Source organism: Arthrobacter sp. Leaf234, assembly GCF_001422665.1.
Taxonomy (GTDB): domain Bacteria; phylum Actinomycetota; class Actinomycetes; order Actinomycetales; family Micrococcaceae; genus Arthrobacter_D.
This window is the reverse complement of sequence record NZ_LMLU01000007.1, coordinates 114375-168106: the sequence shown is the minus strand read 5'-3', so window position 1 is coordinate 168106 and position 53732 is coordinate 114375. Positions and strand designations below refer to the sequence as shown.

Below are 53732 nucleotides of genomic sequence, written 5' to 3'. Positions count from 1 at the left end.
CCGAACGCTTCGTTGATGATGCTGAGGCATCGGCCTTCGACGTCGATGACGTCGCCTTGCTCACCAGAGCGGATGGGCGGCCCGTCGACGGGCGCTGTGACGAGGTACTGGTGGATGCTGGTCGGCTGCTCGCCCGCGCTGGTGGTGCCTTCGCGGTTGAGCTGCTGGACCCTGACGAGGACCGGGGTCTTTTCGGTGCCCCAGATGTCCTCGCTGCCGTCCCAGCCCTTGGGGGCGGGGTATGGGGCGGGTCCGCCGCTGATCCTCCGGAACACGGCGGGGGACTGCATGGTCGCCGCCGCTACGGGCCGGTGCCGTGCCGCCCACCCGGGCGGCATCACCTGGTAGCCGGGGAGCGGGCTCACCAGCGGTACTCCGCACCCTCAGGCCGGAAGGACGAGGCGAACGGCACGATTTCGAAGAACGGCTCATCCTTCGCGGCAGCGTCGTCCGCGTCGGCCTTCGCCCGCAGCTGCGCGGCACGCTTCCGCAGGTCCGTGGCGACCTTCGGGCCGTCCGTCGCGAGGTCCTGGGTGCGGATCGCTTTCGACAGGAGCGACTCGGTCGTCGCGATCGCGTCGAGGGCGTCCGCTGCGGCCCGGTGCACGCTGCTGTCGTTGAGGTCGAGGTACCCGGTGATGTGCTCGTCGGTGAGGATGGGCGCGGACTCGTCGAGGTCCGCGATGAGGAGGCGTACCTTGCCGATCGGCTGGTCGTAGTAGATCGCCATGGTGCCTCCTAGGAAGTGTTGGGGTACCCCCGGTGGGCGCGTACTGGGATTGATGCCACGAGTCAGTCGCGGTCATCCCACCGGGGGCGGGTGGTGCTAGGCGCCGGCGGACGCCCAGACGCCGGGGGTGAAGCCCTTGTCGATGCCGTAGACGTCGCGCCCGCGGAACCAGATGGTGTCGTCGTTGAACGAACCCGCCTCGACGGGCAGGTCGCCGCCGCCGACTGACGCACCCTGGTCGCGCTTGACCCGGATGTCGACCGTCTCCTCACCCGAGAGGAGTGTGCGGATGATCGAGGGCAGGTCCGAGGACTTGCCCTGCACGATGGCCCACGCCGTGTTCTGGCCGGAGCCGAGGCGCTGACCGACGGTGCGGGACTCGAGGGGCGTGACGACGTTCCGGAACGGGTTCGTCTGGCGCGTCTTGGTGACCTTGTTGCCTTCGGTGACCGCGAGTTCGATCTCGGCGGCGAGAAGGACCCGGTTGACCTCGGTGCGCAGCGCGGGGCCGTGCACGAGGACGAGGTCGGAGACGTCGACGAGCTCGCCGCGGTGGTTCTCGCGGACGGCGAGTTCCTTGATCGCGGCGTCGAGGGCCTCGGGGGAGAACTTGACCGTCTTCACGTCCCCGAACAGGGCCGTGTTCCAGCCGTTGTTCTTGATGAGGAGGTCCGCGACGGCGTTGTTCTGGCCCTTGACGGAGCCGTTTCCGAGGAAGCGGGGGAAGTTCGCGAGGGCGGAGAACTCGCGGCTGCGCCGAAGCTCCCAGGTCAGCCCGTACGACTTGCCGTGCTTCCCGGCGCCGTGGTCCAGCTCGGTCTCGGCGAGGGTGCCGCCCTTGTACTCCTCGCCCTGCTTCACCGTCTCGAACGCGTCGCCCGACCACAGGTCGACGAGCTTGTGGCGGTTGAAGTCGTCGACGGTGATGTCGACGAGGAGCGGCTCGAACTCCTTCTCCGCGTCCTTCTGGAAGGTGACGGCCTGCTTCGAGAACGCCTGGCCGAGCAGGACGGGGAAGTCGCTGGTGGAGAGCGCTTCGAGCAGGGTGGCCTGCCGGAAGTAGTCGGAGCCGGAACGGCCGGCCTTGAACAGGCGGGCGGCTTCGAAGACGCGCTCCTGGTGGGTGGGTGCCTTGCGGAACCCTTCGTTGACGAGTGTGTCCATGGTGGTCTCCTTACGCGCCAGCGGCGGTCTGGGTGGTGTAGCCGATCGGGGCTACTTCGAGTGGGCCGGTGCCCGTCCCCTTGGTGCCGAGGGCGACACCGAAGACGTAGTTGCCGGTGGCCGTGGCGGTGAGGGTGCGATCGGTCTTGATGTAGACCGGGTCGCCGACGTTGGCCACCGCGCCGGTGACCGGGATGTCGTAGGAGCCGTCGAGCCACAGGGTGGCCTTGCCGTCGGTCTCGCGGTCGATCTGGGCGACGCCGCAGATCTGGCCGACCTTGACGGGCTCGCCGGACTTCACCCCGGCGGGGACGGGGACGCTGATGTGCAGGGCGTTGGTGTACCGCTGGTTCTTTGCCATGGTGTGCCTCCTTAGAGCGCGTTGACGATGTCGTCGTCGGTGATGGTCTTCGATTCGTCGACGGCGGTGGTGTCGCCGACGCCGTCGACCTTGCCGGCGCCCTGGAGGACCTTGATCTCCGCGGCGGACTCGGTGGCCTCGGCGCGCAGGGCGTCCGTGGTCATGGTCGAGCCGGTGGCGGTGAAGGACTCGAGGATGCGAGCCTTCGTGCGGGGTGCTTCGAGGCCTGCGAACGCTTCGGCGATCACGGCCTCTGCTACCGACTTGCGGAGGTCGGCGTTGTCGGACTCGAGCGCGGTGACCCGGCCGGCGTCCTGCTTGAGGGTCGCCAGTTCGGCTTCCTCAATCTGGGTTGTAGCCACGATGGGCTCCTTCCTTTCGGTTACCCCAGCCGGGATCGGTGGGGAATTCTTGGACTCCACGGTGGGAGTGGTGACGGGCACGTAGCTGGTCTCGGATCGGACCTCGACCGGGTCGCCGGTGAGCGTCGCAGCGGTCGCGTTGACCGTGTAGGTGCGCTGCCAGATCTTCGAGCCCTCGTCGTAGTCGGAGGAAGCGTTGAACCAGACGTTGGTCTCGTCGAAGTCGCGGACGTACGTGTACCTGTTGGCGCCGCCATGGGCGTCCTTCACGGCGCGGGACAGCATCTCTCGTGTCTGGTTCGCGGTCGCCTCGGCGACACCGTGGGAGATGGCGGAGTGAGTGACTCGAGCCGATTCGAGGACGTCCATGACCTTCCCGCCGCGGCCTGCGCGGGTGACGAAGTCGACGGATTGAGCCTCGACCAGGCGGGTGATGATGCGCGTGCCGGATGCTTCCTCGACCTCGGCGGACGCCCGGATGCTGACCCCGATGTCGTCCTTCATCTCCTCGATGACGCCGGCGTGCGCGGAGTATGCGCGGATGTCCGCGTAGAGGGCGCCGGATTCGTAGACCGCGTCGTTGTCGAGGACGGCGGCAAGGTCCTTGACCGTGCGCTCGGGCCGGTCCATGGTTTCGAGGGCGGTGGGGTGGTCGAGGTACATGTGGGTGCCTTTGGCGAAGATCTTGTCCTTCGCTGCCTGCTCCAGCGTCTTGCCCGGGTAGGTGCCGGACGATCCGACGCCCTCGTCGATGATCTTGATGCGGAACCGCTTCGCGCCCGTCTTCTCGAGCGTGCCGGTCAGGGTGTCGACCGACTCTGTGATCAGTACAGCCACGAGGGCCTCCTATACGATGTGCGGGTGGGGCTGGATGATGCGAATACGGGTGGGCCGGGCGAATGCCCCGGCCACGAGTTCGTGCTCTCCGGCATCCAGCTCAGGGCGCGGGGCGCGAGCATGACGCAGCAGTGCAGGTACTGCGGAGCGGTCAGTTACACGCCGTCACGCCAGGACTGACGCCCGCAGGTCACGCACCGGGGTGACGGCGACGCTGTCCCGCCATCCCGCGTTCTGCTTCACGGTGGCGAAGTCCGCCCATTGCGCGTCGCCTGAGCGGTACAGCTCGAGGCGGGACGGGCCCATGATGCTCAGCTGCGTCCGTTCGGTGAGGTTCCCGAACCACTCCTCGCTGCTCTGCATGAGCGACGGTGGTTCGTCGATGCCTTCGAAGCCGAGGTCCCTCCACGACTTGGTAACCGGGATCCGGTCGCACCGGCAGTTCTGATGACCCTTCGGGCCTTCTTCTTCGAGTGGGTACTCGGTGCCGTGCTTGGACAGGCAGGCGATGCAGGTTTTCGCGTCGAGGTTGGCGCCCCATGCCCAGCCGCGCATGACGTCGGCGTTCGCGATGTCGGAGGCGCGGCCCCCGGATCGGTGGGCGTCGAGTGTTTCGGTCCTCGCTATGGTGAGTGCCCGGGTGAGCCCACCGTTGAAGTGCCCTTCCGTTTCGCGGATCATCCTGCGTGCGGTGACGCGGGGGTTCTCGCCTACGGCGATGCCGCGGACGAGGTTGCGGCGCATGGCGAGCTGCGCGTCGACTGAAAGGGGGTCGGCCGCTGACTCGATCTGCCCAGTGATGCGCAGCACGATGGCGTCCATGGCCGCGGTGGAGACCTGCGTGAACGTCGGCAGGGTTGCCACCTGGCCCGCGGGCGGCAGCTGCGACTGGAGCACTTCGATCTGCGACTGCGCCGCCGCTAGGGCGGTCAGTGCGACGTCGGCCTGCACCGTGACCATGGTGGTCTGCGCGAGTTCGTCGAGCCGTTCCGCCGCCAGGGTCAGGGCCTTTCGGAGTCGGATGTTCCGCGCCACCTGCGAGCCCGTCAGCCTGCCGTCCTTCGCCGCCGCCAGCAGCTCCGTGAGGGCTGCATCAAACTCAGGGGCGAGGACGTCCCACGCTTCCACCCACGCCTTCGTCAGCGCCAGCGTCTGCGCGTCCAGCGTTGTCACGAGGTCGTCGCGCCGGTCCCCGAGGAGTGCGAGTGTGCGGGCGTTGATACTCATCGTCACCCTCCAACACGTCGTACTCGTCCTCGACCAGACGGCCGAGCTTCCCGAACTGCACCACCCTCACCGCAGCGCCTCGCTGGGGTCTTGGCCTGCGCGGAAGCGGCGGGTTGCGTCGTCGCCGGCGGTGACCAGCGGGTCGATGAGGTTTCCGTCGTCGTCGGCGACCCGTTCGATGATCTCGTCGGCGTCGTCCACGTCGAGTGCGTGGAGGATGAGCTTGAGGATCTCGACCTTTGGGACAGTGCCGGTTCCGTCGGCAATCTCGATGGCCTTCATGATGATGTCCAGTGGGACCTCGTCGAGCTTCGGCCACACGAACTCGATGGTGTTCTCGTCGTCCCCAGCTGGCGTCGCGTAGAGCCGGTCGCCGTCGCGCACCACTGTGCCCTTGAGGGGTCCGCGGGGCGCGATGATGGCCTGCTCGATCACATAGTCGAGTGTGGCGCGGTCGGTCTGCTCGCACAGTTCCTGCCGGCCGCGCATCTCGAGGCGCTTGACGAGATCCATGGTGACCGCGGTCGCCCGGTTCCCGGCCTGCCCGGGGTCGGCGAGGAGGTCGATCACGCTGACGCCCATGGCCGCTGCGACGAGCGCCGCAACAGGGCGTCCGGAGTCGGAGTCGATGGTCGCCCCGGTCTTCGGGACGGCCTCGAGCTTCGTGCCCTCGGAGCCCATCGCCCATGAGCCGGCTGGCGCGTTCTGCCCCGATTGCACGGCGGCCCGGACCTTCTGTGACTCGAGGCCCTTCTTCGGGACCGCCTGATAGGCGATCTTCGACAGGGACTTCACCAGCAGGACCCAGTCCTCGATGAACTCCTTGTAAGCACGGGCGTAGGGGAGAGCGGCGTAGGTGTCGCCGATGCCCCACAGCCAGCCCTCGAGGTCGTTGACCTTCTCGTGGAGGACGGGTGCGTCCCACCGAACCTCGACGCCGCCGAGGTTCCTCGGCTTCGTGAGGGGCTGGTAGGTGAGGGCCGGGTAGTAGGCCTTCCGCTCACGGGTCAGGCCGCTCCCGCCGAACGTCTCCGTCGGGGTCGTCTCCTGCCAGACGCGCAGGTAGTACCAAGGCTCGGTCTTGTCGCCGGGCGCGGTGACGATGTCGGTGATCTCGTCGAACGGCAGGGTGCGGACCCGGACGGTGCCGTCGAGGGGATTGGTGAAGTGGGCGCGGAAGACGTTCCCGTCCGTGCCCTGCGCCTTCGTGCGCCGTTCGCGTGCTTGGGCGCCGGTGAACGTGGCCTTCGTGTCCTCACGGTCCAGGAAGGCCTGCACAACCTCGTTGACGGCCTCGTCGCGGGCACTGATTTGCACGCCTTGGCCCCACACGTACGCGTGCCGGATTCCGAGGGCCCGCTTGATCAGCGGGTTCGCGATCGCCATGAGGCGGCCGTTCGTCGCGATGCGCTTGAGCCCGTCTCGGGAGAACTCGTTGACGAGGTCAGCGTTGAGTTTCGACCAGCCCGAGTCCTCGGCCGCGAGCTGCAGCTGCGCCATGGACTCCTCAAGCCGGTACTCCAGTGTCTGCAGCTGACCGACGGAGATCTGGACGACGTCAGTCGCGGGGGCTGCCTCTTGGAGGCCGATGCGCTGCAGGAACTTACCCACGGTGCCTCCATTCGTTTGAGCGTGCGGGTGGTGGGTATGGGATCAGTACGGGCTGATGCCCGACCATTCCTCGACGTACGGTTCGATAGGTTCGAACATGCCCGCTTCGAGGGGCATGAGGAGCAGCCGGTTGATGGCCTGCGACAGGGCGTCGATCGTGTCGTCGTGGGCGCTGTTCGGGAAGTTCCGGGCCTCTTCGATGAGCTCGTCCACGTTGGGGAGGATCTCGGAGACTGGCAGGAGCACGTTGCCGGACTCGGTGAGCGGGCTGATCGCCGAGGCGCGAGCGTACTTCGACCCTTCAGGCTCGATGGGGATGAGCCCCATCACCGTCTTCCCAAGGGCGTTCATCACAGCGGGCCCGTTGGCTTTGTCCTCGACGAACTTCGCGACCGCCTGCGGCCACTTCGCGCTCATGGCTTCGATGGCCTGGCAGGTGGCGGTGAAGTTCAGGCGCTCCCGCACCATGTCCAGCAGGTAAGCGTCCATGCCGACCCTCAGCCACACCTGACCGACCACGTAGTCGCTGCTCTTGGTGTCCTTGAACGCGAGGTCCCACGACTGGATGAGTTCGTGATCGTCGCGGCCGATACCGGGGACTGTGCGGCGCCCGTCAGGGTGCTCGATCCACAGCTTCTCGGAGTAGCGTGCCCATTCCTGTGGGAAGACGCCGCCCGTGTCGGGGGAGGGTCTGCCCTGGTAGAGGCTGGCCCAGGTGCGGGCGCCGGCGGTGGCTTTGCGCTGCAGCCACTGCTTGAGCGTCCTCCCGCGGGCGCTAACCATGAACTCGCCGGGCTTCCTGCCGAGCGGGTCCGTCTCGCCCTTCTCCGGCCTGTGGTCGGCCTGGGCGGGGATGTTGAGGACTTTCCAGCCTGCCTCTTTGTCGTGCTCGAGGAGGCGGCCTGCGAGGTCGTCTTGGTGCCAGCGGGTGAGGATGACGATGACGGGGGCGCCGGGCGCGAGACGCGCCGAGGCGGCGTCCGTCCACCAGTCCCACACGTTGTCCCGGTAGGTCTTCGAGTCGGCTTCTTTGCGGTCCTTGATGGGGTCGTCGATGATCATCATGTCCGCGGGACGACCGGTAACACCGGCCCCGATGCCGACGCTGAGGACGCCGCCTTCGTGTCCGTCAAGCGTCCACTCGTGCACGGCCCCGTTGTCGGAGGCGATGCGCAGGTCGATGTCGTCGGTGGTGGTGATCCGGTTGCGGATGACCCGCCCGTTCCTGTTGGCGAGGTTCTGCGCGTAGGACGCGGTGACGATGCGGAGGTCGGGGTTCTGGGTGAGCGCCCAAATAGGGAAGTCGTTGGCGACCCGGACGCTTTTGCCCTCCTGCGGAGCCATGCTGACGATTAGCCGCGAGTCGGGAGTGTTGAACGCTTCGACCAGCGCTGCGTCGATGAGGTCGAGTGCCGGAGTCTGTACCGTTTTCGGGTTCGTCGCCAACGCCATGGCGCCGGGTGACGCCCACTTCGGTTTCCTCGGTTCGAAGTGTGCTGCGGCGCGTTCCAGCCATGGAGCCGTCACGGCCGCCGCCCTCCTGCTCAGGTGATGGTGATGGTTTCGACGTCCTCGACGATGACCTCCGGGTTGTCGGTGATCCGCGCCCAGAGCGTGTACTTCCCGGGTGGCATGCCGGTGATGAGGTGCCCGTGTTCGCCGTCGAGGACGAGGGCTGCCTGCCAGTTGGTGGCTCGTTCGGGGTAGGGGACGAGTGCGGTCTCTACGGTGACGCCGTCGAGTCCGTTGGGGGAGGTGATTCTGATGGGCCGGAACTCGGTGGCTTCGCGGTGGATGGCGGTCACGCTGTCACCTTCCATCGTTGTCGTCCTGGCTGGACCGTATAGCCTCGGCCGCCGGGCTCGACCTGGTATCTGCGCGGTCCTGCGGTGATGGTGATGTCGAGGTCGCGTTGGGCGCTCGAGGTGCCTCGGACCGTGAACAGGGTGAGGGTTTCGTGGGTGGCGCTGCCCTGAGACACGTAGTGGCCGGCGATCGCGCCCGAACAGCTGGTGCTGAAGACCATGGATGCGGCAGTACCGCGTTTGCCCTGCGCGGACCCCACGATGGTCGTGGTGGAGAGCGTGGCCCCGCGTGTTCGGCGTACCCCTGACAGCGTGGAGGTCGTTGTAGTGCTGCCCTCGACCGATCCCGACCGTGAGTCGAGGGTTGGCGCGGAGCCTTCCACGGTGCTCGTGGTCAGTGTCGTGACGGGTACTGAGCCGACCCGCGTGGTCTTGCCCCTAGTGTCGGAGGTTAACGCCGTGCTGGTCGACATGGCCGCGGATCGGGCTGCCTTACCCGCGACGGTCCCTGTCGTCAGGGTCGAAGTGGTCACCGCGCCGGAGGTTGCGCTGGCCCCGGCGGCAGGGCCTGCAGTGGCCGTGGTGCCGGTCGCTAGTCCCTTGCGGGATGCCCGCCCCAGGATGGTGCCCGTCGTGAGCGTCGCACCGGTGAGCGATCCTGACCGGGTTGTGCTGGTCACGGGGCCGATGAACCCGGATGTGAGCTCGTCGGTGCCTTCGTAGCTGTCGAGGGTGATCGCCCGGGTCTGGGCGAGGTTGGTGTTCCGGCCGAGCCGGTACGTCGCGAACGCCGTTGTCCCTGCGTTGACCGTCGGCCCGGAGTCGTAGGACCAGAGCGGGGTCGTCGACTCGCCCTCGAAGAACGCGACCTCGATACGGCCGTTGCTGGTCGTTGTCCCCGCGGTCGCCGCGTGCTCGATGCGGTAGACAGTGCCGGCGGTGGCCTGCTGTCCAGTCGTCGACGATGTGGCGATGTTCGCGCCCACCGCGTTCTGCACCCCGAAGAACCCGGAAGCCGTGATGATCGGGATTCCGACTGACTGGTTCGCCGTGTTGTAGAACGACCCGAAGTGTTCCTGCACGGTCGGCATTGTCGCGAGCCGGGCGTAGTGCCGGCTGGTCAGGCGGGTCCCGACCGTGCCTGCGAGGTTCCAGATCAACTGCCCGCCGGCGGTCGTCCCGTAGGTGGCGAGTGCGGACCGGGCCCCGTGGATGGGGTTCGTGCCCGTGTACGCGAACGAGTTCCCGGACCCGGTGTTCACGATGCTGCACGCAGTACCTGCGACGCCGCCACTGTTGCCGGTGGTGACGTTCGTGCCGGCGGCGCCGCCCTCGAAGCTGTTGGCGATCCGCACCATCGGCTCGGCCCCTAGCGGTAGATGAGGTAGTTCCCGTCCCGGTCAGGTGCCGGCTTCGTCCCGCCGATCGACGTGTCGACCCCGACGAGTGTCCGGCCGCCCTTGCGGATCGTCACCGACGCTGGCGTGATCTTGTTCGGCACCCCGTTGTAGACGTCGTCGATGTGGACCATGATGCGGCCCGCGTCGATCCCGTCGTTGTGGATGGGGTCCTCGATGAGCAGGGTTCCCTTGTAGGCGTCCTGGTCGGAGTTGAACGTGAAGTGCATGGCGTTGCGGTACTTCGCCCGGTCGGGGCGGACCGTGGGGCGCACGTGGTGCACCTTCCCGCCGACCCGTTCGTGGTTGATGCCCGCGTGACCACCGATGGACACGAGGTCCTCGGTGTACACGTCGCCGCACTGCCACCACGTCGGCATCCCGTAGGGGGAGTCGCGGAGGGTGGCGCGGATAAGGCGGGTGCTCGCCACGTTGTTGAACCCGATCAGGCTCGAGCAGACACCGTTGCCAGCGAGGTCGATGTCCGTGGCTTCGACGGACGCGCACCGCCAGTAGTTCAGACCGAACGTTTCACCGGGCGGGAACCACTTGTCGCCGGGCGCGAACCCGGCACCGGTGATCCGGTCGGACTCGGCCCGTCCCTTGTTGGTGCGAATCTGGGCGCCACCATGGAGGTGCCCAGCTTTCGATTCGCGCCAGTGGATGTCGCTGAACACGAAGTCACCGCGGGCGCTGTCATTGGCGACGAGGATGTAGAACGGGTTGGTGCTGTTCGCGGGGAGCGCTGCTACTTGCGCGGCTTTCGTGGAGGAACCGGGGACGATGCCGAGTTCCAGTGGGGCGCCAGGGGTTCCGATGAGCCCACCGACACCGTTGTGGACCCAGAAAACGCCGTTGCCGTAGGGGAAGTCGCGTGCTTCGGCGACGAGCCCGGGTGGGGCGCTGATGATCCGGCCACCCTGGTCTTTCGCGAGGGCGGCTCGGAGGCCTGCCCCGTCGAGGGTGACGCCGAGGTCCTGGAGGCGGACGATCGGCACCCCGGACGAGTGGACCCCGGTGGGCTGGACGGGCGCGGCCGGGGCTGCCGGGGGCGGGGTGGGCTTGGTGAGTTCGAGGATGCGGGCTTTCGCCTGGTCTAGTTCGGCGCGGGCGGCGACGAGCTGCTGTGCGGCGTCGTCGCGCTGCCCGGTGACGGTGGTGGTGTTGGCCTGTTCGTCGCGGACCTGCTGCTTGAGGCGGGTGATGTCCGCCTGCAGTGGTGCGAGGGCCGCCTGAAGAGACTCTTCGAGGTACGCGTCCGTGGCTGCGGTGATCGCGGCGAGGAGGCCTTCGGTGTGGTTCATCAGGCGCCCTGCAGGGCGAAGCTGGTGAGCGTGTACTCGCCGGCGGCGTTGAACTGGACGTCGTTCGTGGAGCCGTTGCCGGTGGGGATGGGGAAGGACCCGTAGAACGTGCCACCGGTCGCGCCGCCCCAGAGTCCGACGTGGGTGACGGGCCCGTTACCGGCGCCGCCGGTGAAGTTCTTCCCCGCGACGACGATCAGCCCGTTCGCGGAGGCAGGCCAGCCAGCGGCGACCCGACCAGCACTGGTCTGGTTCGCGCCCGTGGCCCCGGGGTCGGCGGAGTGGAGTGCGATGTGGGTGGCGGCTGCGGCGAGGGCGTTCTTCTCGACGTTCAGGCCAGCTGCTACGAGTGCCATGGCTGCTCCATCTCGGGCGGGGTTTTGAAGTGTGCTGGTGTCGAGCGCAGGACCAGCGGCCAGCCCCAAGCCTTTGCTTCATGGGCGTCGGTGGCTCTACACGATGTTCGGCGTGTTCCGACCCGGTTACTCCCAGCCGTCATCTCGTGCAGCTGGCCAACCGCGGGAAGGCTACAGCTACGAAAAAGTGGCCCCGCTTCTGGAGCCACTGATCGCACTATGAGAAGAGTATGGGGACAGTCACCCTACGTCAAGTGGTGTCTTGGCCCGTGTTGCGGGTTGGTTGTGGCATGAGTGGTAGATGTCGGCTGCGGTGTACTGGTGTTCGCGGGTGGCGAGGTCGCAACGGCCGTAGAGCTTGGAGCGTTGCGCCCATTTCTTCGCGGTGTCGTAGCTGATGGTGATGTGCTTGGAGTCGCGGAGTGCGCGGACGAGGAGTCGGAGGCTGGCGGTTGCGTGCCAGGCCTGGCCGATCATCCACTGTTGCCGTTCGGCGACGTCCCACACGGCGTGGCAGCTCCGGCACTTCCCGGTGGGGGATCCGACGACGGCGGTGACGAGGCCGTCGCAGTCCCCGAAGCCGCAGACGCCGAGGCTGATGACGTCGAGGGCCCTGTCGGTTGCCCGCCGGCACTCGGCGAGGGAGGCGGCGAGTTCTTGTGCGAGGTCGCCCGCCCAGTCCTCCTTCACCACCATGCGCATGTGCTGGGCGAGGAACGCTGCGGCCTCTGCCGCTGACCGGACTCGGTAGCCGCCAGCCAAGGCACCAGCCCACCCGTTGAGGACAGACGCGAGGGTCTCGCCCTTGTCGTGCGCGTCGAGGTTCATGCACGGCCGCGAGCCGGTTGCGCCACCGCCGATCGCCGAGGACGTGGCGTCCTGCCGACGGATCGTGACCCGGAGGTTCGCCCACACGTCCCCGACCGCGGCAAGATCCTTGGACAGGTGGCCGGTGTGAGTGGGGCAGAGGGTGAACCCGTCGTACAAGGGCACGTCGCACCGGCCGTCACCGCACAGTGTCGCCTGCTCGATGGGGGTGAGCGTCTCGGTCATGCTTGCTCCGCCCGGATCGACTCCTTGTGTTCTCGGTGCCACTTCTGCCTCTTCCCCTGGCTCGGGAGCGCTTCGGATAGGGCGCCGCAGCTGCACTTCGCGTGCCCGTTTCTCCACTGCGCCCCGTATAGCTGTCCCTCTGCTGTGAAGGGTCGGCCCTCGGCGATCAGGGTATGACCGGAGAGCCTGGTGTTTGCCCTGAGGGGTGGGTAGTCCCCGCTCACTGATCGCCCCTGAGCCAGACGGATGCGCCGTCTGCGCCGTGGAGGGTTTCGATCGGCATGAGGTCTGCGGCGGCGGTGAGGATGCCGCGCACTTCGGCCCGGTACTCGGTGCGGCCAACCTTCTCGGGCACGTCGGCCCACGGGGTGGAACCGGGGAGTGCTTCCCATGCCCGCCGGCAGAGTTCCTCGAACGTCGCCTCACCCACCGACTGGTTGGGGCTGGGTAAGTTAGTGCGGTCGGTTGTGGCAGCATCGCCCTCAAGACATTGGGTGAGTGCCGGTATGGGATGAGCGCTCGTCATGCTCTTCATTCTACCCGAGTAGCAGGGTAGAACACCCCGTGTCGCAGGGGTCGGGAAAAGCTAGCTTACTGCGATGACCTGCTCATGTAGGAGAGCTACCAGTGCGAACGCTAGCGCTTGTGCTGTCTTCGCGCCCTCCTCGCTGATCCCCGAGTAGTGCTCACTCCCGTGTCGCTCGCCGCCCTCCCACAAGTTCTGCATCATCTGCTTTACAAGCTCCTGGTGATTGGCATTCTTTTCCCGCAAAGGCAGTGTCACACTCTTACTGCTTAGGTGCGTGATCACCGAGCCGAGGGTCGCCTTTGTGTTCTTCGGCAAGTACCGGGGGCAAGCTAGCGTTTCGACCGCCTTCACGCTCAAGTCATACGCGTGATTCGGATTTGGGTTTACTCCGTAGGCAGCGTTGAACGCTTCGGCCAGGAGCTCTCCAGCCATTCCCGTTTTGGAGGCGACTTCCTCGTAGGATTGAAGGACTCCGGTTGGTATGCGGTGGGACAGACGAGGTTCGCCATCAACAGTCGAGACTTGCCACTCAGAACGCCCAGCTTCCAACACATATCCGAGACTCGTCGCCTCTTCCTTAACGCCGGCCACGTCGTAGAACAGCATGCAGTCGATGAGGTTGACCAGCGCCTCTGAACTCGCCTTATCAAGCCAGTGTCGGAAATAAGTCCGGTTCGGGGGTAGGTTCTCCTTCACCTGCAGGCTCAGAAAGTTGACTCCCACAGAGAAGTCTTCGTAAGGGCCATCGAGCACATCCAGCACCCAGTTGACGAGTTGAGGCCGCATGTACTCGGGGATGCCGGGTTCGATTGCCGTCAACTTGGCGAAGTCATCTGCTTTCATGGCGGGGGGCACCCATTCGACCACGGTCATCTCCTCTGTGCGGCGGTTTCCACCTTGGAGGTTACTTCATTAGGGCGTGAGTTCGCCGAGTGCGCGGAGTGCCTGGGGCACCACGGTGGGCACGAGCTCCCACTGAGATGGGGACAGGTTGAGGGCGTCGAGGATGGACCTGATGGCGGCGGCCACGAGGTCGCCCTGCTGCTCAGCGAGACGGACGCGGCGCTCTTCGATGCCGGCCTTGAGTGCAGCGGTGGTGACGGCGACGAGGTGTTTCCGTTCCCCGAGGTACAGCTGGTACCAGGCGTTGAACTCGGCACGCTCCGTGGTGACGTCGACCGGCCCTTGGGGTCCGATGCCGTCCTGCTTCTCGACAAGGCCCCACACGAGCTGGTCGGGCTCGAGCTCCCGGACCTTGGCCTGCAACCACAGGACCGTGCCGTACGTCCGTGAGATCTCGTCGAGAAGGGCCTTCGCCGGGTCGATGTCCTGAGGTAGGCCGAGGGTGACGATCGCTTTCTTCATGATGTCCCGTGCTTCCTGTTCGGCGACCCGTTGAGCGGCGGCTCGCTGCGCTTGGGGGGACTTGCCCCCGTGGCGGGCACACCGCCGCTGGCCCCGCATAGGCGGAGCGCCGCACGAACCGCCGTCACGCTTTTTCGCGCCGCACTCCGCCATGCTCACCTATCCTTCCGCTCTCATTTGAGCTAGATCCCAGCCGATGATCTTCCGCATATCGATACGAAGCGAATCGAAAGTCCGCGTCGATTCCCCGTTGATGATTACCGCGTCAATCAGGTTGATATACATCCTGTGGAATTTCGGGGGCTCCCCCTCGTCCTTCTTGAAGCGTTCGTCGAGCATGTCTTCGCTCATGCGGAATCCCTCGGCGATATTGGTGGCGCCCGCTTCTTCGAGCCGATCCGCCTGGCGGAGATGCCAGGTCTTGCGTGTCACTACCGTTCCAGAAATCACTCCTGCTGCGGTCACCAGAGAGATGCCCATTCTTGAATCGTGCGATTCATCATTCGATCCCAGAACTACCCCGAGCAGGATCTCTAAGTGAATATCGAGGGCCGGTCGGGCGGTCTCGTCTGCGCCCTGTTGAGATATGGGTTCGGCGTCGGTCATTATTCCCTCCACTTCATCTGGCGCGGCGTGTTCCGCGTCACAACCAAAGCTACCGAGTGACGGTGACAAACTTTCACAGCGTGTCGACGTGACACACTTCACGCGGGGTTCATAATCAGGATGCACGACCACCTAGTGAAGGTCTAAGCAGACATCGGTCACCCATCGTAGACCTAACGACGCATCATCAGTCGAGCTTCGCGAATGAGGGTTTAGGAGCAATCACTGGCATGCGCGTCTGATTCAGGTGTAGCCAGTGAGGTGCGTCCACCGATACCAACTTATGCTCCGTGTTGACGAGGTCTTGCTGGGACGCTTCATTAAGAGCGTTCTCAATTTCCATCACCTTGACCGTCGCGTAGCTTTCAAGCTGAGCCTGGAGTCGCTGCCCCATTGGTGTCGGTTTGTAGAAATAATGAGCGCGATCATGCTTGCCGACTGTGATGATTGCCTCCGCGACTGACTCGTATGCATCATTGAACAGACCCATGAATCCGTCCGGGTCAGGAAGGACTGCGAGCCAGAGTCCCTTGTGGTAACGGGTTCCGTGGCGCAAGTCGGCGGCTTCAGGAACGATACCGAGGCGAAGTCCGGCCCCTCCTTCCAACTGGTGCCAATTACTCTTGATCGTCGTAGCTAGGTGTCGACGGCGGTCTTCATCGCCGAGGAACAGATCGGTTTTCCAGATGCTCTTAATTCGAGTATTAAGCATAGGTTCAGCAGCCTTACCCCGCGCCGCCACCGAGACCCATGGTCCGAACTGGAAGGGTCGTCCGGACCCCTCCGGAAGCAACAGTGCGTCTTGCGCCGCAGAGTCGACAACGGCGTCGAGGAAGCCAAGGTACTTAGCCCGCTCATAGCCGAACATCAACGACGTTGGCTTGGTCAGAGAGACAAAGGATTTCCGGGAGGCTCTGGTCATGGCAGCTTGGACCGGTTCGAGAACGCGTGGTTCTTCGCCGACTATGGCCTCATGTACCGCCCACTCGAATCCATCACCGCGCATTCCCTTGTCCCTATGCAGCCGCGCAAACTTCGACAGTTGGCGGAATGTCACCTCCTGCCGATCAATGTTCAGGTCCTCCAGGTCAGAGTGCGTAAGTTGGTCAAGGTGCGCTCGGAGTACGGAGCGGGCGACCGCGTAGAGAGCTCGTCCTCGCTCGTCAATAGGCTGGTTCTGCTTGACGAAGGTCACGGCACCGCCGGGAGAAGTATTTGGCATGGTGAGAAGACTATCGAAGCGAAACGACAAGTCTGGGAGCGGCGCCGTATTCGCGTCGTGCGGCGAGCACGAGAGCGTTCGCGGATTATCTCTCACCGCTGTGCAGCTCGAAACGAGTGTTTGCGCCCGAGGAAGTGCACTTCATCTGGTGCGCTCTGTGTCCGGTGGGCGGCGGTCAGGTCAGCGAACCGGTCCGCCTGGACGGTGGACGGGGCGCCGCACGCGATGGCGTGAGCGTACGCGTCGAAGGCCTCCACGAACGACGGGATGGTCATCGCCTGGCCGCCGCTCGGACCATGGCGTCGACGGATGCGGTGACCTGGTAGGTGTAGGTTCCGCTGATCAGCTTCCCGTCGGACGAGTAGAGCCTGACCTCGCCGTTCGGGTGCCGGCGCAGGTCCGACAGCCAAAGGTGTTCGAGGCCGTCGCCTTGCTCCCGCTTCTGGTTGAGCGCCTGCACAGCTGCGACGGCTTCCGCGATGGTCTGTGTCCCGTCGATGCCGAGTTCGGCCAGGAGCTTCTCCACCTCGGCGCTCATGCTGCGGCTTCTTCGAGCTCGATGATCCGGTCGACGGCTGCTTTGATGCCCGGCTTGAGAGTGGCGTAGCCGGTCGCTTTCAGCTCTCCGTAGCAAACCTCAGGGAAGTAGATTCCAGCGAGTTCGTCGCGGCGGGCGTTGCGCTTCGCCTCAGTGGCACTGCTCTGCCGTTCGACCGCTTCGGCTATGGCGAGGTTGGCCGAGGCGATACTGCGGTTCCAGGTGCCGTCGGTCTTGTCGCCGTCTTCCTCCGCGAGGGTGAGGCTGGGCTGGTAGCGCTGCTGCGCCAAAGCTGTGACGAGGCCGATGTCAACGTGATCACTGATGCTGACCTCGGGTACTTCGTTGCGGGGGATGATGACGAACTCGGCGAGGATCGCGTCTGTCGCCATGCTGGCGTTGCCGGCGCACATCCCGTTGATGATGGCTTTCATCTGCTCGCGGGGGGTGTTGCTATCGTGGTCCATATCGGAACTAGCCTTCAGGTCATGGCCCCGGAGTTCGCAGCTCGCGGGGCTTCTTCGTGGGGTGATGCGGTTATCTCATTCTACCCGAGAAGGAGGGCGTTCCACCCTACGTCTCAGGGTGTTTCGGTGATGGTGATGAGGAGTTGCGCCGGGGCTTTGTGCTCCGATGGTCGGAGGTCAGGGCCGGTCACGTACTGGTTGGAGTCGTCGGCGCACAGCCCGTAGTCGATGAGCCCGTCGACGACGGCTTTCGCGGTGGGCATGAGGTTGTGGACGTCGTACGCCCGGTTGGTGGGCTTCGTGACGGTGATGGTGATGCTCACCCGGTCGAGGCCCATGACGAGGCAGGCTTGCCGGGCCCGGATGTGGGTGGCTGACCGCCATGCCCTGGTGAGCTTCGCCCTGGTTGCCCAGTGCAGCCGCTGATTCAGGTTGATCCAGTCCGCCGGCGCCGGAACGACCAGCTCCCACGGACCGCCGCTCACGCGCCCCTCCTGTCACCGGTCAAAGAACCCCGCACCGCAGGGCGTAGAAGGCGCTCAGAAGCCCCAGAACCGGTCGAGACGGACTGGTGGACCCGACGGGCCGTTACGTCGCCCCTGACCCCCAACACGGGCCGCCCAGCCAACAACGAACGCTCATGCTCCCACTCAGCGAACACCCGAGCCTCATACGCACGCGCATCTACCAACGCAATCCGCGTCACCTCCACCCGCCGCAACACCCGCACCCGCTCCCCATCCCGAGTCCCGCTCAGCTCCGAACGCTCCCGCGACAACCGCACCACCAGGGCGTCCGTGATGGCCTTCGCCTCCGCGAACCTGGACTGCGCCACCCCAACCCGCGAAGGTCGCTGATCGGGGGAGTCGGTCGCCACTACGTGGGGGGTCCTGTTCGCGCTCATCGGGTGGCCTCCTTTTGGCAGTAGCAGCCGCAGCGCTGGGCGCTTGGGTCGGGCTGCCCAGTCCGCTTGGCGTGCTCGATGTCGTCGGCGTCTGCCCAGGTGTGCCAGCTGGTCTCGCACTCTCCGAATTGGCAGGGCCAGCACTTCGAGTAGCAGATGCTGATGCCGGTTTGCTCGGTCATGGTGTGCCTCCTGGGGTCCAGTGTTTGCCTTGGTGGGTGGGTGGTCTGTCGCCGACGAGGATGTCGGCTTTGCAGCAGTGGCAGGTGTGCGCGGGTTCAGTGGCGTGGTCTTCGCATTTGGGTCCGGATGGTGGTGCTTCCCTGGGTTGGTCGGGGCGTTCCCAGTGCTTGCCGTCGAGGAAGATGATCGCCGGGGTGTTCTTGGTGGGGTCGTTCGCTACCCGGATGGCGGCTTCGCAGAGGGCGGGGTAGCTGGGGATGGTTGCGAGGTTCTTCCCGATCAGCGAGACGATCGCTTCGGTGGACCAGCGGGGCCGGATCTCGTGAAGCAGGGCCGCGAGGATCGTCGCTTGGTTGCGGGTCACCGGATGAGGAGTTTCAGCAGGCAAGTGTTCCGCCTCCTTCGCGTCACTTAAGTGACGATTGCTTGCTTGTCTTGGACCACTTCTTGAAAACCCATCCATGCTGGGAGGTGGCTTAAGTACTTGGTCTTGGTCTTGGTCTTGGTCTTGGTCTTGGAGAAGCGTTAGTAACGGTGTCTGTCACGCGTCACGTCACGCGTTACTCGTCTGGCTTGTCACGCCTTTTGTCACGCCACGCCTTCTGTCGTGCGCGGGCCTTCGCACGGTCCTCCTCAACCTGTTCCTTCGTGCGCTGGTACTCGGTCCAGGACAGGAACTGCCAGTCGGATCCGGAGGCCTCCCAGAACCGTGCGGTCACGAGCTGCTGGGCCAACCGGCGGCCGCGAGGCCACGAGTCCACGTACCAGCCGGGCACAAGCCCCTCGGTCAGGTAGTCGGAGCAGTACGTGCCGGCCATGAGCCACAGACCCATCGCCTCGAGGCCCGCCTGTCGCGGCTTTGGATGGGAGTGCATCTTGTCATCAGCGTTGAACCAAGCCATCAGGACCTCCGATATGGTCGAGGAGTGATTTCGACCGCATCTGAACCATCCTGGGCAGCGGAGCTTTTTAGTGGTTCCATTGGCTCACTCGTAGCAGCGGTTATAGGCGGGCTCGTAGCGCTCGCAGTAGTTCGGTCGACCAACCAGCAAGCGCGTCGCAACGCGGAAAATGAGCGGCGCGTGCAAGCCATCGCGGAACTCAGTGCGGCTCTCAACGCGTTCATTCTTACCTTCGATGCTGAAGGGGAGTTCAACCCAAGGCGCGAATTCATAAGCCTGGAGACTGCATTCATAAAGCTCCGCTTATCAGGTACTGAGACGGTTGAGCTCGCGGACATAATCGATCCTTTGTCGGCCCTATTACCTAAGTTGGCAATCAAGTTCAATGACCCGAAAACACCTGCGGTGAAACAAGGGGAGATCCGGGAGGTGCTTACACATTCGGTCGCGGTACTCGTGCAAACCCTCATCGAGTGGCCTACCGACACACCGAAGATGCGGCAGATGAGTCTCGTGCTTCTCGAGGGATGCGTTCGGTCTGCGAAGTCGACGTTCCTCGACGTGGGCGGGGTGTCAGTTGCACCGTCCCTCCCTGAAGGGGTGGAACCGCTCAACAGAAGGCAACGTAAGGAGCTGAACAGGCGCCGAACTATCTGGTTCAAGAAGCTCCAACGCGGCGGTAGATAGTCCACCGGATAGCGCGCTCGAGCGCCGTCGTCGATGGCCTCGCGGCTATGCGGGAAGGACCTCGAGTAGAAGGGCGAAACCTGAGCTAGCCTCACACCATGGCTATTGAGTGGGGGACTCCCGTCGGCTGGACGGGCACGCGTGAGGATATCGCCGCGATGTACGGCGGTACGAGGTTTCAGGGAATGGAGACGCCGAGCTCGTCGCCGAATGTCCTGCTGTTCTCTGACCCGAAGGTGGGTCGCGAGAACGGGTACGAGTTCGACGGGTGGTCGACCGACGGCGAGGTTTTCTCCTATACCGGCATGGACCGGGAGGGTCCGCAGAAGATGCACCGGGGCAACCTGGCCCTGCGTGACCACAAGCTGAATGGTCGGGCGGTCCGCGTATTCGGTGTGAGCGGTAAGGCCGCGACCGGGAACGGGCTGACCCGCATCTACCTTGGCGAGTTCGCACTCGATGACGAGTTTCCCCATTCGACCGAGGACGCTCCGGGCGCGGACGGAGTCATGCGCACCGTTTTCGTGTTCCACCTTCGCCCGGTCGGCGAGGTGCTGCGCCGCGACGAAGACGTGAGCTCGAAAGCCATCGCGCCCATGGATGCGGGCTCCGCGGTACGGGTGCCGCTCGAGGCTCACACTGTCGGCGAGTTCGAGCGCACCGCTGTAGAGGCAGGTACGAGTAGGAAGCGGGAGCAGGACCTCGTCGAGGTCTTCCAGCAGGTTCTGCAGGGCCGTGGACGTGAGCTCGACCGTTTCAAGGTGTACCCCAGGGGCAGCACGATGCCGCTTTTCACGGACATCCACGACGCCACGGAGGGCGTTCTCTACGAAGCGAAGGCTGATGCCACGCGTAACAGCGTCCGTGCCGGCCTCGGGCAGCTGCTCGACTACCGACGATATGTCGACGGTCGACCATGCCGGCTGCTGCTCCCGGCTGCGCCGAACGATGACCTGCTCGAGCTCCTCGCGGAACATGGCATTGCCGCGGTGTGGCGCGTTGGTGAGACAGCTACTTTCATGATCTATCAGACAGGCCATAAGCAGCACTTGTGATCTGGTACCGCTGATGCTGGTACTCGCACGCAGTGCACCGATGCTTCCAACATAAGGTAATTCCATGGTGCAGATACTCCAGTGTGATGAGGGCGGCTCCGTGACGTGCGCCATCCTTGAAGTGGCACGGTCCCTCCAGGAGGGACCGTCTGCATTCGAAGTACTTGCGATCGGGGTGATTCCTTTACTCGCTGCCTTGGCTTCCATTGGCGTCTTGTACTTCTCTGTCGTGACTGCCCAGCAAGCAAAAGAGCAGGCGCAGAAGACTGAACGTGCTCGCGTGCAGGCTGAGAGAGATCGCATTGAGTACGAGCGCCAATTGCGGTTTGAGAGGTCAGTGCGCGAGGTTCTTGTCTCGCTCTCCCACCATCTGGAGCAACAGGTAGCCCACCGACGAATCGAGAAGCGGTGGAGAAAGCGTCTGGTCGAGGGAACCGTCGAAGCAGGCACTGAGCCTGATCGGCCCTTTCTCTCGTCGCTCATAGTGCTGGTGGGTGCAGCGAAAATTGATGGTGACCTGGAGGACCAAGAGATCCTGACAGGAGTGCGAGCCGTCCTTTCGCAGGCCTTGCGCCGACCAATGGACGCAAGAATCAGACTGATGAGTGTGTTGCCCGACGTGCTTGTGCGATGGTTGGTGGCCCCGCAGGGTGGTGAGGAACGAAGGAAGTTGGTCCGACTACTGAGCGAAGTGCAACAGTGCAACACAGCGGAGGAAGTCGACACCGTATTCGCAGTATTTTTGAGCGAGAGTGAGCCGTCGGGACTAGGCGGCGCATAGAGGGCAAGGAAGGTCATGCTGCTACCGCCTTCCGCAAGTCGACGCGGGCGCCGGGTACACCGGAGTTGATGAGCTTGCGTGCCGCCCGGTCTCCGTAGGCGATGAGGACGGAGGGTGCGCCGCTGTTGGCTTTGGCTCGGCTACCGTCGGGGTGATGAAAGTGCAGCCGGCCCTCGATGAAGAGGAGTGCGGTGGCATAGGGCCACACCCAGTCGAAGAACATGCGGGTCTCGGTACGGGCGAAAACGAGGGCAATGCCGTCGCCGTGCTTGGCAAGGCGCCCAAGCCAAGTGGCTGCTTGCAGCCCGTAGGGCGGGTTCATCCAGACGTTGCCTTCCCATTCGCGGGAGAGCCCGTCGTCGTCAATCGTGTAGTGCTTCGCTGCGGTATCCCAGGGACGGTCTAACGGTGAGCAAGGGTCGAGGTCGAATGGTCCGAGGGCTTTAATGATCCATGGCGGGGTGAGCCACACATCGGACTTCATGGCGGCTGACTGGTGGGATCCCATGGCGCCGCTCAATCGCTGCACCTGCACTCGCCGGTGATGCGGATAGGGGACCCGCAGGAGGTGCAGATTTCGGGCTTGGTGATAGTGGCGGTATTCATGGTCGTTCCTTTGCTGATGGGTAACGCCGCCCTCCACCGGTGGGGGCGGAGGGCAGCGCTGAGGGAAGTTCGGACTAGAAGGGTGGTTCCGAGTCGTGCTGCTGGCCGCCCGCGGGCGTTGCCCACGGGTCGGATGCGGGCTGCTGACCCCACCCTCCGCCGCCGGATGACGGTGGCTGAACGCCGCCACGAGTCCCGGGGCCTTGCGTTCGAATGACCTTCGCGGACGCGTTCTTCAGGCTGGGCCCGATCTCGTCGACCTCGAGCTCCATGACGGTGCGCTTCTCGCCTTCCTTCGTGTCGTACGACCGCGACTTGAGGCGCCCCTGGGCAACGACGCGGGTGCCCTTGGTCAAGGACTCGGCGACGTTCTCGGCCATGTCCTTCCACGCGGACGCCCGGAGGAACAGGGTCTCGCCGTCCTTCCAATCGTTCGACTGCCGGTCGAAGGTGCGCGGCGTGCTGGCGATCGTGAAGTTCGCGACCGCCGCCCCGCTCGGTGTGAAGCGCAGCTCGGGGTCGTTAGTCAGGTTCCCTATGACGGTGATGACTGTCTCGCCGGCCATCAGTTGGTCCCTGCCAGCCATGCAGCGTCGGCATCCGCATCGACGACCGTGGGTATGACCCCGTCGGCGTCGACGACGTCCTCGGCCGCCTGGTTGCGCTCGGCGGCTTCCGCCTCGAGCTCGTCGGTCAGCTGCTTCGCTTCGCCCACGGTGAGGTCCTTCGAGCCGGTCAGGTCGCGGCCGACCCATGCGGTGACGACGGCGAGCATCTCGTCCTTCGTCGTGTGGCCGAGGGCCTTGAGCGCGTTGCCGAGTGCGGTCTGCTGGGCGCGAGAGCACAGCGGCTCCGTCGCCTCGACTGCCGGGGCGGCTTCGGGCTGAGGTGTCTGCGCTGCTGCGGCGAGGCGGGCGGTCGCGGACTGCCCGGGCGCCTGCGACTGGGTAGCCGGGACGCGCTCACCCATGTCCTCGAGCTCGATCTCTTCGGCGCTGTACGCCATACCGAGAAGGATGTCGGGGAACACGGTGCGGCACGCTTCGGCTGCGGCCTTTGCGCCGAGCATCGCGATCGGGTCGGACTGGTACTTCGCGTTGGTCGTGTAGCCGGCCTTCTTGGCGCGTGCGATTGTCCAGGTGAAGTCCTGCCACTGCTCCTCGCCTTTGCGGCGAACGGAGTAGGTGACGGAGTCGTCGGTCGCGGCCGAGCGCTTCACGCCGTGTCCCTGCCCGATGACGAGGGCGACCATGGTGCGGGCATACATGCTGGGCATGCCGTGCACGGGGAAGATGTTCTGCACCGCCTGCATGGGGTCGAGCCCGACGGACTTCCCGGCGAGGATGACGGCGGCCGCGTCGAAGGTCAGCTCGTCCATGTCTTTCGGCACACCCTTCCGCTTCTCGCGCAGTGCGAGGGGTAGGAAGCTGGATGAGGCGAGGACCTGCGCGAGCTGGCGGGCGGCGGCCAGTTCGGCGGCCCACTCGTGGAGCTGCACGACGGCGTCGGTCTGCGGGAGCGCAGCGGGGACGGGGAGGGCCAGCGCCGCGGGGTTGCTGGCCGTGGTGAGTTCGGTCATGACGGGGGTTCCTATGCTTCTCGGGTTGCCCAGGCGGGCAGGCTGATGGGGTCGGATTGTGGGTAGCCGGGCCACTCGTTGGTGGCGCTGCAGTGGTTGTAGGTGTGGATGGATCGGGTGTTGGCGGCCCGTCCGAGGTCGAGCGCTTCGGCATCGAGCTCGACGACGGAGACGAGGTAGGGGGGCTGCTTCTCGACGAGGATGAACAGGAAGTCGGGTCGGGCACCGGTGACGGCGTGGATGCCGTCCCGGTAGTGGGGGTCCTGCTGGTGGTAGCCGAGGTCGAACGCGGTCTTCCCGAACTTCCGTGGGTCCGCGGATGCCGCTGTCTTGAGGTCGGCGACGATCGGCCCGATGGGGGACTCGAGGTCGAGCTTGTCCGGCCGGCACCTGAGCGCGGCGCCGGTGTCGTGCTGCCAGAACAAGGACTGCTCGGCTTTCCCACCGGTGAGGGCGAGCCGTGCGACTGGGTGAGCGGCGACGCTGTCCCGCATGGCCTTCACCACCAGGTAGTCCTTCTCGAGCAGCGGGACCATGCCTTCCGCGTATGCGGCGTCGCGTTCCTCCCGGGCTGCCTTCGTCCGCCAGTCGGCGAAGTCGAGAGCCCGGATCTTCGAGTGGTCGTCCTCGAGGACGAGGGAGTGGGTGGCCGTGCCGACGTCGAAGATGCCCTTGTGCTCGGGGTTGTCCATGCGGTGCCGGTAGTGCGCCGGCGTCTGGGTGGCGAGGATCTTTAGCCCGGTCGCTGAGAGGCTGTCGTGCGAGTGGTACTCGTGGTTCGGCAGGCCGTCGATCAGGCCCGTCTCGGCGATCGTCGCGGTCATGGCATGCCCTTCGGTGTGGTGACTTCCCACTGCTGCTGTGGGGTCGGGTCTTGGAAGCAGGGGAGGGTGTCGTCGCGGCCGCAGTCGATGCCGTCGGCGTCGAGACCGCAGTCTGGGCAGTCGGCGCTCATCGGAAGCAGTCCGCGACGACGAACGCGCAGGCGGCCATAGCCATCAGGCAGAGGAGGCTGAGGACCGCTTCGCCGGTGTCGCTGGCGAGCCACCGACGGATCACCTGGTGCCGCCGAGGGCGAGTGCGGCGATGGTGAGGTTCTCCTGCTCGACGCGGAGCCAGCGGTCGCGCGCGTGGTCAGTGTTCGGGTGCCCGTACAGCTCGGTGACGCAGGCTCCGTGCTCGAGCGCCCAGATCTTGCCGACCGCTTCCATGGCATCGCTCACCGTGAAGGCGTTCACGTGCCGGTCGAGGATCGCGGCGAGGATCCGGGCCTGCTGTGCGTACCCGTTGTCGGCGTCCACCGGCGTTGACTCGGCCCACAGTGCGACGAGGGTGTCGGAGACGTCGACGTTGCTAGTCTGGGAGAGGAACTGAATCACCTGCGCGGTGGACGTTTCGTTGAGAGTCGCACCCTGGCCGGTGCGGCTCTCTATCGTTGTGATGGTCATGCTGCTACTCCTGTCTGTGCGGCGAGCCGTTCTGCTGCGAGTACGGTCTGCCGATTCCTGACTTTGGTGAACTCAGTGACGTTGTTGTTCCGGAGGGTGATGTCGCGGTCGACGTCGTCGAGGCGGCGGCCGGTGTCGGCGTCGCTGACGAGGTCGTCCTTGAGTCGGCTGGCCCAATCCGCGAGGGCCGCCCATACGTTGTTCAGATCCACGGCTTTCTCCTAGCTGGCGAGTGCTCGGCGGAGCCGCTTGTTGCGGTCCCGTGACGATCCGGTCGGCTTCTGCTTGTGCTCGGTGAGGGTCACGATCTGCTGGTAGTGGTCCTCGGTGAAGCGGATGGTGCGGGGCCCGAGCTTCAGGCACGGCCACTCGCCGGAGTGGCCCTTGGCCTTCACCATCGACACCGATACGTGGAGCTTCTCGGCCAGCTGGGCCGGTGTGTGGTGGTCGGCGATCACGGCTGGGCCTTCCGCCACACCCTGCACAGTCCGCCGGAGCGTTCCGGTCGTGCACTGGGGTGGATATCGCACACCTCGATGAGTCCCTTGCCGCGAGCTGCCCGGAACAGGGCGCCCCACGCGTTCGGGTGCTCAGGTTTCTCGAGGCCCCGCTGGGTGAGCGTGTACGCGTCGAAGGGCTGGCCCTCGCCGGCGATCTCGGAGATGAGCTCCATGCCGCGCTGCTTCCACGGCTTGGACTCGAGAACTGCTGCCTGACTCATGCTGGAACCTTCTTCCTGCTGGTCTCGCGCTGGATGATAGACACTTCTGCCGAAAATAGGGACCCGCGGGGCTCGTTGAGGACGTCCTCGATTGCGCGGGCGACCTCTGGTTTCGCGGTTCGGCGTTCGCCGGAGCGGAGGTGCCCGATGGTGGAGTGGGAGACGGTGGCCTTGCGGTCCTTCTTGCGGAGCTGCCGTTCGACGGCGTCGGCAAGGCTGCGGACGGTGTATCCGCGGTGTGTCATGAGTACCTGGAGGAACTGTGCGTCCTTCAGTTTCATGTCCAACCTCCTGACTGTGACGATCACTTTCAATGTCCTTCCAGTGTAGACGTTCGTTGTTTGTCTAACAAGAGTGTAGACAGACTGAGACGCGCTTGTCTACAAGTCGTGGAGGGGAGTTAGGCATCGTCTCGCGGCGCGGGTAGTTACAGCCATGAGATTTGTAGACACGCTGTCTACACTCAAAGTTGCGGACCCCGTTAGACGCACTAGAAAGTCAGTAGACATGAGACGAGATGCCCCCGAACCGTGGGCGCAAGCCATGGTTGACGCAGGCCGAGTAGACCCTCGGAACCAACGTCCATCCATGAGCCAGCTAGCGAAAGCAGCCGGCTTACACACCAGCACCGTGACCAGCCTGATCTTCCAGGACAGGGAGACTGAGCCCCACGTGGTGGAACGCGTAGCTAAAGCGCTCGGCGTCGACGTGCAAATCGTCTCAGAATGGGCAGGCATCCACAGGCCGATGAGCGCACCCTACGTCCCGCCGCCGGAGGCAAACCTCCTATCGGCCAGGCAACGAAAAGCGATCACCGAGCTCATCAGGAGCTTCACCCAATCTGCAGCAGCGCCAAGCCCCATCCGGAGGCTGGAAGCTGTACCTGACGAACCACTGCACCTGGCTGCGAAGGACAAAGATCCTGACGTCGGGCACGACGATCTAGAACGGGAAACGTAGAACCATGAAGAACCGACCACTGATTGCCGCCGGCGCGTTTGCGGCACTACTCACCCTCACGGCTTGCGGGGGAGTGGGGAAGGACGCCAGTTACGAGGATGTGCATGCCCTCCGCGAAGCTGTCCTAGCTTCCGACGGTGACTGCCCCGGTGAAACGGCTGAGGGTGAAAACGAAGACGGCGAGGTCCTCATTGTCTGCGACGAAGACACCGCGGTCCGGTGGTTCCCGAACGAGGAGGAACTGACGACAGGGAAGCTCGGCATGGCGATTGGATTGAGCGGCGCTGGTGCCTTCCTCACTGGCCCGAACTGGATCATCCAGGGGACGACCGACGAGCTCGCTGACCTGCGGGAGTCCATGGGTGGGGAGTTGACGGTCCTGTGAGCGGAGGCGAGACCCTGCAGCGTCTCATCCTCGACGCCAAGGGGGAGAAGTCGTATGCAAGGCTGTCGCGGGACTGCGGCGGCAACCCGTCCACGAACAGGCTTCAAGCGCTGGCAACCGGCGCGGTCCGCGCTTTCCCGGACGCGGACACCATCAAGGGAATCTCCCGAGGCCTGAACGTGTCCGTGACCCGCATCGTGCTCGCCGCGGCCCGGTCGCTGGAACTCTCCGTGAACGACTCGGATCCGACCGAGCTCGTCCTGCAGGGCGCCGGCAGCCTCCCGGCCGAGTCGAGGGAACTCCTCGTCAGCATGTCCAGGCAGTTGCAGCAGGCGTACGCGACCCCGTGGGGTGAGACGCGAGACGACGTCGAGCTGGCCGCCCGTGTCGGGGATCACGGTGTCGATCCCGAGGAAAACCAGCCCTGACCCGATAGTGTCACCGACTCGCCATACGGTTCAGAGCCTATGGAATTCGAGAAGATCATCGCTGAGACTGGGGTCAAGGTGGTCACGGGGGACTTGCCGCGAGGCTGGTGGGGCGCGTACGACTGGCGCGATCACCGCATTATCTTGCGGCCGAGGCTCGGCGTGGTCCAGTACGACTCGACGCTAGCCCACGAGCTCGGCCACGCCTGGCACATGCACCGCGGCACAACACCACGGCAGGAGAGACAAGCGTCCGTGTGGGCGGTCCGCCGGCTCATCAGGCCATCGGCGTTTATCGACGCCCTCCGGGTGTCCGAGCACCAGACAGGCATCGCCCAGATCCTCGGTGTCATGCCGTCCGACGTCGACACGTACATCTCGACTCTGACACCGAACGAGATCCTGTTCATCCGCAACCTCATCCGCAAGGAAGAAGCGTGCTGACAGGCCTGCTCACAATGTGAGCAGGATGAGGGTCTATGGCACCTCATAGCTTCTCGTCGGCCCCCTTCCTGCCGCGGAATGGCGGGGGACACGCCCAAACGCACCGCTCAGAAAGGGGTTCGAATCCCCTTAGCTCCACGACGAACCGCTGGAACTCGAGGGTAATCCCTTGAGTCCGGCGGTTTTTTGTTGCCCGCGACGAATGTCGCCGCGCGCCCGACGGCGACCCCCTCGATCAGATGATCGCTGCCGGCGCAGCCGCCACGAATCGGCGATCGACGCCTGATGCCGAATGAGCGGTGCCCGCTGGCGGTGTGTCCGCAGGGCCGCCAGCAAGGGCGTGGTCCCGGCTGAGGGGCCACCGCCTGAGCTACGTCCCAGGGGTCCCGTCCGCCCGCAGCAGTCGTTCAGCGGCGGCCTCTGCGGCGAGCTGCTCATCGGTCACGATCTCGCCGCGCAGGTGGCCTCCGCTGCGAAGCATCGTCCGGAGTTCCTCCACGCCATAGGACACCGGCCATCGGCTGTGGGCGACAACGTGGCAGTTCGGGCACAGGGGCACCAGGTCCGCTGTCGGGTCCACGTCATACCGGTCCGTCAGATGCGCCAGGGGAGTGGTGTGGTGGAGTGCGACGAGGTCCCGCCCGTGCTCCCCGTACGTCGACTCCATGTCGAGCCCACAGGCATGACAGGCCGAGCCCCGATGGGCGAGGGCAGTGCGCCGCAGGTCGTCGTCGTACTCGGAACGATCCACGATCAGGCGGCGGGTGAGGTGCAGCGGCAGGACACCCGGCGGCGGATGCACTGCCCCCTGGGCCGGGACGACCGACGCAGCCCACAGGCTCCTCAGGCCTGCAGCCTGCCGGTCGTCCAACAGTCCGGACGCGGCCGCCGATGTGAGAAAGCCCTGCACCGTGTTCTCGAGGAGTGACGAAGGAATCTGGTCGCCGTGTTGCACCAGGAGATCGAAGTCGACGTCGATACCCTGTCCATCGGACGTCCCCGGAGAAACGCCTGCGACGACGCCGTGACCCGCGATGCCCTGCATAGCGGGTCCTCCGTGCGCGATCAGCAGCCAGACGTCCGCCCCGACGGGAGCGACCGGAGGCCCTGGCAGCGGCCAGTGCCGCCGGATGATGCCCGTGCGCCGGACCGTCTCCGCATCAGCGGCGTAGATCCCCGGCCACTGCGGACCCGTCGTGCTCCACGCAATGATCAAGGCCACCATGGTGCCGAGTCTGCCACGATCGGCGAGGTAGACGGCGACAGGAGAAGCCGAATGCTCGGCCTCTCCTGTCGCTCAGGGGTTTCGTCTACTGCTCAGTGCGCCCAGAGCCAGGGAGCGGCCGTGCCGTTGCCGTGCTGGATGCGCGGGGGCGTGACGATGCGGTTGGTGTTCGGGCCCGTGTAGTTCGTCGGCGTGAGAACGAGCATCTTCTTGCCTTTGCCGATCGGTCCCGACGTCGTCGGGTTGATCCACTCGTCGTTGGTGGCGCCGATGATGGTCAGCGCGCCGTCCCCACGGGAGGACATGAAATTCACGTGACGACGTGTCTTGGAGCTGTGCATGACCGGTTCGTGGTGAACGGTACCGAAACTCTCCTCGTGATTGATGCCGATGACGTTGCGGATGGACTGCAGATTCCAGGTCTCCGAGTTGTTCGACTGCCAGAAGGTCGGCATGCCGAAGCGGGAGTCGTGCGTGAAGGCATTCCACAGCTTGCCCCGATCGTGGCTGTTGTACCCGATCGGTGACGCGCCGACCTGCGCGCCCCGGACCCTCGATGCGAACCGGTCGCCGCTCCACTGGTAGGCGTCGACCTCGATGTCCCGGGTGATGGAGTCGCTTCCCCGCCACCAGTTGAGGCCGAACGTCTCGCCCGGAGGCGACCCCGCGTTACCGTCGATGCCGGTAATCAGGAGGTTCTCGACGGTCGTGCCCGGCTTCGACATGCCGACCATGATGCCGTTGAACAGATGACCCTGTGGCGTCCCCTGAAGCCAGAAGTTGGACAGGACCTGCGGGACGAGTCCCTCGTTCATGCGGAGCACGTAGAGCTGATTCGTCTGACCGGTGCCCTGCGCAGGAACAGTGCCGCCGAAGGTCGAGGTGTTGGGTTTGATGCGCAGGATGGTGTCCCGGCCCTCCCCGATGACTCCCTTGACCTGCTTCGGCACGCGGATGGCAACCGAGGCGTCCCGGAAGTTGCTGACCTCGAAGACACCGGCAGGCAGCTTGAGGATCTTCCCCGAGAGTTCCGGTTTGGCCAGGACGCTGTTGATGTCGTCTCCTGGTCGCGCGATGCTGCTCCACAGCACCCAGTCGGCAGGCACGGTGACGGACGGCACCGTCGGAACGGGAACAGGAGACGGAGCAGGAGCCGGCGGCGGCGACACAGCGGTCGGCGCCGGAGTCGGAGCAACTGTCGGAGCAACTGTCGGGGCGGTGGTGGGAGCCGGCCTGGGAGCAACTGTCGGGGCGGTGGTGGGAGCCGGGCTGGGGTCGGTGGTGGGAGCCGGGCTGGGGGCGGTGGTGGGAGCCGGAGCAGGAGCCGGGGCTGTTGTCGTGACCGGGGCTACCCAGAATCGGGCGCCCTCGTCCGCCCAACCGGCGCTCCGCAGCGTCCGGCCGTCTGCCGCGGAGACACTGAAACGGTGTTTGCCTGCGCGGTGGTAGCGGCGAACTTCCACACCGCACGTAACGGGCGTGAGCGAAGCGTAGAACGCCACCTTCTGGTGCTTGTACCCCAACCGCGACTGCACGGTGTCGTACTCGTCGATTCCCGCGACATCGGGAAGGAGCAAGTAGTCGCCGTTGAGGAACAGCCGGTGGATCGGCACAAGTCCTGCCGCGGCGGTGCTGGAGGCCCGGAAGACCAGACCCTTGAGCTCGGTGAAGCCCGAGGACCGTGAGTCGACGGCCTCGGTGGCGGACGTCGTGAGGAGGGAGGCCGTCGTCGTCGGGTTGATGCTCTGGTAGACCGACTGTCTCATGGGCGTGCAGGGCGTGGTCGCTGCCGCTGCGGGCGAGATACCCTGCAGCGCAGCCAGCGGGGCGACGGCCGTCAGGAGCAGCGCGAGGGCCACCCGGCGACGCGGCGCCGTGCCCTGAACAGCCGAAGGAACGGGAGAGAGGGCCCGGAGGAAGGGGCCTCGGAGAAAGGGCATGTGGAACCTCGATTAACAGGTGTGCCCCCAGCGGGCACGCTCAGATCATCGCAGTCGTGCTGTCAAGCCCTTTCTACCTGCGCCAAACTTGCAGGAACACTGCGCGCTCCTCGGGAGTGCGCAGGCGGGAACGCAAGATTCAACGCTGCAGCAGCCATCGGACGGCGTCGTCTCGTTCGGTGAAGAACCTGATGGTCATCGGCGAGCGGACGGTGAAGGCCGTGAGGACGAGGTCGACGGCGTCGGAACCGAGGATGGCGACGCGTGCGGGGTGGTGGTAGGAGAGGATGGCCTCACGGGCATCCCAGGTCACTTCCCTGAGTGCCGAGACCTCGACGAGCAACGGCAGGGTGGAGCGCCCCGAGGAAACGATCGCCCGACCCGCCTGCGCGACGTCGGCGAGGTGCACGACCATCCGGGGTGCGCAGCGGACGTGCAGCAGGAGGGGTAGGGCCGAGACCGACACCCGGGACGTGCGCTGGGTCATGACCTGTGAATCCATCGAAAGAGACCGCCTCATACGGGCCTGCGACGGCATCCACAGATGCCCGGGCAGATACTGAGCCGCGTCTGCGCGGCGGGCCGCGCAGAGGGCGCCGACCAGCACGCATTCGAAGCCGTCACGGGAACGGATGGGTCGGACGGCGCGAGGGTCAGGCCTTCATCAGAGGGCCCAGGGCCGCCGATCCCGCCACAGCCCCAGTTCGTCCATGCCGTCGATCAGTGTCCGGACGCCGGGAGCCAGCACAGGGCTGTCCTGCTCGACGGCGACCAGCGGTCCGTAGTGACGCAGTTCGGCCATCTCATTGGCGAAGTGCAGAGCGCGCGCGTCCTGGGTGGTCAGGGTGCCGCCGCCGGCCGCTACCGCTTCGAGGGCCTCCTGCGCGGCGCCGAACGCGATGGCATGCGCCAGGTCCGCCGCGGAGCCCGCGAAGTCGTCGCGGGCGGCCGTGTCCCAGCCCCGCAGGAGAGGCTCCTCCTCGACGCGGAGACCGGTCGATTCCCATTCCCGTGCCATGCATCCCCCGATGATCGTGTGCCGAGCCGAGGTCCCAGCGTCGCAGCCGCGCCCCTCCGCTACAACCCGCGTGCTCCTCCCGGGTGAAGTCGTTAGCCGGTCGTGACCTCGGCGAGTGCCCCCTCGTCGGCCGGTGCGGGCCGTGCCAGACTGGGAGGCATGTGTCCTCCTTCAGACCGTCCCCAGGATCCCGCCAACGCGTCGGCGGCTCCCGCACTGTCACCCGGCGCCGACCGGGACGCCGTGCCGCCGGAACCGGCGACGGACCGTCACCTGGCGTTGCGCCTCGACGATGCCTGGCTGCGCTTCCAGACCCGTCTCGCTGTCCGACGCGGCCGGGTGCACACGGTGATCCCCTACACCGGCTACGGCTCGACGGCGTGGGTCCGGGTTCTCGCCCGCGTGGTCCTCGCTGATCCGCGGGACACCGGCGGCGGCTCGGAGTCCAGCCCGCTGAAGCCACTGCAGGAGGGGATGCGCGGCTGGCGCAACTTCACCAGCGCACCCGTCGCCCACGCCGTCGTGCACGTGACCGTCGGTGACGCGGTGCACGACGTCGTGGCCGACCGCGGTGGTGTGGTCGATGCCCGCATACCGGTGTCCCTGGACGCCGGATGGCACACCATCACCGTGCAGTCCGGGCAGTCGCGCACCGTCGAGGCGCCCGTCCGCATCGTCGCGGACGGTACGCAGTTCGGGGTCGTGTCCGACATCGACGACACGGTCATGGTCACTGCCCTGCCGCGCCCGTTCCTCGCCGCGTGGAACACCTTCGTGCTCGACGAGCACGCGCGCACCCCTACTCCCGGAATGGCCGTCCTGTACGAGAGGATCGTCCGGACCATCCCCTCCGCCCCCGTCCTGTACCTCTCGACCGGTGCATGGAACGTCGCGCCCACGCTGTCCCGCTTCCTCTCCCGCAACCTCTACCCGGCGGGACCGAAGCTGCTCACCGACTGGGGACCCACCCGCGACCGCTGGTTCCGGAGCGGCCAGGACCACAAGCGCACCTCCCTCGAGCGGCTCGCCGAGGAGTTCCCGGGCGTCAAATGGCTGCTGGTGGGCGACGACGGCCAGCACGACGAGGCCATCTACTCGGAGTTCGCCCGGCGCCATCCGGAGAACGTGCGCGCCATCGCGATCCGGCAGCTCTCCGCCGGAGAGGCGGTCCTGGCCGGTGGCCGCTCGAAGTCGGGCATGCGGGACACCCCGGGCATCACCTGGATCTACGCTGCGGACGGCGCGGGCATGTCGGCCCGCCTCGAGGAACTCGGCATCATCCGCAGCGAGGTCCGGTCCGCTGACGTCCCGGAGGAGACCGACGTCCCCGAGACCACCGACTGACGCCCTCGGTGTGGCCGCGTCATGAACAGCCGCACACTTGATGGTCCCGATCGTGTGTCGTAGCGTGTGGTCCAGCTACTGAGGTAGCGGGTCAGCGACTTCCGCGAGGAAGTGTGGGTGCCTCCATGTGGGCCTGACATTCGTACGCAGTACCGCCGGTGTCCGCGCCGGTCGTTCCCCTGCACACCATCGTTCCCGGCGCGCACGGCGCAGCTGCGGGCACGTACGAAGAGGACCCATGCCGCCACCTACCTATCCCGCCCTGTCCTACGAGCTGTATCCACCCAGGAATCCCGCCGCCGAGGAATCCCTGTGGACGTCCATCCGCCGGCTGGAGGACACGCGCCCGGACTTCGTGTCCGTCACGTACGGCGCAGCCGGCAGCAACCGCGAGACGGCCATCCACCTGCTGCGGCGCCTGCTCACCGAGACGACGCTGAGACCCCTGGCGCACCTCACCTGCGTGGGCACGAGCCGGACCGAGCTGACGCAGATCATCGAGCGCCTGATCGGTGGCGGGGTGCGGGGGATCCTCGCCCTGCGGGGCGATGCCCCCGAGGGTTTCGAGCCGGCTGCGGGCGACGTCGAGCACGCGGACGACCTCGTCCGCCTGATCCGCGAGGTGGAGGGCAGGCGCACCGCTCAGCTGGCCGCCGGCAGGGTCTCGGTCGGGGTCGCCGCCTATGCCACCCGCCACCCCGACTCGCCCAGCGTGGAGCAGGACATCGAGGTCCTCCTCGCCAAGGAGGAGGCCGGTGCCGACTTCGCCATCACGCAGGTCTTCTTCACGCCGTCGGACTACACCCGGCTCGTGACACGGGCACGGCGGGCGGGCGTCACCATCCCGATCATCCCGGGTGTCATGCCCCTCACCAGTACACGGCGTCTGAAGAAGCTCGCCGGGCTCGCGGGAGTGGACGTCGACGAGACCCTGTGGGCGAAGCTCGACGGCGCACGCACCGATGAGGAGCGACGGCGGGTCGGGGTCACCGCGACGGTGGGCCTCGCGAGGGCTGCGCTGGACGACGGCGCCCCGGGCATCCATCTGTACACGTTCAACGAGCATGCCGCCGCGCTGGATGTCCTGGACGCGCTCGACCTCGAACGCCCGCCCGAAGCAGGCCTCGCCGCCTCGCTGTGACACCTCCGACCGGTCCGGCTCGATCGATGGCCGCGCCCTGACGCATGACAGCCCTACCATCCACGACAGCCGTCAGGAGATCGACATGCCCGCACTCTTCCCGCACAGCACCATCATCGGATACCCCCGGATCGGCCCGCGCCGGGAACTCAAGAAGGCCCTGGAGGCGTACTGGGCCGGTCGCAGCGACGCCCCGACCCTCGAACGGGAGGCCAGGAGGCTGCGCGAGACCACCTACGCGCGCCTCACCGGCCTCGGGCTGAACCCGCACGACGCCTCCATCCCCGCGTCCTTCTCGATGTACGACCAGGTGCTGGACACCGCAGTGCTCCTGGGTGCGATACCCGAACGGTTCCCCGACCTCGCCGCGGACCGCGGCCCCCTCGGGATCGACGACTACTTCACGCTCGCACGCGGTGACGAGCAGAGGTCGCCGCTCGAGATGACGAAGTGGTTCGACACCAACTACCACTATCTCGTCCCCGAGATCGGGCCGCGGACGCCGTTCGCGCTGGACCCTGATACCCTGCTGCGCCAGGTCGCAGAGGCAGCCGACTCCGGGTACCGCGTCCGGCCCACGCTGATCGGACCCGTCACGTTCCTCCTGCTGAGCAAGGCGGCCGACGGAGCGGGTGGCGGCTTCGATCCGCTGGACCGGCTCGACGACGTCCTGCCGCTGTACGCGGATCTCCTGGGTCGGCTCGAGGAGCGCGGTGTGCGGTGGATCCAGTTCGACGAGCCTGCGCTCGTGACGGACACGCCACTGCCCGACGCCGTGGTGGACGACGCCGTCCGACGTGCCTACGGGTACCTGTCGGGGGTGGCCGGGCGGCCTGCGATCTTCCTGACGACGCCCTACGGGGGCGTGGGGGAGCGTCTCCGGGCCATCGCCGCGACGGGTGTCGAGGCGGTCCACCTCGACCTGGTCAGGGGAGCCGTCCCCGCTCCCGCGGAGCTGGCGCTGTTGAGGGGGAAGACCCTGGTGGCCGGGATCATCGACGGACACAACGTCTGGAAGGCGGACCTCGGCGGGGCCGTGGCCGTGCTCGACCGCCTGAGGGCGGACGGGGTGTCCCTGTCCGTCGCGACGTCCACGTCCCTGCAGCATGTGCCGCATGACACCGGGGTCGAGCAGTCGCTCCCCGACGAGCGCCGTTCGTGGTTGTCCTTCGCGGACCAGAAGGTCGAGGAGGTGGTGATCCTCGCAGGGCATGTCGCGCATCCGGGCTCGGCGGATCGCGCGATCGCTGCTGCGGCGAAGGTCCTCGCGGGTCGGCGTTCGGCTCCCGGCGTCGAGGTTCCCGCGGTCCGCGAGCGTGCGGCGGGGCTCTCGCCGTCGGACTTCGACCGCGGTGGTTTCGAGGAGCGGCGGTCCGCCCAGCAGGCGGCCCTGGACCTGCCGCTCCTCCCCACGACGACGATCGGTTCCTTTCCGCAGACCACGGAGGTGAGATCCGCACGTGCGCGGGCTGCCCGCGGCGACCTCTCCGCAGCGGGCTACGAGGCTGCGCTGCAGGACGAGATCCGCCGCGTCATCGCCCTGCAGGAGGAGCTCGGGTTCGACGTCCTGGTGCACGGTGAACCCGAGCGCAACGACATGGTGCAGTACTTCGCCGAGAACCTCGACGGGTTCGACGTGACGCAGCACGGCTGGGTGCAGTCCTACGGGTCGCGGTGCACGCGCCCGTCGCTGCTCTGGGGCGATGTCAGCCGGCCCGCACCCATCACGGTGCCGTGGACGTCTTTCGCTCAGTCGCTGACGGGCAAGCCGGTCAAGGGCATGCTGACCGGTCCGGTGACCATCCTGGCCTGGTCCTTCGTCCGCAACGATCAACCGCTGGCCGACACCGCCTTCCAGGTGGCACTCGCGCTCCGCGACGAGGTGCTGGACCTCGAGCGGGCGGGGACGCGCATCATCCAGGTCGACGAACCGGCCCTGCGCGAGCTGCTCCCGCTCCGCCGTGCCGACCAGCCCGCCTACCTCGACTGGTCGGTGCGGGCCTTCAATCTCGCGACGGCGGCGGCGGCTCCCGCCACGCAGATCCACACGCACCTGTGCTACTCGGAGTTCGGTGCGGTCATCACCGCGATCGACGGCCTGGACGCGGACGTCACCTCGATCGAGGCAGCCCGCTCCCGCATGGAGGTGGTGCGCGATCTCGAGGAGCACGGCTTCCCGCGCGGTGTGGGCCCCGGGGTCTACGACATCCATTCCCCGCGTGTCCCGCCGGCGGAGGAGATCCGGCTGCTCCTGGAGCGGGCAGTGCGCCACGTCCCCGCGGCACAGCTGTGGGTGAATCCCGACTGCGGGCTGAAGACCCGGGGCTACCGGGAGACCGAGCAGTCGCTCCGGAACCTGGTCGCTGCCGCGGGGGCCGTCCGTGCCGCCGTGGAGGTGCGCGGCTAGGAGCCGTCCCTGACCTCGAGGAGCGTGGTCCGGCTGAACCGGATGTCGGTGAAGGTCGCCCAGGTGCCCGACCCTGCGGGGGACTGCGCCACGAACCCGACCTGGAGCGTCTCGGCGGCGCTCCGTCCGACGGAGAAGTAGCGGACCAGCGACCAGCGGTCGCCGTCGTGGGACGCATGGAGGGCGAAGGCGCCGCCCATCCGGCTGATGCGGAGGTGGGTGCCCGACCCGTCAATCGGCCAACTGTCGCAATCGTCGGAGGCTCCGTCGCGCGTCACGACCGAGACCACCCTGGTGATCCCGGCGGGATCACGCTCGGCGCACACCTTGAACCACGTGTCGTCGTCGAACCAGCCCAGCAGCACGCCGGAGTCGAAGTCGGCGACGAAACCCGCGGCCACATGGGCCTGCAGCTGGAAGTCGCCGTCCACGGGAGCCGTCCATCGCTCCGCATCGGGGCGGGGGCCCTCGACGCCCCGCGGGTCCAGGAACAGATCGGCGCCCGCCCCCGCGGTCAGGCGCACCACCGTGCCGGTCACGTCCGGATCGCGGGGAGCGGCGCCGCCGTGCGGCTCGAGAGGGAAGGGAAGGCCGGGACAGCTCAGGGATCGGGAGGTCACGCTCGATCCTCGCACGGGCAGGTGCGGCTGCCGTCGCGCCCTCGGGCGGCGTGAAGCTCCTGGCGTTCCGGCGCTCGAGCATCCGCCCGGCGTACGGGCCGTCCTCCTGTCCAGGGAAGGGGCACGGCGTGCAGGACGCCGGACGGCTCTCCCGTCAGTCGGCGCCCAGCAGATCCCGCACCAGGGTCTCAGCCCTGCCCGCCACGACGGGGACCCCGGTCTTCAGCGGTTCGGCGAGGACGAGGGCGCCGAGTGCTGCGCCGAGGAGCGCACTGCCCGCGACGGTTCGCTGCACGGTCGGCCGTGTACACGGGTGGCATGGCGACCGCTCGCCGCCCCGTGTAGTTCGCCGCGTGGTCGAAGAAGGGGGTGTCGACGGTCGGTGGCAGCACCGTGCACACGTGGATCCGCTTCTTCCGGTCGAGGGTCAGTTCGGAGCGGAGGCTGACCCCGAGGGCGCGGACGGCGGCCTTGGAGACGGAGTAGGCGGAGGTGTACGGCTGGGGGACCTCGCCGATGATCGAGGCGACGTTCACGAGCACCCCTGCCCCCTGATCCTGCATGCGCTCGAGTGCGGCGCGCGCTCCGTGGACGTACCCCATCAGGTTGACGTCGATCACCCGCTGGAAGTCCCGCATCGGGACGTCGAGGAAGGGGGAGAAGAAGGATACCGCCGCATTGTTGACCCAGACGTCGATGCGGCCGAACTCCTCCACGGCGCGGCCGGCCAACTCCTGCACGGCGTCGTACTCGGAGGTGTCCGTCGGGACGGCGACGGCCCGTGAGCCGAGGGCGGTGCATTCGGTGACGAGGGATTAGAGCGCCTCGACGCGCCTGCTCGCGAGGACGAGGTCCACGTGCCTGCGGGCGAAGCGCAGTTCGTCGCGCGTCCGATCCCGCTCGCAGCTCCCGTGATGACCACGACACGGTTCCTGATGCGCATGCTCGCTCCTCCGATGCCCTGGGGGTTCCTCCCGCGGGTCTCTCGAACCTACGGACGGCTCCGAGGGACCCGCAACGGGGAATCAGTGGGCGGTGGGGGATGCGAGCACGTGCGGGGTGTGCTTGGGGCCGATGCTCCGGGTGTGCAGGATCTCGGCGAGGTGATCCATGAACAGGCGGACGCGGGCGTCGTCCGCGTCTCCCGTCCGGAGGGCGAAGATGCTCCGCGCCAGCCGGATCTCCGGGACGTCGAGGGTCACGATCCCCTCGGGTCGGCTCACCATCGCGAGGTCGGGGACCAGGGCGGCGCCGAGGCCCGCGGCCGTGAGTTCGAGGGTCGCGTTGAAGTCGTCGCAGTAGGCGGCGATTCGAGGGTGGAGGTTGCAGCTCGCGAAGAGACGCTCGATGACGGTCGCGTCGGCGGTGCCCGGGTGGTGCATGATCCACGGCATGTCGGCCAGCTGGTCCGCGGTGATGCGGGCGCCGCTGCGGATCCCCCAGGTCGCGGGCAGGATGACGCGGAAGTCGTCGTCGCCGATCCACTGACGGCTGAGCGTCGACGGCCAGGCGAGCCCGGCCTGCCCCACCTGGTAGACGAGGGCCAGGTCGAGATCGCCGCCGGTGCGCAGGCCCTGGATGGTGTGGGCGGGCTCGCCGACGAAGACGCGGAGGGATACGCCGAGCCGCTGCCACTCCGGCATACCGAGGAGTCGGGGCAGCGCGAACGTCGCAAGGCTCGGGAAGATCCCCAGCCGCAGCTCGTGGGCGGGACCGGCTCCGGCGCGCGCCGTGGAGGCGAGGAGGGCGTCGATGTCGGTGAGCACCTTCGCGGCGTGGCGGGACACGGCGAGGGCCGCGTCGGTCGGGATGGCACTGCGGGCTGTGCGGGTGAAGAGGGTGGCCCCGGTATCGCGCTCCAGGGCGGACATCTGCTGGGAGACGGCCGACGCCGTGTACCCCAGGCTGGTGGCCGCGCCGCTGAAGGACCCGTGGCGGATCACCTCGAGCAGTGTGCGCAGGTGGATCGGATTGACCATTTAGCACGTCCTCCCTGGCTGGTCCATGATTCCCCCGACCGGAAGAAGTGGTTGCACCAATCCCGAATCTGTGTTGCTCCGAACTTCTCCCGAATCAACTGTGCGACAGGTCTCTGGAGTCCGATCCACCGGTGTCCCGGCGGGGTGTGGCGGCTTGCGGCGAGTCCGTGGGAACCTGCGGATGCTCCGCCGTACAGCCACACGACCGGCAGGAGAAGACATGTCCGACGACGAGACGGGTTCCGTCGAGCTTACCCGCGGCGGGCAGCCGGCCGGCCGCCGGGTCGCCGTGATCGGCAGCGGTGTCTCGGGCCTCACGGCCGCCTGGATCCTCCGGAACGGCAACGCGGTCACCCTCTTCGAGGCCGACGACCGCCCGGGCGGTCACGCGCACACCCACGAGGTCGATCTCGCGGACGGCACGACGACGGGCGTCGATACCGGGTTCATCGTCCACAACGACCGAACCTACCCCACCCTGGTCCGGCTCTTCGAGGAACTCGGCGTGCCTACCCAGGACTCGGACATGAGCATGTCCATCCGCTGTGACGGCTGCGGCCTGGAGTACGCGGGGGCCAAGGGCCGGCGCGGGGTGTTCGCCCAGCCCGGTGTGCTGCTCCGCGGCCGGTATCTCCGCATGCTCGCCGAGATCCTGCGGTTCCAGCGGTCGGCACGGGCGCTCCTGCGCCACAGTGACGACGCCTCGGCGGGCACCGCCGGCGAGGGGGAGCCCACGCTCGGCGACTTCCTCGACCGGGGCCGCTTCAGCGCCTATTTCACCTCCCACTTCATGACGCCCGTGGTATCGGCCGTCTGGTCCTGCGATCCGACCACGGCCCTGGCCTACCCGGCCCGGTACCTGTTCTCCTTCATGGACCACCACGGCATGCTGACCATCAAGGGCTCTCCCCAGTGGCGCACCGTCACAGGAGGCTCCAACGAGTACGTGCGGCGCATCGTCGACGTCCTCGACGACGTGCGGCTGTCCAGTCCTGTGACCGCCGTGAGGAAGACCGACGACGGCGTCCTCGTCACGACCGCCGGTGCGAGCGAGCTGTTCGACGCCGTCGTCATCGCCACGCATCCGAACCAGGCCCTGGCGATGCTCGAGGAGCCGAGCGGCGACGCCGCCGAGGTCCTCGGCACCATGCCCTACTCCGTGAACACCACGCAGTTCCACACCGACGAGTCGGTGCTGCCCCGCGTGCACGGCGCCCGCGCCTCCTGGAACTACCGCCTGCCCTCGTGCGATGCCACGCCGGACCGCGTCCTCGTGTCCTACGACATGACGAGGCTCCAGCGCCTCGAGGGGCGCACCAACCACCGCTTCATCGTCAGCCTGGGGGAGGGTGAGCTGATCGATCCGTCGACCGTGCTGAAGACGATGGTCTACGAGCACCCCCAGTACACGCCGCAGTCCCTCGCGTCCCAGGCGCGGCTGGCGGAGCTCGGTGACGACCGGATCGCCTTCGCCGGCGCGTACCACGGCTGGGGATTCCACGAGGACGGAGCCCTATCCGGCCGCCGCGCCGCGGAGAGCATCGGCGGGTCGTGGGACGGGAACCCCGCCACGGAACTCGCCGACGTACGGGCATGAGCGCCTTCCTCTACCCGACGACGATCCGCCACGTCCGGCGGACGCCGCTGCGCAACGACTTCACCTACCGCAGCTACAGCTGGCTCGTGGACCTCGACGACCTCCCCGTCCTGCCCCGCTGGCTCGCCCCGTTCGCCCGGTTCCTCCCCGAGGATCATCTCGGCTCGCGCGGGCGCAGCATCCGCGAGAACGTAGCAGCCTTCCTGCGCTCGCAGGGCAGGAACGACGACGGCGGACGCGTCACGATGCTCTCGAGCGGCCGGGTGCTCGGGCACGTCTTCAATCCGCTGTCGCTGTTCTGGTGCCATGACCGCTCCGGCGCCCTCACCGCCGTCGTCGCCGAGGTGCACAACACCTACGGGGAGCGCCACTGCTATCTGCTCGACGTCGATGCGCACGGCACGGCCCACACCCCGAAGGCGTTCTACGTGTCGCCGTTCAACCCCGTGGAGGGGTACTACGAGATGCGCGTGCCCGAGCCCGCCGAGAGACTCGGCGTCGCGATCGTGCTGCATCGCGAGGAGCAGGCACCCTTCACCGCCACCATGACCGGACACCGCCTGCCCGCGACCCCCGCGAACGTGGTCCGGATGGCGCTCGCGGTCCCCCTGGCACCCCTCCGCGTCGTCGTCCAGATCCGCTGGCAGGGGATTAGACTCTGGCTGCGGCGGCTGCCCATCAGTCCCAGGCCGCTCCATGAACACCAGGAGGCAGTTCGATGAGCACCACAGTTGTTCCCTCGAAGGCGGACGTCGATCCGGCCGCCTGGCCGGGCATCGCCGGCGTCCCCGGCGGGAGGCGGGGCAAGGTCCGGGCCACCATCGCCGAGAAGATCTTCTCGGCGGCCGTCAACACCCTCGAACTCCGGGTCATCCACGACGACGGCACCATCCTGGGCGCGCCCGGCGGCGGCCCACGGCCGGAGATGCGCATCCACCGGCCCGCCGACTTCTACGCCCGGCTCGGCGACAGTGGCCTGATCGGTCTCGGTGAGTCCTACATGGCCAGGGACTGGACGGCGTCGGACCTCACCGAGGTGATCCAGGTCTTCGCGGCGCGTGCCGCGCACCTGGTGCCCGTGCCGCTGCAGAAGCTCCGCGGGCTCTCCCTGCCTAAGCCCCCCCGGCGCGAGCGGAACAGCACGGCCAACACGCGCTCGAATATTTCGCGGCATTACGATCTCTCCAACGAACTCTTCGCCCTGTTCCTCGACCCGACCATGTCCTACTCGAGTGCCCTCTTCGATGCCACCGGCAAGGATCTCCTGCACGTGGAGTGGGACGAACTCGCCGCCGCGCAGCAGCGCAAGATCGACCGCCTGCTCGACCAGGCGAACGTGGGCCAGGGCACGCGGGTCCTCGAGATCGGTACCGGCTGGGGGGAGCTCTCGCTCCGGGCCGCCGCCCGCGGAGCCACCGTGGTGTCGGTGACGCTGTCCAGCGAGCAGAAGGAGCTCGCGGAGCAGCGCATCAGCGCCGCCGGCTTCGCGGACCGCGTCGAGGTGCAGCTGAAGGACTACCGGCTGGTCGAGGGCCAGTACGACGCCGTGGTGTCGGTCGAGATGATCGAGGCCGTGGGCTACGAGTTCTGGGCCGTGTACTTCCAGACGATCGACCGCGTCCTCGCCCCGGGCGGCCGCGTGGCCATCCAGGCCATCACGCTCCCGCACGAGCGGATGATGGCGACGCGGCGGTCCTACACCTGGATCCACAAGTACATCTTCCCCGGGGGATTCATCCCCTCGGTCCGCGCCATCGAGGACGTCACCGACCGCTACACCAGCCTGCGGGTGCGCGAGCGCCTCTCCATGGGCGACCACTATGCGCAGACGCTCCGCCTGTGGGAGGAACGTTTCCTCGCGCGGCACGACGACGTGGCGGCCCTCGGCTTCGACGAGACGTTCGAGCGCATGTGGCAGTTCTACCTCTGCTACTCGCGGGCGGGTTTCCAGGCCGGCTACCTGGACGTCCAGCAGCTCATCTTCGACCGGCGGCCCTGACGGGCCCCCGCTCGTCCCGAGCTTCCCGAGCTTCCCGCTCTTCTCGTTGTTCCCTGCGGCCCGAATTGGCCCATACCGTCCCCATCCGTCCCACCAAGGAGTATCGCGTGACTGACCTCGAGCAGGGCACCATGTCCACCGGCCGATCGGGCAGCGGGACGGAGGGGATCGCGCAGAAGCTCGCCGGGATCCTCGCACCGATCGTCGGTGGGGAGCTCCCCGTCCGGCTCGTCGCCTGGGACGGCAGCGCTGCGGGCGGCGAGGACCAGCCCGAGGTCCGCCTGAACAGCGTTAACGCGTTGCGCCGCATCCTCTGGAGTCCGGGTGAGCTCGGCGTGTCCCAGGCCTACGTCACCGGCGAGCTCGACGTCCCCGGATCCCTCGGGCAGGCGCTCACCCACCTGTGGACCGTGATCGGGCAGCGCGGACTCTCGATGCCGCGGCTGACCCCGCAGCTCGTCCTGCAGCTGACGAAGGTGGCTCGCGAGGTCGGGGCCTTCGGTCCGCCCCTGCCGGCGCCGGCATCCCAGGCGAAGATCAAGGGCCGCCTGCACAGCCTGCTGCGTGACCGCGCGGCCATCAGCCACCACTACGACCTCTCCAACGACTTCTACGGCCTCATCCTCGACGACCACATGGCCTACTCCTGCGGCTACTGGCTCTCCGACGATACTGACTACTCCCTCGAGGACGCCCAGCGCGACAAGCTGGACCTCGTCTGCCGCAAGGTGGGCCTCGACCGGAAGCCGGGGCTGCGGTTCCTCGACGTAGGGTGCGGCTGGGGGTCCCTGAGCCTGTACGCCGCCGAGCACTTCGGCGCCAGGGTCACCGGCGTCACCATCTCGAAGGAGCAGAAGGCGTTCATCGACCAGCGCATCGCGGAGCGGGGACTCGGCGACCGCGTCGAGATCCGGCTCCAGGACTACCGCGACGTGCGTGACGGACCCTACGACGCCGTCGCCTCCCTCGAGATGGGGGAGCACGTGGGCGAGGAGAACTACGGGACCTATACGTCCACCCTGTTCCGGAACGTCGCCCCCGGCGGGAAGGTCCTCATCCAGCAGATGTCGCGGCACGGCAAGCACCCGGGTGGAGGGCCCTTCATCGAGTCCTTCATCGCCCCGGACATGCACATGCGGCCCGTGGGGGACACCGTCAACCTGATCGAGGGCGCCGGCTTCGAGATCCGCGGAGTGCAGGCGCTCCGCGAACACTACGTGCGGACCATCGATGCCTGGGAGGACCGCTTCGAGGCCAACTGGGACCGCGCCGTCGCGATGATGGGCGAGGAGGTCGCCCGGGTCTGGCGTCTCTACATGGTCGGCGCGTCCATGACGTTCCGGGACGGCCGCATGGGCGTGGACCAGATCCTCGCGGAGCGCCCGCTCCGGTAGGTCTGCCCCGGCCGCCCTCACGGCGGTCCCACGGCCGGTACCGCTTCTCCCCGGAAGCGGTGCCGGCCGTCGTCGTCTGCAGGTCGAGGCCGGCCGCCGCCGGGTGCGGCGGGACGTCCGCGACACGCCGCGGAATGACGACACGGGGTTTTCTCTGCCTGTGTGGAACTCCTCCACAGCGTGTGGACCGAGGCCCCGCCAGGGTGCCGGAATCGCTCGTTTCCGGGCTTTCCGACAGCCTCGATCTGTGGACATCGTGTGGACTACGCGGACCGGTAATGACATACTTGTAATACATCATCTAGGGGTCCACCCGAGCGGTGCGCACTAGATGTAGTATCGAACTACAGAAACAACCGCTGGACGGGCATGGGCCCGGAAGCGCGGAAATCCCCGGATTTCTTCCCCTGTCCGGGGCCGCACTCCACCCATGACACAGCACCACAGCAGTAGACGAAAAGGGGACTAGGACATGACGGTCACGGTTTACACGAAGCCGGCTTGCGTACAGTGCAACGCCACGTACCGCGCTCTGGACAAGAAGGGCATCGCCTACCAGAGCGTCGACATCTCGGAGGACCCCGCGGCCCTCGAGCGCGTGCGCTCCATGGGCTACATGCAGGCTCCCGTGGTCATCACGGACAACGACCACTGGTCCGGGTTCCGCCCCGACAAGATCAGCGCGATCGCCGACTCGGCCGTCAGCTCGGTGGCCTGAGCGATCCCCTCGGGGATCGGCAGGCCGGGCATCGGGCGATGAGCATCCTCACCGTGGATGATCGTTCCACCTCTGCCGATCCGGCAGCAGCCGGCGCGGCAGAGGGGACGGTCACCGATGCCGCACTGATCTACTTCTCGTCGGTCTCCGACAACACCCACCGCTTCGTGGAGAAGCTGGGGGTCAGGGCCGCACGCATGCCGGTGCTCACCAGGGAGCCGACCCTGCAGGCGACCAGGCCGTACGTCCTGGTCCTTCCGACCTACGGCGGGATCACCGGCAAGGGCGCTGTGCCCCGCCAGGTCGTGAAGTTCCTGAACAACGAGCAGAACCGCAGCCTCCTCCGCGGGGTCATCGGGGCCGGTAACACCAATTTCGGTGAGACCTACTGCCTTGCCGCCGACATTGTCGCCGCCAAGTGCAACGTGCCGGTCCTCTACAGATTTGAAGTCATGGGAACGTCCGAGGACGTCACCCGCGTAACCACAGGATTGGAAGAGTTTTGGACATGAGTGTTGCAGAGACGGAGACGGGCGCACCCGCAGCCGCAGTAGAGCGCTTCAAGGACATGGGCTACCACGAGCTCAACGCCATGCTCAACCTGTACGGACCGAGCGGGGAGATCCAGTTCGACGCCGACCGCGAGGCCGCGCACCAGTACTTCCTGCAGCACGTGAACAACAACACCGTGTTCTTCCACGACCTCGAGGAGAAGCTCGACTACCTCGTGAAGAACGAGTACTACGAGCGCGAGACGCTCCACCAGTACACGATGAACTTCATCCGCGATCTCTTCAAGCGCGCCTACGCCAAGAAGTTCCGCTTCGAGACCTTCCTCGGTGCCTTCAAGTACTACACCTCGTACACGCTGAAGACGTTCGACGGCAAGCGTTACCTCGAGCGCTACGAGGACCGCGTCTGCATGGTCGCCCTCCACCTGGCCCGCGGCAACGAGCAGCTCGCCCTGCAGATGGTCGACGAGATCATCGACGGCCGCTTCCAGCCCGCCACTCCCACCTTCCTCAACGCCGGCAAGCGCCAGCGCGGCGAGCTCGTCTCCTGCTTCCTCCTCCGTATCGAGGACAACATGGAGTCGATCGGCCGTTCCATCAACTCGGCCCTGCAGCTCTCCAAGCGCGGTGGCGGCGTCGCCTTCGCCCTGACGAACATCCGCGAGGTCGGCGCGCCGATCAAGCAGATCGAGAACCAGTCCTCCGGCGTCATCCCCGTGATGAAGCTCCTCGAGGACAGCTTCTCCTACGCCAACCAGCTCGGCGCCCGCCAGGGTGCCGGAGCCGTGTACTTGCACGCCCACCACCCGGACATCAACCGCTTCCTCGACACCAAGCGCGAGAACGCGGACGAGAAGATCCGCATCAAGACGCTGTCCCTCGGCGTCGTGGTCCCCGACATCACGTTCGAGCTCGCCAAGCGCGACGAGGACATGTACCTGTTCTCCCCGTACGACGTCGAGCGCGTCTACGGCATGCCGTTCTCCGACATCTCGGTCACCGAGAAGTACTACGAGATGGTGGACGACGCCCGCATCAAGAAGACCAAGATCAAGGCCCGCGAGTTCTTCCAGACCCTCGCGGAGATCCAGTTCGAGTCCGGCTACCCGTACATCATGTTCGAGGACACCGTGAACCGGGCCAACCCGATCGAGGGCAAGATCATCATGTCCAACCTGTGCTCCGAGATCCTCCAGGTCTCCGAGCCCACCACGTACAACGAGGACCTGTCCTACGACCAGGTGGGCAAGGACATCTCCTGCAACCTCGGCTCGCTGAACATCGCGAAGACCATGGACTCGCCCGACTTCGGCCGGACCATCGAGACCGCGATCCGCACCCTCTCGGCCGTCTCGGACATGAGCCACATCAGCTCGGTGCCCTCGATCGCCAAGGGCAACGACGCCTCGCACGCCATCGGCCTCGGCCAGATGAACCTGCACGGCTACCTCGCCCGGGAGCGGGTCCACTACGGCTCCGAGGAGGGCCTGGACTTCACCAACATCTACTTCTACTCCGTGGTGTACCACTGCATCCGTGCGTCGAACCTGATGTCCATCGAGACCGGCCGCCAGTTCGCGGGCTTCGAGCGCTCCACGTACGCCAGCGGAGAGTTCTTCGACAAGTACACCGATCAGGTGTGGGAGCCGGCGACGCCGCGCGTCCGTGAGCTGTTCGCCGACGTTCACATCCCCACGCAGGAGGACTGGCGCGCACTGAAGGCGTCGGTCATGGAGCACGGCATCTACAACCAGAACCTGCAGGCCGTCCCGCCGACCGGCTCCATCTCGTACATCAACAACTCGACCTCCTCCATCCACCCGGTGGCGTCGAAGATCGAGATCCGCAAGGAGGGCAAGCTGGGCCGCGTGTACTACCCGGCGCCGTACCTCACCAACGACAACCTGGAGTACTACCAGGACGCGTACGAGATCGGCTACGAGAAGATCATCGACACCTACGCCGCTGCCACGCAGCACGTGGACCAGGGCCTGTCCCTGACGCTGTTCTTCAAGGACACCGCGACCACGCGTGAGATCAACAAGTCCCAGATCTACGCCTGGCGCAAGGGCATCAAGACCGTGTACTACATCCGTCTCCGCCAGCTCGCGCTGGAAGGGACCGAGGTAGAGGGCTGCGTCTCCTGCATGCTCTAGCAGTTCCCGCCGGACCGGGCATCACGCCCGGTCCGGCATCCCCGTTCCACCAGGCACCACCCACACCCCCAGACAAGGAACACACCATGAGCGAGAAGCTGAAGCTCGTCGACCAGGTCCAGGCCATCAACTGGAACCGCATCCAGGATGACAAGGACGTCGAGGTCTGGAACCGCCTGGTGAACAACTTCTGGCTGCCCGAGAAGGTGCCGCTGTCCAACGACGTGCAGTCGTGGGCCACGCTGACGCCGGACGAGCAGCAGCTCACCATGCGCGTGTTCGCCGGTCTGACGCTGCTCGACACCGTCCAGGCGACGGTCGGCGCCGTGAGCCTGATCCCCGACGCGATCACGCCGCACGAGGAAGCCGTCCTCACGAACATCGCGTTCATGGAGTCGGTGCACGCCAAGAGTTACTCCTCGATCTTCTCCACCCTGGCCTCCACCAAGGAGATCGACGAGGCGTTCCGCTGGTCCACGGAGAACGTGAACCTGCAGAAGAAGGCCAGCATCGTCACGGAGTACTACCGCGGTGACGATCCCCTGAAGCGCAAGGTCGCCTCGACGCTGCTCGAGAGCTTCCTGTTCTACTCCGGCTTCTACCTGCCCATGTACTGGTCCTCCCGCGCCAAGCTCACGAACACGGCCGACCTGGTGCGCCTGATCATCCGTGACGAGGCCGTGCACGGCTACTACATCGGCTACAAGTTCCAGCGCGGGCTCGAGAGTGCGACGCCGGAGCGCCGCCAGGAGATCAAGGACTACGCGTTCGAGCTGCTCTTCGAGCTGTACGAGAACGAGGTCCAGTACACCCACGACCTGTACGACGGCGTGGGCCTGGCCGAGGACGTCAAGAAGTTCCTGCACTACAACGCCAACAAGGCCCTGATGAACCTCGGCTACGAGGCGATGTTCCCGTCGTCCGTCACCGATGTGAACCCGGCGATCCTCTCGGCGCTGTCACCGAATGCGGACGAGAACCACGACTTCTTCTCCGGCTCGGGTTCCTCGTACGTCATCGGCAAGGCCGTGAACACCGAGGACGAGGACTGGGACTTCTAGGTCCTAGTACTTCGAGAGCGGGCCCGGCCGGAGATCCTCCGTCCGGGCCCGTCTGTATATCCGCCGTCGGACGCTCTGACGACTAGGTCAGCCAGCTCCACCAGCGCGACGGTTCCGGCTCGGGGCGGGGGACTGGTTCCGGCTGCGGTTCGCCACCCAGAGCCTGAGCGGCCTCGACGAGATCCTCGGCGGTGAGGGTCATGACGGCGTCGCGGTCGAGGGCGTCGAAGTCCCGGCCCTCGTCGAGCGAGAGCCTGAGCGCCTGCCTGTTCAGTGCCTGCTCGAACAGCGTGCGGGCGAAGCGTGCGTTGCCCGAATCCTCTCCGACGTGCAGGCCCAGGAAGATGCGGCGGAGCATCTCGCCCGCGCCGTCGGCAAGGACGTACTCGTGCTGGCCCAGCATCTGATGGAAGATCGTCTGGAGCGCGTCCACTGAGTAGTCGGGGAAGGTGATCTCCCGGGCGAAACGGGAGCGAAGCCCGGGGTTCGACAGGAGGAACGCCTCCATCAGCTGCGGATAGCCGGCCACGATGACCACCAGTCGATGCCGATGGTCCTCCATGCGCTTGAGCAGGACCTCGATGGCCTCCGGACCGAAGTCCATCCGGCCGTCGTCGGGCGTCAGTGCGTACGCCTCGTCGATGAAGAGCACGCCGTCGAGTGCCCGCCGGATCACCCGGTCCGTCTTGATGGCGGTCGCCCCCACATACTGCCCCACGAGGCCGGACCGGTCCACCTCCACGAGGTGCCCCTTCTGCAGCAGTCCGACAGCGCGGTACATCTCGGCGAGAAGCCGCGCGACCGTGGTCTTCCCGGTCCCCGGGTTGCCGAGGAAGACGAGATGCTGTGACGTCGCCACCTCGGGCAGTCCGTGCGCCTTCCGGCGTGCTTGCACCTGGAGCAGGGCGACAAGAGCGCGCACCTGCTCCTTGACCGTGTCCAGTCCCACGAGGGCGTCGAGTTCGGCCTGCACTTCGGCCAACGGGCGGGCCGGACCGGGGCGCGCTGCAAAGTACTCCCCGCGTAGATCCTCGACGCGCTCCGACCCCGAGGACTTGAGCTGATCCGTGAGGTGGCTCAACGTCTCGCGGAGGTCGTCGAGTGGATTGCGGCCAGCGGCCATGTCGTCCTCCTGCGCGGCTGACCGGCAGCCGCCAGCTGTCCCACCGGAAGGTCAGCCACCGCACCCGTCGAAGCCTGGTGGTGTCCCGCCAGTCCAACGGGATCATCACCACGCTACCGCACGGGAAGAGCGGGCACGGGCCCAATTCCAGGCTGTTTCAGCGACGCTCGTGGCGCCGGAGAGCGACGGCAGGGTCAGTGGTGAAGCCCCTGCCCGTCGTCACACTCCGGTGAGCGTCCGGGTGTCGCCTTAGTATCGCTGGTTACTGCGCTGGACGCACGCAGTCTTGACGGCAGGCGACCGACCACCGCGCCGCCATAGGCGGCGGGGCCCAAGGGCGCGCCTGCTGCGAGCGCTGCCTGGAACGACCCCACCAGCAGGAGGAGGCCGGACGCCACCATGGCTGACGTGGGTGCGGGAATCCCCCGAGAGAAGGCCTTCTGTCGCTGCATGGACACATCGTCTTCACTTCTGCCGGCCCTGCCGGCCCTGCCGGCGCTCCCGGCCATGCCGCCGGTGCTCCTAGGGCGGCCAACCCTCTGGCGGCGCCGCGGCGACACCCGTCGGGGTCGAGGCCGGAGTGCTCCCCGCTCCTGCCGCGCCGTCCGGTCGGTGGTGGATCGGCCTCACCGGAAGGGGCCGCCCTTCACTCTGTCGCCCGACCCTGACAGGGTGGAGCCATGGGGAATTCGACAAATGACGACAGGCTGCACAGCGACGCCATGCAGATCATGGGATTCCTGGGAGCAGTGCTCCTGACCATCCCGATCATCGTCCGGTTGGCAGATGGTGCCGGCAACAGCCTCGACTGGGTGTTCCTCGTGGTGGGCATCGGGCTCGCGGGCTACTGGATCCTGCTCGCGCTGCGCGGGAGGCGTGCGCGTCGCGTCGAGCTCGACGATCTCCGGCGCCTGAGGGACGGCGGCACGGTCCGGTGACAGGCCACGGGCGACTGAGCCAGGCCGCCGGTTTCCGCGCGATGATCGTGGAGGTGCAGGGAATCAGTGTGCGCTCGGGCTCCGGCCACGCGAAGCCGTCGTCGATCTCCACCGCGCGGGGGAGAACCGCCCCGGGAGGGTGGTGCCTTCGTCCAGGTGGAGGATCGTGAGCCCAGCGCCGATGAGTGCGTTGACGATCTCCGGGATTCGGTGCGCCCACGCGAGGGCGCGCGGATGGTCGACGCCGCCGCCGCCCGCGTAGGTCGCTGGAGCGGGACGCGGTCCTCCCCCTTGCTCAGGTCGGCCGACCGCGCGCCATCCCACGGAATGCCTGCGCGCTGATCGCTCATCTCGCCCTCCTGGCGAGCGGATCGGTCGATCGATGGACGGGGAAGGCGATCCGGTCCAGGTCCGACGCCGCGACCACAGTGGTCGCGGTCCCGGCCGTCCGCCGGGCGTCGGCGGCGAGCAGTCCGACGTCGTCGTAGCGGGACGAGAAATGTGTCAGGACCAGTGACGTCGCCGCGCCGGACGCAGCGATGGAGCCGGCCTGCCCCGCCGTCAGGTGGAGGTACTCCTCGGCGAGCCGTGCGTCGGCGTCGCTGAAGGTGCTCTCCGTGACGAGGAGATCGGTGCCCTCCGCCAGCGCGAACGCGCCCTCGCAGACCGCCGTGTCCATGACGAAGGCGAACCGCCGCCCGGGACGGTGCACGCTGACGTCCTCGAGTCGCAGGTCCCCGAAGCGGCCATCGCGGGCCAGGCGTCCGACGTCGGGGCCGCTGACTGCCGCTGCCTCGAGGCGCGCCGGGAGGAAGGTCCGTCCGTCCGGCTCGGTCACCCGGTAGCCGTAGGCCTCGATGCGGTGGCGGAGCGGCTCGACGTCGACATAGTCCGCAACCGGTCCGGCAGCCCCGTGCGGATGCAGGTGCAGATCGAGGCCCGGCGTCGCGAGGGAGACGAGCGCGCGGACCGTTTCGCCGCCCGACGCCGGGTAGTGCAGGTGCACGGGGTGCGGGACACCGTCGAGCACCATCCGGGAGAGGACTCCGGGCAGCCCGAAGCAGTGGTCACCGTGGACGTGGGTCAGGCAGATCCTCGTGATCTTCGAGGCGGAGACCCCTGCGTGGAGCATCTGCCGTTGCGTGCCCTCGCCGGGGTCGAAGAGGATGCCCTCGCGCTCCCACCGCAGGAAGTACCCGTTGTGGTTGCGGGTCCTGGTGGGCACCTGGGACGCCGTCCCGAGGATGACGAGCTCGCGCATGGTCCCAGTCTTACACCGAGGAGGAACGCAGGGGCCGTCGCGCCTCGGTAGTGTGGCCTCCCTCGGTGGGGAGACAATGGCGGAGACGTAGCCCGGGCGGCACACCGCCGGGGGAGGGATCGGAACCGCTGAAGGAGCGTGGGTGGTGGAGCAGCAGCCCGGAGTGGCGGCCGTGGGACTCCGCGGCGAGCGGCCGACGGCGAGGGCCGCCCGATCGTGGGCGGCGGGCTCCTGGCGGACGCCGTCCTGGGCGCTGCTCCCTGCAAACCTCGTGTCCCTGGCGGGTTTCACCCTCCTGGTGCTGCATCAGCCGGCGATCGGCTACGGACTCCTCGTGCTCGCTCTCGCGGTGTCCGCCGTCGTCGACCGGGCGTTCTTCCGCGACCTCCTGCTCGTCGCCTTCAGCCTGACGGTCATGAGCCTGGTCCCGATTACCACGGACATCAGCGTGGACCACATGACCCTCATGGGAGCGGCGATGATCCTTGCCGTCGGGGTGCCGTACGCAGTGTCCCGCTTCATCTACCGTGACCATGCCATCACCTTCCCCGTCCGCACGGGCCAGCCCTGGACGCGCGCGGAGAAGTGGTATCTGCCCGCGGTCCTCGTGATCGGCTACGCGCTGCTCCCCGTGTACATGCTGGGTACCGGCGTCTACGCGAACTGGCCGGCCGCGGACGAGCCGGGCGAGGTGGCCCGCCTGTTCGTCGGCACCAACGGACTCGGGATCTGGGACGAACTGTTCTTCATCTGCACGGTGTTCGCCCTCCTGCGGCGGCACCTCCCGATGGCCCAGGCCAACATCCTGCAGGCCGTCCTGTTCACGTCCTTCCTCTGGGAGCTCGGCTTCCACGCGTGGGCGCCGTTCTTCATCTTCCCGTTCGCCCTGCTGCAGGCCTTCATCTTCACGCGTACCCGCTCGCTCTCCTACATCATTTGCGTGCATCTGCTCTTCGACTTCGTCCTGTTCCTCGTCCTGATCCACGCCCACAACCGGGCCTGGATCGACATCTTCGTCTGGTGAGCGCCGAGCGGGTGGCAGAGGCCCTGGACTTCATCGACGAGTCCCTGCAGTACGAGAGCACGTGGGAGCGGGCGGAGGACCACGAGCGGCGCTTCGGCACCGAGCTCGAGTACTACGGGGCCTCGGTCGGCGCCGTCCGGGGCAGTGTCCGGAATGCCGGACGCCGCTATCCCGCCCTGGACCACGACGACGTCACCGCCCTCGCGAGCGCGCTGTGGTCCACGCCCGTGTACGAGCGGCGGCTCGCCGCCGTCGTCC

Annotated in this window: 62 protein-coding genes and 2 pseudogenes (2 of these 64 cut by a window edge); 22 read left to right on the top strand and 42 right to left on the bottom strand. The window is 66.7% G+C overall.

Annotation, left to right across the window (positions count from 1 at the left end; genetic code table 11):
- The 5 genes from ASF21_RS13105 to ASF21_RS13085 all read right to left on the bottom strand — a co-directional run.
- Positions 1-365: the 5' portion of a DUF6093 family protein gene (locus ASF21_RS13105; protein ID WP_055772051.1), read on the bottom strand. Its footprint begins 64 nt before the window's first position; the window shows 365 of its 429 coding nt (coding positions 1-365); it begins with the start codon at positions 363-365; the stop codon falls past the left edge of the window.
- Positions 362-730, bottom strand: coding sequence for a hypothetical protein (locus ASF21_RS13100; protein WP_055772048.1), 369 nt, complete (start codon positions 728-730; stop codon positions 362-364). Before ASF21_RS13100 ends, ASF21_RS13105 begins: the two co-directional genes overlap by 4 nt.
- Before the next feature lie 96 nt (positions 731-826).
- Positions 827-1894 (bottom strand): hypothetical protein, encoded by a 1068-nt coding sequence (locus tag ASF21_RS13095; protein WP_055772045.1) that lies wholly within the window; start codon positions 1892-1894, stop codon positions 827-829.
- Between the two features lie 10 nt (positions 1895-1904).
- Positions 1905-2255, bottom strand: coding sequence for a DUF2190 family protein (locus ASF21_RS13090; protein ID WP_055772043.1), 351 nt, complete (start codon positions 2253-2255; stop codon positions 1905-1907).
- A gap of 11 nt (positions 2256-2266) precedes the next feature.
- Positions 2267-3454: a hypothetical protein gene (locus ASF21_RS13085; protein WP_055772040.1), complete on the bottom strand. Its 1188-nt coding sequence runs from the start codon at positions 3452-3454 to the stop codon at positions 2267-2269.
- A 24-nt stretch (positions 3455-3478) separates the two neighbouring features.
- Here ASF21_RS13085 and ASF21_RS16965 point away from each other — a divergent pair, with 24 nt between their 5' ends.
- Complete coding sequence (locus tag ASF21_RS16965; RefSeq protein ID WP_157365913.1) at positions 3479-3634, top strand: 3-oxoacyl-ACP reductase; 156 nt, start codon at positions 3479-3481, stop codon at positions 3632-3634.
- Here ASF21_RS16965 and ASF21_RS13080 read toward each other — a convergent pair.
- From ASF21_RS13080 to ASF21_RS12980, 19 genes and pseudogenes are all read right to left on the bottom strand, one after another.
- The gene (locus tag ASF21_RS13080; protein WP_055772038.1) at positions 3620-4681 is read right to left on the bottom strand and encodes a phage minor head protein; all 1062 of its coding nucleotides are present in this window, start codon (positions 4679-4681) and stop codon (positions 3620-3622) included. The two genes, ASF21_RS16965 and ASF21_RS13080, sit on opposite strands and share 15 nt — an antisense overlap.
- A gap of 66 nt (positions 4682-4747) precedes the next feature.
- Positions 4748-6292, bottom strand: coding sequence for a hypothetical protein (locus tag ASF21_RS13075; protein ID WP_055772035.1), 1545 nt, complete (start codon positions 6290-6292; stop codon positions 4748-4750).
- Positions 6293-6334: 42 nt separating this feature from the next.
- Complete coding sequence (terL, locus tag ASF21_RS13070; protein ID WP_055772030.1) at positions 6335-7819, bottom strand: phage terminase large subunit; 1485 nt, start codon at positions 7817-7819, stop codon at positions 6335-6337.
- Positions 7820-7836: 17 nt separating this feature from the next.
- Positions 7837-8097, bottom strand: coding sequence for a hypothetical protein (locus tag ASF21_RS13065; RefSeq protein ID WP_157365912.1), 261 nt, complete (start codon positions 8095-8097; stop codon positions 7837-7839).
- Complete coding sequence (locus ASF21_RS13060; RefSeq protein WP_055772024.1) at positions 8094-9455, bottom strand: hypothetical protein; 1362 nt, start codon at positions 9453-9455, stop codon at positions 8094-8096. Before ASF21_RS13060 ends, ASF21_RS13065 begins: the two co-directional genes overlap by 4 nt.
- An 11-nt stretch (positions 9456-9466) precedes the next feature.
- Positions 9467-10798 (bottom strand): hypothetical protein, encoded by a 1332-nt coding sequence (locus tag ASF21_RS13055; protein ID WP_055772022.1) that lies wholly within the window; start codon positions 10796-10798, stop codon positions 9467-9469.
- The gene (locus tag ASF21_RS13050) at positions 10798-11154 is read right to left on the bottom strand and encodes a hypothetical protein (RefSeq protein ID WP_055772020.1); all 357 of its coding nucleotides are present in this window, start codon (positions 11152-11154) and stop codon (positions 10798-10800) included. The genes ASF21_RS13055 and ASF21_RS13050 overlap by 1 nt, the downstream gene beginning before the upstream one ends.
- Before the next feature lie 240 nt (positions 11155-11394).
- On the bottom strand, positions 11395-12207 hold the full coding sequence (locus ASF21_RS13045; RefSeq protein WP_055772017.1) for a hypothetical protein: 813 nt from the start codon (positions 12205-12207) through the stop codon (positions 11395-11397).
- Positions 12208-12427: 220 nt separating this feature from the next.
- Positions 12428-12733, bottom strand: coding sequence for a hypothetical protein (locus tag ASF21_RS13040; protein WP_157365911.1), 306 nt, complete (start codon positions 12731-12733; stop codon positions 12428-12430).
- A 60-nt stretch (positions 12734-12793) separates the two neighbouring features.
- The gene (locus ASF21_RS13035) at positions 12794-13603 is read right to left on the bottom strand and encodes a hypothetical protein (RefSeq protein WP_157365910.1); all 810 of its coding nucleotides are present in this window, start codon (positions 13601-13603) and stop codon (positions 12794-12796) included.
- 45 nt (positions 13604-13648) lie between these two features.
- Positions 13649-14101 (bottom strand): hypothetical protein, encoded by a 453-nt coding sequence (locus ASF21_RS13030; protein WP_055772009.1) that lies wholly within the window; start codon positions 14099-14101, stop codon positions 13649-13651.
- A gap of 66 nt (positions 14102-14167) precedes the next feature.
- A pseudogene (locus ASF21_RS17605) lies at positions 14168-14254 on the bottom strand (HGGxSTG domain-containing protein); the annotation flags it as partial.
- A gap of 6 nt (positions 14255-14260) precedes the next feature.
- Positions 14261-14707 carry a hypothetical protein gene (locus ASF21_RS16960; RefSeq protein WP_157365909.1) on the bottom strand — a complete coding sequence of 149 codons (447 nt, stop codon included), beginning with the start codon at positions 14705-14707 and terminating at the stop codon, positions 14261-14263.
- A 187-nt stretch (positions 14708-14894) separates the two neighbouring features.
- The gene (locus ASF21_RS16955) at positions 14895-15929 is read right to left on the bottom strand and encodes a hypothetical protein (RefSeq protein WP_157365908.1); all 1035 of its coding nucleotides are present in this window, start codon (positions 15927-15929) and stop codon (positions 14895-14897) included.
- A 271-nt stretch (positions 15930-16200) separates the two neighbouring features.
- Complete coding sequence (locus tag ASF21_RS13010) at positions 16201-16467, bottom strand: hypothetical protein (RefSeq protein ID WP_055771998.1); 267 nt, start codon at positions 16465-16467, stop codon at positions 16201-16203.
- Entirely contained in the window at positions 16464-16934 is a 471-nt protein-coding gene (locus tag ASF21_RS13005) for a hypothetical protein (protein ID WP_055771996.1), read from the bottom strand. The genes ASF21_RS13010 and ASF21_RS13005 overlap by 4 nt, the downstream gene beginning before the upstream one ends.
- Before the next feature lie 113 nt (positions 16935-17047).
- Complete coding sequence (locus ASF21_RS13000) at positions 17048-17419, bottom strand: hypothetical protein (protein ID WP_055771993.1); 372 nt, start codon at positions 17417-17419, stop codon at positions 17048-17050.
- 597 nt (positions 17420-18016) lie between these two features.
- Positions 18017-18409, bottom strand: a complete 393-nt coding sequence (locus ASF21_RS12985) for a hypothetical protein (RefSeq protein ID WP_235498974.1) — start codon at positions 18407-18409, stop codon at positions 18017-18019.
- A gap of 172 nt (positions 18410-18581) precedes the next feature.
- Entirely contained in the window at positions 18582-18923 is a 342-nt protein-coding gene (locus ASF21_RS12980) for a hypothetical protein (RefSeq protein WP_055771982.1), read from the bottom strand.
- Between the two features lie 180 nt (positions 18924-19103).
- Here ASF21_RS12980 and ASF21_RS12975 point away from each other — a divergent pair, with 180 nt between their 5' ends.
- The 3 genes from ASF21_RS12975 to ASF21_RS12965 all read left to right on the top strand — a co-directional run bounded on the left by ASF21_RS12975 (position 19104) and on the right by ASF21_RS12965 (position 21446).
- Positions 19104-19610, top strand: a complete 507-nt coding sequence (locus ASF21_RS12975; protein WP_055771979.1) for a hypothetical protein — start codon at positions 19104-19106, stop codon at positions 19608-19610.
- Between the two features lie 98 nt (positions 19611-19708).
- A complete protein-coding gene (locus tag ASF21_RS12970; protein WP_055771976.1) occupies positions 19709-20665 on the top strand; it encodes a hypothetical protein in 957 nt (318 codons plus the stop codon).
- A gap of 64 nt (positions 20666-20729) precedes the next feature.
- Positions 20730-21446: a hypothetical protein gene (locus tag ASF21_RS12965; protein ID WP_055771973.1), complete on the top strand. Its 717-nt coding sequence runs from the start codon at positions 20730-20732 to the stop codon at positions 21444-21446.
- Positions 21447-21459: 13 nt separating this feature from the next.
- Here the strand turns inward: ASF21_RS12965 and ASF21_RS12960 are convergent, their stop codons facing one another.
- The 9 genes from ASF21_RS12960 to ASF21_RS12920 all read right to left on the bottom strand — a co-directional run bounded on the left by ASF21_RS12960 (position 21460) and on the right by ASF21_RS12920 (position 26081).
- Positions 21460-21930, bottom strand: a complete 471-nt coding sequence (locus ASF21_RS12960; protein ID WP_200914837.1) for a DNA N-6-adenine-methyltransferase — start codon at positions 21928-21930, stop codon at positions 21460-21462.
- A gap of 196 nt (positions 21931-22126) precedes the next feature.
- Positions 22127-22618 (bottom strand): single-stranded DNA-binding protein, encoded by a 492-nt coding sequence (locus ASF21_RS12955; RefSeq protein ID WP_055771965.1) that lies wholly within the window; start codon positions 22616-22618, stop codon positions 22127-22129.
- The gene (locus ASF21_RS12950; RefSeq protein ID WP_055771962.1) at positions 22618-23631 is read right to left on the bottom strand and encodes a hypothetical protein; all 1014 of its coding nucleotides are present in this window, start codon (positions 23629-23631) and stop codon (positions 22618-22620) included. Before ASF21_RS12950 ends, ASF21_RS12955 begins: the two co-directional genes overlap by 1 nt.
- A gap of 11 nt (positions 23632-23642) precedes the next feature.
- Entirely contained in the window at positions 23643-24455 is an 813-nt protein-coding gene (locus tag ASF21_RS12945) for a PD-(D/E)XK nuclease-like domain-containing protein (protein WP_082471549.1), read from the bottom strand.
- Between the two features lie 231 nt (positions 24456-24686).
- The gene (locus ASF21_RS12940) at positions 24687-25079 is read right to left on the bottom strand and encodes a hypothetical protein (protein WP_055771960.1); all 393 of its coding nucleotides are present in this window, start codon (positions 25077-25079) and stop codon (positions 24687-24689) included.
- Positions 25076-25291 (bottom strand): hypothetical protein, encoded by a 216-nt coding sequence (locus ASF21_RS12935; protein WP_055771957.1) that lies wholly within the window; start codon positions 25289-25291, stop codon positions 25076-25078. The genes ASF21_RS12940 and ASF21_RS12935 overlap by 4 nt, the downstream gene beginning before the upstream one ends.
- Positions 25292-25300: 9 nt before the next feature.
- Complete coding sequence (locus ASF21_RS12930; RefSeq protein ID WP_055771955.1) at positions 25301-25537, bottom strand: hypothetical protein; 237 nt, start codon at positions 25535-25537, stop codon at positions 25301-25303.
- Positions 25534-25800: a hypothetical protein gene (locus ASF21_RS12925; protein ID WP_055771952.1), complete on the bottom strand. Its 267-nt coding sequence runs from the start codon at positions 25798-25800 to the stop codon at positions 25534-25536. Before ASF21_RS12925 ends, ASF21_RS12930 begins: the two co-directional genes overlap by 4 nt.
- Positions 25797-26081: a hypothetical protein gene (locus ASF21_RS12920; protein WP_157365907.1), complete on the bottom strand. Its 285-nt coding sequence runs from the start codon at positions 26079-26081 to the stop codon at positions 25797-25799. Before ASF21_RS12920 ends, ASF21_RS12925 begins: the two co-directional genes overlap by 4 nt.
- Before the next feature lie 349 nt (positions 26082-26430).
- On the opposite strand from ASF21_RS12920, the gene ASF21_RS17600 reads away from it, so the two are divergent.
- Genes ASF21_RS17600 through ASF21_RS12905 form a run of 4 tightly spaced genes read left to right on the top strand, consistent with a single transcriptional unit; the run spans position 26431 to position 28017 of the window.
- Positions 26431-26760 carry a hypothetical protein gene (locus tag ASF21_RS17600; RefSeq protein ID WP_235498972.1) on the top strand — a complete coding sequence of 110 codons (330 nt, stop codon included), beginning with the start codon at positions 26431-26433 and terminating at the stop codon, positions 26758-26760.
- Positions 26761-26764: 4 nt separating this feature from the next.
- Positions 26765-27145, top strand: coding sequence for a hypothetical protein (locus tag ASF21_RS12915; protein ID WP_055771946.1), 381 nt, complete (start codon positions 26765-26767; stop codon positions 27143-27145).
- Positions 27142-27573 carry a hypothetical protein gene (locus ASF21_RS12910; RefSeq protein ID WP_055771943.1) on the top strand — a complete coding sequence of 144 codons (432 nt, stop codon included), beginning with the start codon at positions 27142-27144 and terminating at the stop codon, positions 27571-27573. The genes ASF21_RS12915 and ASF21_RS12910 overlap by 4 nt, the downstream gene beginning before the upstream one ends.
- Before the next feature lie 39 nt (positions 27574-27612).
- Positions 27613-28017 (top strand): ImmA/IrrE family metallo-endopeptidase, encoded by a 405-nt coding sequence (locus tag ASF21_RS12905; RefSeq protein ID WP_055771940.1) that lies wholly within the window; start codon positions 27613-27615, stop codon positions 28015-28017.
- Between the two features lie 370 nt (positions 28018-28387).
- Here ASF21_RS12905 and ASF21_RS12900 read toward each other — a convergent pair whose 3' ends face one another.
- From ASF21_RS12900 to ASF21_RS12885, 4 genes are all read right to left on the bottom strand, one after another.
- On the bottom strand, positions 28388-29242 hold the full coding sequence (locus tag ASF21_RS12900; protein WP_055771937.1) for an HNH endonuclease: 855 nt from the start codon (positions 29240-29242) through the stop codon (positions 28388-28390).
- A 92-nt stretch (positions 29243-29334) separates the two neighbouring features.
- Positions 29335-31182 (bottom strand): PT domain-containing protein, encoded by a 1848-nt coding sequence (locus ASF21_RS17170; RefSeq protein WP_200914836.1) that lies wholly within the window; start codon positions 31180-31182, stop codon positions 29335-29337.
- Between the two features lie 139 nt (positions 31183-31321).
- The gene (locus ASF21_RS12890; protein WP_055771929.1) at positions 31322-31669 is read right to left on the bottom strand and encodes a hypothetical protein; all 348 of its coding nucleotides are present in this window, start codon (positions 31667-31669) and stop codon (positions 31322-31324) included.
- Positions 31670-31846: 177 nt separating this feature from the next.
- On the bottom strand, positions 31847-32200 hold the full coding sequence (locus ASF21_RS12885; protein ID WP_055771927.1) for a hypothetical protein: 354 nt from the start codon (positions 32198-32200) through the stop codon (positions 31847-31849).
- Between the two features lie 159 nt (positions 32201-32359).
- On the opposite strand from ASF21_RS12885, the gene ASF21_RS12880 reads away from it, so the two are divergent.
- The 3 genes from ASF21_RS12880 to metE all read left to right on the top strand — a co-directional run bounded on the left by ASF21_RS12880 (position 32360) and on the right by metE (position 37092).
- A complete protein-coding gene (locus ASF21_RS12880) occupies positions 32360-33544 on the top strand; it encodes an App1 family protein (RefSeq protein WP_082471548.1) in 1185 nt (394 codons plus the stop codon).
- 238 nt (positions 33545-33782) lie between these two features.
- Positions 33783-34685 (top strand): methylenetetrahydrofolate reductase, encoded by a 903-nt coding sequence (locus tag ASF21_RS12875; protein ID WP_055771925.1) that lies wholly within the window; start codon positions 33783-33785, stop codon positions 34683-34685.
- A gap of 85 nt (positions 34686-34770) precedes the next feature.
- Entirely contained in the window at positions 34771-37092 is a 2322-nt protein-coding gene (metE, locus tag ASF21_RS12870) for a 5-methyltetrahydropteroyltriglutamate--homocysteine S-methyltransferase (RefSeq protein WP_055772352.1), read from the top strand.
- Here metE and ASF21_RS12865 read toward each other — a convergent pair.
- The 3 genes and pseudogenes from ASF21_RS12865 to ASF21_RS12855 all read right to left on the bottom strand — a co-directional run bounded on the left by ASF21_RS12865 (position 37089) and on the right by ASF21_RS12855 (position 39691).
- The gene (locus tag ASF21_RS12865; RefSeq protein WP_055771922.1) at positions 37089-37712 is read right to left on the bottom strand and encodes a DUF1349 domain-containing protein; all 624 of its coding nucleotides are present in this window, start codon (positions 37710-37712) and stop codon (positions 37089-37091) included. The two genes, metE and ASF21_RS12865, sit on opposite strands and share 4 nt — an antisense overlap.
- 188 nt (positions 37713-37900) lie before the next feature.
- A pseudogene (locus ASF21_RS12860) lies at positions 37901-38464 on the bottom strand (SDR family NAD(P)-dependent oxidoreductase); the annotation flags it as partial.
- A gap of 273 nt (positions 38465-38737) precedes the next feature.
- On the bottom strand, positions 38738-39691 hold the full coding sequence (locus ASF21_RS12855; protein WP_055771916.1) for a LysR family transcriptional regulator: 954 nt from the start codon (positions 39689-39691) through the stop codon (positions 38738-38740).
- A gap of 220 nt (positions 39692-39911) precedes the next feature.
- Here ASF21_RS12855 and ASF21_RS12850 point away from each other — a divergent pair, with 220 nt between their 5' ends.
- The 8 genes from ASF21_RS12850 (at position 39912) to nrdF (ending at position 49128) form a co-directional block, all read left to right on the top strand.
- Positions 39912-41288, top strand: coding sequence for an NAD(P)/FAD-dependent oxidoreductase (locus tag ASF21_RS12850; protein WP_055771913.1), 1377 nt, complete (start codon positions 39912-39914; stop codon positions 41286-41288).
- Positions 41285-42010, top strand: coding sequence for a DUF1365 domain-containing protein (locus tag ASF21_RS12845; protein WP_055771910.1), 726 nt, complete (start codon positions 41285-41287; stop codon positions 42008-42010). The genes ASF21_RS12850 and ASF21_RS12845 overlap by 4 nt, the downstream gene beginning before the upstream one ends.
- The gene (locus ASF21_RS12840) at positions 42007-43287 is read left to right on the top strand and encodes a class I SAM-dependent methyltransferase (protein ID WP_055771906.1); all 1281 of its coding nucleotides are present in this window, start codon (positions 42007-42009) and stop codon (positions 43285-43287) included. Before ASF21_RS12845 ends, ASF21_RS12840 begins: the two co-directional genes overlap by 4 nt.
- A 131-nt stretch (positions 43288-43418) precedes the next feature.
- Positions 43419-44681 carry an SAM-dependent methyltransferase gene (locus tag ASF21_RS12835; RefSeq protein ID WP_055772349.1) on the top strand — a complete coding sequence of 421 codons (1263 nt, stop codon included), beginning with the start codon at positions 43419-43421 and terminating at the stop codon, positions 44679-44681.
- 472 nt (positions 44682-45153) lie between these two features.
- Positions 45154-45399 carry a glutaredoxin-like protein NrdH gene (nrdH, locus tag ASF21_RS12830; protein ID WP_055771903.1) on the top strand — a complete coding sequence of 82 codons (246 nt, stop codon included), beginning with the start codon at positions 45154-45156 and terminating at the stop codon, positions 45397-45399.
- Between the two features lie 38 nt (positions 45400-45437).
- On the top strand, positions 45438-45911 hold the full coding sequence (nrdI, locus tag ASF21_RS12825) for a class Ib ribonucleoside-diphosphate reductase assembly flavoprotein NrdI (RefSeq protein WP_055771900.1): 474 nt from the start codon (positions 45438-45440) through the stop codon (positions 45909-45911).
- Positions 45908-48067: a class 1b ribonucleoside-diphosphate reductase subunit alpha gene (gene nrdE / locus ASF21_RS12820; RefSeq protein WP_055771897.1), complete on the top strand. Its 2160-nt coding sequence runs from the start codon at positions 45908-45910 to the stop codon at positions 48065-48067. The genes nrdI and nrdE overlap by 4 nt, the downstream gene beginning before the upstream one ends.
- Before the next feature lie 86 nt (positions 48068-48153).
- A complete protein-coding gene (gene nrdF, locus ASF21_RS12815) occupies positions 48154-49128 on the top strand; it encodes a class 1b ribonucleoside-diphosphate reductase subunit beta (RefSeq protein WP_055771894.1) in 975 nt (324 codons plus the stop codon).
- An 82-nt stretch (positions 49129-49210) separates the two neighbouring features.
- Here the strand turns inward: nrdF and ASF21_RS12810 are convergent, their stop codons facing one another.
- Entirely contained in the window at positions 49211-50251 is a 1041-nt protein-coding gene (locus ASF21_RS12810) for an AAA family ATPase (protein ID WP_055771891.1), read from the bottom strand.
- A gap of 680 nt (positions 50252-50931) precedes the next feature.
- Between ASF21_RS12810 and ASF21_RS12805 the strand changes: the two genes are divergently transcribed.
- Positions 50932-51189, top strand: coding sequence for a hypothetical protein (locus ASF21_RS12805; protein WP_055771888.1), 258 nt, complete (start codon positions 50932-50934; stop codon positions 51187-51189).
- Between the two features lie 346 nt (positions 51190-51535).
- Here ASF21_RS12805 and ASF21_RS12800 read toward each other — a convergent pair whose 3' ends face one another.
- Complete coding sequence (locus ASF21_RS12800; protein ID WP_055771886.1) at positions 51536-52450, bottom strand: ribonuclease Z; 915 nt, start codon at positions 52448-52450, stop codon at positions 51536-51538.
- Positions 52451-52703: 253 nt separating this feature from the next.
- Between ASF21_RS12800 and ASF21_RS12795 the strand changes: the two genes are divergently transcribed.
- Positions 52704-53474, top strand: coding sequence for a CPBP family intramembrane glutamic endopeptidase (locus ASF21_RS12795; RefSeq protein WP_055772345.1), 771 nt, complete (start codon positions 52704-52706; stop codon positions 53472-53474).
- On the top strand, positions 53471-53732 hold the start of the coding sequence (locus ASF21_RS12790; protein ID WP_235498970.1) for a DNA alkylation repair protein. It continues 365 nt past the right edge of the window; the window shows 262 of its 627 coding nt (coding positions 1-262); its start codon is at positions 53471-53473; the stop codon falls past the right edge of the window. Before ASF21_RS12795 ends, ASF21_RS12790 begins: the two co-directional genes overlap by 4 nt.

What these genes read in the sequence shown, in the direction of transcription:
- ASF21_RS13100 (WP_055772048.1), bottom strand. Translation starts at nt 730, where the DNA reads ATGGCGATCTACTACGACCAGCCGATCGGCAAGGTACGCCTCCTCATC.
- ASF21_RS13095 (WP_055772045.1), bottom strand. Translation starts at nt 1,894, where the DNA reads ATGGACACACTCGTCAACGAAGGGTTCCGCAAGGCACCCACCCACCAG.
- ASF21_RS13090 (WP_055772043.1), bottom strand. Translation starts at nt 2,255, where the DNA reads ATGGCAAAGAACCAGCGGTACACCAACGCCCTGCACATCAGCGTCCCC.
- ASF21_RS13080 (WP_055772038.1), bottom strand. Translation starts at nt 4,681, where the DNA reads ATGAGTATCAACGCCCGCACACTCGCACTCCTCGGGGACCGGCGCGAC.
- ASF21_RS13060 (WP_055772024.1), bottom strand. Translation starts at nt 9,455, where the DNA reads ATGGTGCGGATCGCCAACAGCTTCGAGGGCGGCGCCGCCGGCACGAAC.
- ASF21_RS13055 (WP_055772022.1), bottom strand. Translation starts at nt 10,798, where the DNA reads ATGAACCACACCGAAGGCCTCCTCGCCGCGATCACCGCAGCCACGGAC.
- ASF21_RS13050 (WP_055772020.1), bottom strand. Translation starts at nt 11,154, where the DNA reads ATGGCACTCGTAGCAGCTGGCCTGAACGTCGAGAAGAACGCCCTCGCC.
- ASF21_RS13045 (WP_055772017.1), bottom strand. Translation starts at nt 12,207, where the DNA reads ATGACCGAGACGCTCACCCCCATCGAGCAGGCGACACTGTGCGGTGAC.
- ASF21_RS13040 (WP_157365911.1), bottom strand. Translation starts at nt 12,733, where the DNA reads ATGACGAGCGCTCATCCCATACCGGCACTCACCCAATGTCTTGAGGGC.
- ASF21_RS13030 (WP_055772009.1), bottom strand. Translation starts at nt 14,101, where the DNA reads ATGAAGAAAGCGATCGTCACCCTCGGCCTACCTCAGGACATCGACCCG.
- ASF21_RS16960 (WP_157365909.1), bottom strand. Translation starts at nt 14,707, where the DNA reads ATGACCGACGCCGAACCCATATCTCAACAGGGCGCAGACGAGACCGCC.
- ASF21_RS16955 (WP_157365908.1), bottom strand. Translation starts at nt 15,929, where the DNA reads ATGCCAAATACTTCTCCCGGCGGTGCCGTGACCTTCGTCAAGCAGAAC.
- ASF21_RS13010 (WP_055771998.1), bottom strand. Translation starts at nt 16,467, where the DNA reads ATGAGCGCCGAGGTGGAGAAGCTCCTGGCCGAACTCGGCATCGACGGG.
- ASF21_RS13005 (WP_055771996.1), bottom strand. Translation starts at nt 16,934, where the DNA reads ATGGACCACGATAGCAACACCCCCCGCGAGCAGATGAAAGCCATCATC.
- ASF21_RS12980 (WP_055771982.1), bottom strand. Translation starts at nt 18,923, where the DNA reads ATGGCTTGGTTCAACGCTGATGACAAGATGCACTCCCATCCAAAGCCG.
- ASF21_RS12970 (WP_055771976.1), top strand. Translation starts at nt 19,709, where the DNA reads ATGGCTATTGAGTGGGGGACTCCCGTCGGCTGGACGGGCACGCGTGAG.
- ASF21_RS12965 (WP_055771973.1), top strand. Translation starts at nt 20,730, where the DNA reads ATGGTGCAGATACTCCAGTGTGATGAGGGCGGCTCCGTGACGTGCGCC.
- ASF21_RS12960 (WP_200914837.1), bottom strand. Translation starts at nt 21,930, where the DNA reads ATGAAGTCCGATGTGTGGCTCACCCCGCCATGGATCATTAAAGCCCTC.
- ASF21_RS12955 (WP_055771965.1), bottom strand. Translation starts at nt 22,618, where the DNA reads ATGGCCGGCGAGACAGTCATCACCGTCATAGGGAACCTGACTAACGAC.
- ASF21_RS12950 (WP_055771962.1), bottom strand. Translation starts at nt 23,631, where the DNA reads ATGACCGAACTCACCACGGCCAGCAACCCCGCGGCGCTGGCCCTCCCC.
- ASF21_RS12945 (WP_082471549.1), bottom strand. Translation starts at nt 24,455, where the DNA reads ATGACCGCGACGATCGCCGAGACGGGCCTGATCGACGGCCTGCCGAAC.
- ASF21_RS12940 (WP_055771960.1), bottom strand. Translation starts at nt 25,079, where the DNA reads ATGACCATCACAACGATAGAGAGCCGCACCGGCCAGGGTGCGACTCTC.
- ASF21_RS12925 (WP_055771952.1), bottom strand. Translation starts at nt 25,800, where the DNA reads ATGAGTCAGGCAGCAGTTCTCGAGTCCAAGCCGTGGAAGCAGCGCGGC.
- ASF21_RS12920 (WP_157365907.1), bottom strand. Translation starts at nt 26,081, where the DNA reads ATGAAACTGAAGGACGCACAGTTCCTCCAGGTACTCATGACACACCGC.
- ASF21_RS12915 (WP_055771946.1), top strand. Translation starts at nt 26,765, where the DNA reads ATGAAGAACCGACCACTGATTGCCGCCGGCGCGTTTGCGGCACTACTC.
- ASF21_RS12905 (WP_055771940.1), top strand. Translation starts at nt 27,613, where the DNA reads ATGGAATTCGAGAAGATCATCGCTGAGACTGGGGTCAAGGTGGTCACG.
- ASF21_RS12900 (WP_055771937.1), bottom strand. Translation starts at nt 29,242, where the DNA reads ATGGTGGCCTTGATCATTGCGTGGAGCACGACGGGTCCGCAGTGGCCG.
- ASF21_RS17170 (WP_200914836.1), bottom strand. Translation starts at nt 31,182, where the DNA reads ATGCCCTTTCTCCGAGGCCCCTTCCTCCGGGCCCTCTCTCCCGTTCCT.
- ASF21_RS12890 (WP_055771929.1), bottom strand. Translation starts at nt 31,669, where the DNA reads ATGACCCAGCGCACGTCCCGGGTGTCGGTCTCGGCCCTACCCCTCCTG.
- ASF21_RS12885 (WP_055771927.1), bottom strand. Translation starts at nt 32,200, where the DNA reads ATGGCACGGGAATGGGAATCGACCGGTCTCCGCGTCGAGGAGGAGCCT.
- ASF21_RS12880 (WP_082471548.1), top strand. Translation starts at nt 32,360, where the DNA reads ATGTGTCCTCCTTCAGACCGTCCCCAGGATCCCGCCAACGCGTCGGCG.
- ASF21_RS12875 (WP_055771925.1), top strand. Translation starts at nt 33,783, where the DNA reads ATGCCGCCACCTACCTATCCCGCCCTGTCCTACGAGCTGTATCCACCC.
- metE (WP_055772352.1), top strand. Translation starts at nt 34,771, where the DNA reads ATGCCCGCACTCTTCCCGCACAGCACCATCATCGGATACCCCCGGATC.
- ASF21_RS12855 (WP_055771916.1), bottom strand. Translation starts at nt 39,691, where the DNA reads ATGGTCAATCCGATCCACCTGCGCACACTGCTCGAGGTGATCCGCCAC.
- ASF21_RS12850 (WP_055771913.1), top strand. Translation starts at nt 39,912, where the DNA reads ATGTCCGACGACGAGACGGGTTCCGTCGAGCTTACCCGCGGCGGGCAG.
- ASF21_RS12845 (WP_055771910.1), top strand. Translation starts at nt 41,285, where the DNA reads ATGAGCGCCTTCCTCTACCCGACGACGATCCGCCACGTCCGGCGGACG.
- ASF21_RS12840 (WP_055771906.1), top strand. Translation starts at nt 42,007, where the DNA reads ATGAGCACCACAGTTGTTCCCTCGAAGGCGGACGTCGATCCGGCCGCC.
- ASF21_RS12835 (WP_055772349.1), top strand. Translation starts at nt 43,419, where the DNA reads ATGTCCACCGGCCGATCGGGCAGCGGGACGGAGGGGATCGCGCAGAAG.
- nrdH (WP_055771903.1), top strand. Translation starts at nt 45,154, where the DNA reads ATGACGGTCACGGTTTACACGAAGCCGGCTTGCGTACAGTGCAACGCC.
- nrdI (WP_055771900.1), top strand. Translation starts at nt 45,438, where the DNA reads ATGAGCATCCTCACCGTGGATGATCGTTCCACCTCTGCCGATCCGGCA.
- nrdE (WP_055771897.1), top strand. Translation starts at nt 45,908, where the DNA reads ATGAGTGTTGCAGAGACGGAGACGGGCGCACCCGCAGCCGCAGTAGAG.
- nrdF (WP_055771894.1), top strand. Translation starts at nt 48,154, where the DNA reads ATGAGCGAGAAGCTGAAGCTCGTCGACCAGGTCCAGGCCATCAACTGG.
- ASF21_RS12810 (WP_055771891.1), bottom strand. Translation starts at nt 50,251, where the DNA reads ATGGCCGCTGGCCGCAATCCACTCGACGACCTCCGCGAGACGTTGAGC.
- ASF21_RS12805 (WP_055771888.1), top strand. Translation starts at nt 50,932, where the DNA reads ATGGGGAATTCGACAAATGACGACAGGCTGCACAGCGACGCCATGCAG.
- ASF21_RS12800 (WP_055771886.1), bottom strand. Translation starts at nt 52,450, where the DNA reads ATGCGCGAGCTCGTCATCCTCGGGACGGCGTCCCAGGTGCCCACCAGG.